53 protein-coding genes and 1 pseudogene (1 of these 54 running past the window's edge) are annotated in these 56,873 nt (G+C 64.2%); 15 read left to right on the top strand and 39 right to left on the bottom strand.

Annotated features, from left to right (window positions below):
* Positions 1-915, bottom strand: partial view of a glutamine synthetase family protein gene (locus LT948_RS30165; protein ID WP_003097049.1) — the 5' portion only. The gene continues 453 nt to the left of window position 1, outside the view; only the first 915 of its 1,368 coding nucleotides appear in the window; the start codon lies at positions 913-915; its stop codon lies off the left edge, out of view.
* Position 916: 1 nt separating this feature from the next.
* A complete protein-coding gene (locus LT948_RS30160) occupies positions 917-2,311 on the bottom strand; it encodes an aspartate aminotransferase family protein (protein ID WP_023092807.1) in 1,395 nt (464 codons plus the stop codon).
* 115 nt (positions 2,312-2,426) lie between these two features.
* Between LT948_RS30160 and LT948_RS30155 the strand changes: the two genes are divergently transcribed.
* Together LT948_RS30155 and LT948_RS30150 are read left to right on the top strand one after the other, a co-directional pair.
* Positions 2,427-3,209, top strand: coding sequence for an SDR family NAD(P)-dependent oxidoreductase (locus tag LT948_RS30155; RefSeq protein ID WP_015503895.1), 783 nt, complete (start codon positions 2,427-2,429; stop codon positions 3,207-3,209).
* A gap of 64 nt (positions 3,210-3,273) precedes the next feature.
* Positions 3,274-3,954, top strand: a complete 681-nt coding sequence (locus tag LT948_RS30150; protein WP_003097059.1) for a GntR family transcriptional regulator — start codon at positions 3,274-3,276, stop codon at positions 3,952-3,954.
* A gap of 16 nt (positions 3,955-3,970) precedes the next feature.
* On the opposite strand, the gene LT948_RS30145 is transcribed toward LT948_RS30150, so the two are convergent.
* The 3 genes from LT948_RS30145 to LT948_RS30135 form a co-directional block, all read right to left on the bottom strand.
* Complete coding sequence (locus tag LT948_RS30145; protein WP_003097061.1) at positions 3,971-4,183, bottom strand: YgdI/YgdR family lipoprotein; 213 nt, start codon at positions 4,181-4,183, stop codon at positions 3,971-3,973.
* A 217-nt stretch (positions 4,184-4,400) separates the two neighbouring features.
* Complete coding sequence (locus LT948_RS30140; RefSeq protein WP_003099687.1) at positions 4,401-4,802, bottom strand: SMI1/KNR4 family protein; 402 nt, start codon at positions 4,800-4,802, stop codon at positions 4,401-4,403.
* Positions 4,803-4,997: 195 nt separating this feature from the next.
* Positions 4,998-5,855 carry a Tim44 domain-containing protein gene (locus tag LT948_RS30135; protein WP_003109134.1) on the bottom strand — a complete coding sequence of 286 codons (858 nt, stop codon included), beginning with the start codon at positions 5,853-5,855 and terminating at the stop codon, positions 4,998-5,000.
* A gap of 363 nt (positions 5,856-6,218) precedes the next feature.
* On the opposite strand from LT948_RS30135, the gene LT948_RS30130 reads away from it, so the two are divergent.
* Both LT948_RS30130 and LT948_RS30125 read left to right on the top strand, forming a co-directional pair.
* The gene (locus LT948_RS30130; protein WP_003142154.1) at positions 6,219-7,976 is read left to right on the top strand and encodes a cation:proton antiporter; all 1,758 of its coding nucleotides are present in this window, start codon (positions 6,219-6,221) and stop codon (positions 7,974-7,976) included.
* Positions 7,977-8,291: 315 nt separating this feature from the next.
* Positions 8,292-9,599, top strand: coding sequence for an MFS transporter (locus tag LT948_RS30125; RefSeq protein WP_003109136.1), 1,308 nt, complete (start codon positions 8,292-8,294; stop codon positions 9,597-9,599).
* 410 nt (positions 9,600-10,009) lie between these two features.
* On the opposite strand, the gene tonB1 is transcribed toward LT948_RS30125, so the two are convergent.
* Entirely contained in the window at positions 10,010-11,041 is a 1,032-nt protein-coding gene (gene tonB1 / locus LT948_RS30120) for an energy transducer TonB1 (RefSeq protein ID WP_010793614.1), read from the bottom strand.
* A gap of 92 nt (positions 11,042-11,133) precedes the next feature.
* Positions 11,134-12,102: a CobW family GTP-binding protein gene (locus LT948_RS30115; protein WP_023092808.1), complete on the bottom strand. Its 969-nt coding sequence runs from the start codon at positions 12,100-12,102 to the stop codon at positions 11,134-11,136.
* 102 nt (positions 12,103-12,204) lie between these two features.
* Between LT948_RS30115 and LT948_RS30110 the strand changes: the two genes are divergently transcribed.
* Positions 12,205-12,573: a hypothetical protein gene (locus tag LT948_RS30110; RefSeq protein ID WP_003097081.1), complete on the top strand. Its 369-nt coding sequence runs from the start codon at positions 12,205-12,207 to the stop codon at positions 12,571-12,573.
* 152 nt (positions 12,574-12,725) lie between these two features.
* On the opposite strand, the gene LT948_RS30105 is transcribed toward LT948_RS30110, so the two are convergent.
* Genes LT948_RS30105 through dksA form a run of 3 tightly spaced genes read right to left on the bottom strand, consistent with a single transcriptional unit; the run spans position 12,726 to position 14,985 of the window.
* Positions 12,726-13,367, bottom strand: a complete 642-nt coding sequence (locus tag LT948_RS30105) for a DUF1826 domain-containing protein (protein ID WP_033996098.1) — start codon at positions 13,365-13,367, stop codon at positions 12,726-12,728.
* Positions 13,364-14,566, bottom strand: coding sequence for a zinc metallochaperone GTPase ZigA (gene zigA, locus LT948_RS30100; protein WP_003097084.1), 1,203 nt, complete (start codon positions 14,564-14,566; stop codon positions 13,364-13,366). Before zigA ends, LT948_RS30105 begins: the two co-directional genes overlap by 4 nt.
* Before the next feature lie 14 nt (positions 14,567-14,580).
* Complete coding sequence (dksA, locus tag LT948_RS30095) at positions 14,581-14,985, bottom strand: RNA polymerase-binding protein DksA (protein WP_003097086.1); 405 nt, start codon at positions 14,983-14,985, stop codon at positions 14,581-14,583.
* 112 nt (positions 14,986-15,097) lie between these two features.
* On the opposite strand from dksA, the gene LT948_RS30090 reads away from it, so the two are divergent.
* Complete coding sequence (locus tag LT948_RS30090; RefSeq protein WP_003142158.1) at positions 15,098-15,514, top strand: hypothetical protein; 417 nt, start codon at positions 15,098-15,100, stop codon at positions 15,512-15,514.
* Here the strand turns inward: LT948_RS30090 and LT948_RS30085 are convergent.
* A complete protein-coding gene (locus LT948_RS30085) occupies positions 15,492-16,685 on the bottom strand; it encodes an N-acetylmuramoyl-L-alanine amidase (RefSeq protein ID WP_003097089.1) in 1,194 nt (397 codons plus the stop codon). The two genes, LT948_RS30090 and LT948_RS30085, sit on opposite strands and share 23 nt — an antisense overlap.
* A 99-nt stretch (positions 16,686-16,784) precedes the next feature.
* On the opposite strand from LT948_RS30085, the gene folE2 reads away from it, so the two are divergent.
* From folE2 to LT948_RS30070, 3 genes are read left to right on the top strand one after another with little or no spacing between them, the layout of a single operon-like run.
* Positions 16,785-17,681 (top strand): GTP cyclohydrolase FolE2, encoded by an 897-nt coding sequence (gene folE2, locus LT948_RS30080; RefSeq protein ID WP_003109139.1) that lies wholly within the window; start codon positions 16,785-16,787, stop codon positions 17,679-17,681.
* Entirely contained in the window at positions 17,678-18,238 is a 561-nt protein-coding gene (locus tag LT948_RS30075; RefSeq protein WP_003099663.1) for a gamma carbonic anhydrase family protein, read from the top strand. The genes folE2 and LT948_RS30075 overlap by 4 nt, the downstream gene beginning before the upstream one ends.
* A 2-nt stretch (positions 18,239-18,240) precedes the next feature.
* Positions 18,241-19,578: a dihydroorotase gene (locus LT948_RS30070; RefSeq protein WP_003142161.1), complete on the top strand. Its 1,338-nt coding sequence runs from the start codon at positions 18,241-18,243 to the stop codon at positions 19,576-19,578.
* A gap of 44 nt (positions 19,579-19,622) precedes the next feature.
* Here the strand turns inward: LT948_RS30070 and LT948_RS30065 are convergent, their stop codons facing one another.
* The 5 genes from LT948_RS30065 to cfaB all read right to left on the bottom strand — a co-directional run bounded on the left by LT948_RS30065 (position 19,623) and on the right by cfaB (position 25,755).
* Positions 19,623-20,867: a serine hydrolase domain-containing protein gene (locus LT948_RS30065; RefSeq protein ID WP_016264006.1), complete on the bottom strand. Its 1,245-nt coding sequence runs from the start codon at positions 20,865-20,867 to the stop codon at positions 19,623-19,625.
* 86 nt (positions 20,868-20,953) lie between these two features.
* A complete protein-coding gene (locus LT948_RS30060) occupies positions 20,954-21,352 on the bottom strand; it encodes a DUF1850 domain-containing protein (RefSeq protein WP_023092809.1) in 399 nt (132 codons plus the stop codon).
* Positions 21,349-23,373 (bottom strand): TRAP transporter permease, encoded by a 2,025-nt coding sequence (locus LT948_RS30055; RefSeq protein WP_003097101.1) that lies wholly within the window; start codon positions 23,371-23,373, stop codon positions 21,349-21,351. Before LT948_RS30055 ends, LT948_RS30060 begins: the two co-directional genes overlap by 4 nt.
* A 74-nt stretch (positions 23,374-23,447) precedes the next feature.
* Positions 23,448-24,407, bottom strand: a complete 960-nt coding sequence (locus LT948_RS30050) for a TAXI family TRAP transporter solute-binding subunit (RefSeq protein WP_003097103.1) — start codon at positions 24,405-24,407, stop codon at positions 23,448-23,450.
* A gap of 163 nt (positions 24,408-24,570) precedes the next feature.
* The gene (gene cfaB, locus LT948_RS30045; protein WP_010793612.1) at positions 24,571-25,755 is read right to left on the bottom strand and encodes a C17 cyclopropane fatty acid synthase CfaB; all 1,185 of its coding nucleotides are present in this window, start codon (positions 25,753-25,755) and stop codon (positions 24,571-24,573) included.
* Positions 25,756-25,993: 238 nt separating this feature from the next.
* Here cfaB and LT948_RS30040 point away from each other — a divergent pair, with 238 nt between their 5' ends.
* Positions 25,994-26,617, top strand: coding sequence for an HAD-IB family phosphatase (locus LT948_RS30040; RefSeq protein ID WP_003097106.1), 624 nt, complete (start codon positions 25,994-25,996; stop codon positions 26,615-26,617).
* Between the two features lie 359 nt (positions 26,618-26,976).
* On the top strand, positions 26,977-28,182 hold the full coding sequence (locus LT948_RS30035) for an MFS transporter (RefSeq protein ID WP_033996099.1): 1,206 nt from the start codon (positions 26,977-26,979) through the stop codon (positions 28,180-28,182).
* Positions 28,183-28,245: 63 nt separating this feature from the next.
* Here LT948_RS30035 and glmS read toward each other — a convergent pair whose 3' ends face one another.
* From glmS to rpmH, 22 genes are all read right to left on the bottom strand, one after another.
* A complete protein-coding gene (gene glmS / locus LT948_RS30030) occupies positions 28,246-30,081 on the bottom strand; it encodes a glutamine--fructose-6-phosphate transaminase (isomerizing) (RefSeq protein ID WP_003097120.1) in 1,836 nt (611 codons plus the stop codon).
* 15 nt (positions 30,082-30,096) lie between these two features.
* The gene (locus LT948_RS30025; protein ID WP_003458389.1) at positions 30,097-30,870 is read right to left on the bottom strand and encodes a DeoR/GlpR family DNA-binding transcription regulator; all 774 of its coding nucleotides are present in this window, start codon (positions 30,868-30,870) and stop codon (positions 30,097-30,099) included.
* Positions 30,871-30,937: 67 nt separating this feature from the next.
* Complete coding sequence (locus LT948_RS30020; RefSeq protein WP_003109146.1) at positions 30,938-31,447, bottom strand: M23 family metallopeptidase; 510 nt, start codon at positions 31,445-31,447, stop codon at positions 30,938-30,940.
* A 13-nt stretch (positions 31,448-31,460) separates the two neighbouring features.
* Positions 31,461-32,825, bottom strand: coding sequence for a bifunctional UDP-N-acetylglucosamine diphosphorylase/glucosamine-1-phosphate N-acetyltransferase GlmU (glmU, locus tag LT948_RS30015; protein WP_003114651.1), 1,365 nt, complete (start codon positions 32,823-32,825; stop codon positions 31,461-31,463).
* Positions 32,826-32,945: 120 nt separating this feature from the next.
* The gene (locus LT948_RS30010; RefSeq protein ID WP_003097128.1) at positions 32,946-33,371 is read right to left on the bottom strand and encodes a F0F1 ATP synthase subunit epsilon; all 426 of its coding nucleotides are present in this window, start codon (positions 33,369-33,371) and stop codon (positions 32,946-32,948) included.
* A gap of 41 nt (positions 33,372-33,412) precedes the next feature.
* Positions 33,413-34,789, bottom strand: a complete 1,377-nt coding sequence (gene atpD, locus LT948_RS30005) for a F0F1 ATP synthase subunit beta (protein ID WP_003097130.1) — start codon at positions 34,787-34,789, stop codon at positions 33,413-33,415.
* Positions 34,790-34,819: 30 nt separating this feature from the next.
* Positions 34,820-35,680, bottom strand: a complete 861-nt coding sequence (atpG, locus tag LT948_RS30000; RefSeq protein ID WP_003097132.1) for a F0F1 ATP synthase subunit gamma — start codon at positions 35,678-35,680, stop codon at positions 34,820-34,822.
* Between the two features lie 50 nt (positions 35,681-35,730).
* Entirely contained in the window at positions 35,731-37,275 is a 1,545-nt protein-coding gene (gene atpA, locus LT948_RS29995; RefSeq protein WP_003097134.1) for a F0F1 ATP synthase subunit alpha, read from the bottom strand.
* 18 nt (positions 37,276-37,293) lie between these two features.
* Positions 37,294-37,830: a F0F1 ATP synthase subunit delta gene (locus tag LT948_RS29990; protein ID WP_003097135.1), complete on the bottom strand. Its 537-nt coding sequence runs from the start codon at positions 37,828-37,830 to the stop codon at positions 37,294-37,296.
* A gap of 11 nt (positions 37,831-37,841) precedes the next feature.
* Positions 37,842-38,312 carry a F0F1 ATP synthase subunit B gene (locus tag LT948_RS29985; RefSeq protein ID WP_003100235.1) on the bottom strand — a complete coding sequence of 157 codons (471 nt, stop codon included), beginning with the start codon at positions 38,310-38,312 and terminating at the stop codon, positions 37,842-37,844.
* Positions 38,313-38,369: 57 nt separating this feature from the next.
* Positions 38,370-38,627 (bottom strand): F0F1 ATP synthase subunit C, encoded by a 258-nt coding sequence (atpE, locus tag LT948_RS29980; protein ID WP_003097235.1) that lies wholly within the window; start codon positions 38,625-38,627, stop codon positions 38,370-38,372.
* Between the two features lie 49 nt (positions 38,628-38,676).
* The gene (gene atpB, locus LT948_RS29975; protein WP_003097238.1) at positions 38,677-39,546 is read right to left on the bottom strand and encodes a F0F1 ATP synthase subunit A; all 870 of its coding nucleotides are present in this window, start codon (positions 39,544-39,546) and stop codon (positions 38,677-38,679) included.
* 16 nt (positions 39,547-39,562) lie between these two features.
* Positions 39,563-39,943, bottom strand: coding sequence for a F0F1 ATP synthase subunit I (locus LT948_RS29970; protein WP_003097239.1), 381 nt, complete (start codon positions 39,941-39,943; stop codon positions 39,563-39,565).
* A 163-nt stretch (positions 39,944-40,106) separates the two neighbouring features.
* Positions 40,107-40,979 carry a ParB/RepB/Spo0J family partition protein gene (locus LT948_RS29965; protein WP_003100240.1) on the bottom strand — a complete coding sequence of 291 codons (873 nt, stop codon included), beginning with the start codon at positions 40,977-40,979 and terminating at the stop codon, positions 40,107-40,109.
* A 9-nt stretch (positions 40,980-40,988) separates the two neighbouring features.
* Complete coding sequence (gene soj / locus LT948_RS29960; protein ID WP_003097243.1) at positions 40,989-41,777, bottom strand: chromosome partitioning protein Soj; 789 nt, start codon at positions 41,775-41,777, stop codon at positions 40,989-40,991.
* A gap of 18 nt (positions 41,778-41,795) precedes the next feature.
* Positions 41,796-42,440, bottom strand: a complete 645-nt coding sequence (rsmG, locus tag LT948_RS29955) for a 16S rRNA (guanine(527)-N(7))-methyltransferase RsmG (protein ID WP_003100242.1) — start codon at positions 42,438-42,440, stop codon at positions 41,796-41,798.
* Entirely contained in the window at positions 42,440-44,332 is a 1,893-nt protein-coding gene (mnmG, locus tag LT948_RS29950; RefSeq protein ID WP_003114649.1) for a tRNA uridine-5-carboxymethylaminomethyl(34) synthesis enzyme MnmG, read from the bottom strand. The genes rsmG and mnmG overlap by 1 nt, the downstream gene beginning before the upstream one ends.
* Positions 44,333-44,805: 473 nt before the next feature.
* Positions 44,806-45,030, bottom strand: a complete 225-nt coding sequence (locus LT948_RS29945) for a hypothetical protein (protein ID WP_003097251.1) — start codon at positions 45,028-45,030, stop codon at positions 44,806-44,808.
* 482 nt (positions 45,031-45,512) lie between these two features.
* A complete protein-coding gene (gene mnmE, locus LT948_RS29940) occupies positions 45,513-46,880 on the bottom strand; it encodes a tRNA uridine-5-carboxymethylaminomethyl(34) synthesis GTPase MnmE (protein WP_023092814.1) in 1,368 nt (455 codons plus the stop codon).
* 70 nt (positions 46,881-46,950) lie between these two features.
* On the bottom strand, positions 46,951-48,687 hold the full coding sequence (yidC, locus tag LT948_RS29935; protein ID WP_003097255.1) for a membrane protein insertase YidC: 1,737 nt from the start codon (positions 48,685-48,687) through the stop codon (positions 46,951-46,953).
* Between the two features lie 240 nt (positions 48,688-48,927).
* On the bottom strand, positions 48,928-49,335 hold the full coding sequence (gene rnpA, locus LT948_RS29930) for a ribonuclease P protein component (protein ID WP_023092815.1): 408 nt from the start codon (positions 49,333-49,335) through the stop codon (positions 48,928-48,930).
* Between the two features lie 14 nt (positions 49,336-49,349).
* A complete protein-coding gene (rpmH, locus tag LT948_RS29925; protein WP_003100258.1) occupies positions 49,350-49,484 on the bottom strand; it encodes a 50S ribosomal protein L34 in 135 nt (44 codons plus the stop codon).
* A gap of 525 nt (positions 49,485-50,009) precedes the next feature.
* Here rpmH and dnaA point away from each other — a divergent pair.
* The 4 genes and pseudogenes from dnaA to gyrB all read left to right on the top strand — a co-directional run bounded on the left by dnaA (position 50,010) and on the right by gyrB (position 56,222).
* Positions 50,010-51,554 carry a chromosomal replication initiator protein DnaA gene (dnaA, locus tag LT948_RS29920; protein ID WP_023083824.1) on the top strand — a complete coding sequence of 515 codons (1,545 nt, stop codon included), beginning with the start codon at positions 50,010-50,012 and terminating at the stop codon, positions 51,552-51,554.
* Positions 51,555-51,582: 28 nt separating this feature from the next.
* Positions 51,583-52,686, top strand: coding sequence for a DNA polymerase III subunit beta (gene dnaN / locus LT948_RS29915; protein WP_003097262.1), 1,104 nt, complete (start codon positions 51,583-51,585; stop codon positions 52,684-52,686).
* Between the two features lie 9 nt (positions 52,687-52,695).
* Positions 52,696-53,798: pseudogene (gene recF / locus LT948_RS29910) on the top strand (DNA replication/repair protein RecF).
* 3 nt (positions 53,799-53,801) lie between these two features.
* A complete protein-coding gene (gene gyrB, locus LT948_RS29905; protein ID WP_003097268.1) occupies positions 53,802-56,222 on the top strand; it encodes a DNA topoisomerase (ATP-hydrolyzing) subunit B in 2,421 nt (806 codons plus the stop codon).
* A 209-nt stretch (positions 56,223-56,431) separates the two neighbouring features.
* On the opposite strand, the gene LT948_RS29900 is transcribed toward gyrB, so the two are convergent.
* A partial coding sequence (locus LT948_RS29900) for an integrase core domain-containing protein (RefSeq protein WP_232197149.1) occupies positions 56,432-56,873 on the bottom strand: 442 nt, incomplete at its 5' end.

The following is a 56,873-nucleotide window of genomic DNA, read 5'->3' as shown; positions in this document are numbered from 1 at the left end:
CAAAGACTCCAGCAGGCACGCCTTCATTCCACCGATGGCCTGGCGCAACAGCGGGGTCCCGGCCGGGTCCTCGCTGGCGAACAGATTGTTGCCAGCGGCGTCGGCCAGGCTGACGTGCAGGTGCAGGCCGTTGCCGGATAGATCGGCGAACGGCTTGGCCATAAAGCAGGCCTGCAACCCATGGCGATTCGCCACACCCTTGACCAGGCGCTTGTAGCGCACGCCTTCGTCGATCGCCTGGAGCGCGTCGAAGCGGTGCTGCAGGGTAATCTCCACCTGCCCCGGCGCGTACTCCGAGATCGCCGTGCGCGCCGGCAGGCCCTGGGCCTCGCAGGCGGCATACAAGTCATCGAGGAATGGCTGCAACTGCTCCAGCTCGTAGACGCCATAGACCTGGGTCGCCCGCGGCCGCTGGCCATTCATCTGCAACGCCGGCAACGGCCGGCCGTCGCTGTCGCGTTCGCGGTCGAGCAGGTAGAACTCCAGTTCCACCGCCATCACCGGGTGGAAACCCTCCGCCTGCAGGCTGTGGATAACCCGCTGCAGCACATGCCGGGGATCGCCCGCCGCGGCCGGTAGCCCGAACTCGGGATGCATGCTGACCTGCACCTGTCCGGTCGGTGACCGCCGCCAGGGTTGCAGGGTCAGGCTGCCGGGCAGCGGGAAGGTCCAGCAATCGGCATCGCCGACGTCCCAGACCAGGCCGGTCTCCTCGACGTCATCGCCATTGATGGTCAGGCCTAGGATGGTGCTCGGCAGCGGCCGCCCGCTTTCGTAGACCGCCAGCAGCTCGTCGCGATGCAGCAGCTTGCCGCGCGGCACGCCGTTGGCGTCGATCAGGAACAGCTCGATGCTGCGCACCTCGGGGTGTGCGGCGAGGAACTCGCGGGCTTCCCGCGGATCGGCGAAATGCATCTCAGGCCTCCCGCGCGCCGGGTATGGCGAGCAGCTCGCCGAGCGCCTCGTCGAGGCTGGAGAGCAGGCGGTCGACGTCTTCTTCGCGAGTGTCCGGGCAACACAGGGTCATGTTGTGGAACGGCGTGATGAGGATGCCGCGGTTGATCAGATACAGGTGCAAGGCCATCTGCAGGCTGTCGTGGAACGCCGCCTCGGCGGCCGCGCCGTCGCGTGGGGATTGCGGGCAGAACTGGAACTCGCTGCGCGCACCGAGCTCGGTCACCGACCAGGCCAGGCCGTGCTTGTGGATAATCCTGCGGAAGCCCTCGGCCAGACGCGCCGCCAGGGGCAGCATGTGGGCGTAGGCGGCATCGGTCATCACCTCTTCCAGGTTGGCGCGCATACAGCGCATCGCCAGGGCGTTGGCCGACAGCGTGGTACCCATGCCGCTGTGGCCGTGGCCTTCGCTCTGCTCGCTGGCGCGTGCCCTGGCCAGTTGCATGGCGTTGGCCATCGCCGCGCTGCAACCATACACCGAGCACGGTACGCCGCCGGCGATCGGCTTGCCGAGGGTGATGAAGTCCGGCTCGAGTTTCCAGGCGCGGGTACAGCCGCCTGGTCCGGTGGAGATGGTGTGGGTCTCGTCGATGATCAGCAGCGTGCCGTGACGACGGGTCAGCTCGCGCAGCTTCTGGTGGAAGCCGGGTTGCGGCAGGACCATGCCGATGTTGGTCATCGCCGGCTCGCAGAGCACGGCGGCCACGTCTTCGCTGGCCAGCGCCCGCTCCAGGGCCTGGAGGTCGTTGAACGGCACCGCGCGGCTGAACTGGGTGAGGTCGTGGGCCTGGCCGAGCAGGCCGGAGCGATGCACGGTGCGGCCGTCGCGGCAGCGAACCAGGGTGTCGTCGACCGTGCCGTGGTAGCAGCCGTCGAATACCAACACCACCTTGCGACCGGTGATCGCGCGCGCCCAGCGCAGGACGAAGCGGTTGGCGTCGGTGGCGGTGGTCGCTACCTGCCAGAACGGCAGGCCGAAGCGCTGCGCCAGCAGCTCGCCGGCGACGATGGCATCCTCCCCCGGAAGCATGGTGGTCAGGCCGTTCGCGCCCTGCTCGGCGAGTGCCCGGGCGATCGGCGCCGGAGAATGACCGAACATGCTGCCGGTGTCGCCCAGGCAGAAGTCCACGTAGACGTGGCCATCCACATCATGGAAACGCGCGCCGTGGGCACGCTCCACGAACAGCGGACAGGGTGTCGACCAATCGCTCATCCAGTGCATCGGCACGCCGTCGAACAACGCACGCCGGGCTCGCTCGGCGAGCGCGACGGACTGTGGATTTTGCGCAAGGAAACGTTGCTGCTCGCGGGCCATGAAGGTTTCCACGGCGGCTTCGGCGATGCCACTGGCGGTCATTTCGAACACCTCGTTTTTTATTTCGCACAACTTTCATTTGTGATCACAAAAAAGTCAATACAGTATTTGAAAGCACTGATAATCTGTTTTCCATGTCAATTTTGTGATCACAAAAATGAACGATTTTCCGAAGTGGACAGGCCAGGTCGCGCTCATCAGCGGCGCCGGCAGCGAACTCGGTATCGGTTTCGCCATTGCCCGGCGACTGGCCCGCGAAGGCGTGCGCCTGCTGATCACCGCCAGCAGCGAGCGGATTCGGCAACGAGCGGAGGAACTGAGCGCATGCGGTCACGACGTGCGCGCCGCGAGCGCCGACCTGACCGACGAAGCCCAGGTGCAGGGCCTGCTGGACTGGGCCGAAGCCCAGTGGGGACGGGTCGACATCCTGGTGAACAATGCCGGCATGGCCCAGTTGAACAGCGCGGAACCCTTCAGCGCAGTGGAAGCGACCTCGCTGCGGGATTGGCAACTGTCCCTCTCGCGCAACCTGACCAGCGCTTTCCTGCTCACCCGCGGCCTGCTGCCGGGCATGCGCGAGCGCGGCTACGGGCGGATCGTCAACGTCGCCTCCACCACCGGAACCCGCGGCAGCAACCCGGGCGAAGCCGCGTATAGCGCGGCCAAGGCCGGTCTGGTCGGCTGGAGCATGGGCCTGGCGCTGGAGGTGGCGAAGAGCGGCATCACGGTGAACAGCGTCGCGCCGGGCTGGATCGCCACCGGCTCGAGCACCGCCGAAGAACGCCAGGCCGCCCTGGCCAGCCCCAGCGGACGTGCCGGCCGGCCCGAAGAGGTGGCCGCCGCGGTGGCCTTCCTCGCCTCGCCCGAAGCCAGCTTCGTCAACGGCGAACTGCTGGTGGTGGACGGCGGCAACTGCCTGATCGAAAACAAACGGAGCTGAACATGCGCAACTGCAACCTGACGCTTTCCCAGCTTCCGGCGCCACCGGCGACCCGGAGCTGACCATGGCCGAGAATCTCCAGGAACGACTCTACCAACGACTGCGGGAAGACTTGCTGGCCGGACGTTTCCAGCCCGGCGAGCGACTGAAGATCCGCGACCTGGCGAACCAGTGGGGAACCAGCCCGATGCCGGTTCGCGCCGCCCTGCAACGGCTGGTGGCGGAAGGGGCGCTGGAGGGCGAGGCACAACGCTCGCTCAGGGTGCCGCTGATGACCCGCGAACGTTTCCTGCAGATCCTCCAGGTGCGCCTGTCCCTCGAAGGGCTGGCGGCCGAAAGCGCCAGCGGCCGGCTGGACGAGCAGGCACTGGAAGGGCTCGAAGGATGTCTGCGGCGAATGGAGGACGCCTTGCGCCGACGCGAGGTACAGGCCTACCTGGAAGCCAACAGCGAATTCCACCTGACGCTCTACCGCGCCTGCGGCAACCCGGTGCTGCTGCGTCTCATCGAGACGCTCTGGCTACAGGTCGGGCCGTTCTTCAACCGGCTGTTCACCGAGGCCGACCTCTCCCTACGCCTGAACGATTTCCACGAGGACGCCCTGGACGCGCTACGCCGCGGCGACGGCCCGGCCGCGCGCGCGGCGATCGAACAGGACCTGGCCTACTTCGGCCAGTACCTGCTGAACCTCCTGGAGCTGGAGGCCCGGCCACGAAAGCGACACCGTTCCGGCGAGCACGCCTGACGGGAGATAAGCGCCGCTACTGCGGGCGAATGGTGCGCACATTGTCCTTCTTGATCAGGATGGTGTCGCCATTCAGCTGTTCGAACTCGTAGTAGTCATTGTATTTGTCGTAATCCGACTGATCCTTGACCAGGACCTCGCTGCCATCTTGCAAAGTGACCACCGCCTGGTTGGCGCAACCCGCCAGGCTGGTCAGCAGCAATGCAGCGAACAGAGCTTTGAACTTCATAGAATCTCCACACGGGGCAGCGCACTTGCCTACATCCGGAGCGACAAGTGCGGAATTGCCCTTGTGACCGTGGCAATCGAGGGAAATTCCTTAGCACAGCGGCGCTTTGTCGGAGACGAAGCGCCGACGGCGGCGCGCAGGGCCTCCAGGCAGCCTCGCGCGACGTCGGGAAGTCAGCCGAAAAGGCACGTTGCAGAGCCTTTGCGGCGGTTCAGGTTCAGCTCTCCAGCCAGACGTCGCGAGCCCAGACCCACACCGAATCCCAGCTTTCATCGGTGAGGTCGCCATCGGCCCAGAGCACCACCTCGCCGTCCTCCGCCACGCAGTAGTAGCTGCCGTCGTCCTCGCAAAGCGGGATCAGCTCGCGCGGAACGCCCAGGTCCCAGGCAGTGGCCGCCACTTCGGGCAGGTAGGTGTGCGAGTGCGGATCGGTCACGGTCACCGGCTCCAGGCGGCCGTAGACCACATCGCTGACCAGCAGGAGGAATTCGCGGAATTCGGCGGGAATGCCGATCAGCAGCTCTTCCTCGATTTCCACCAGCAGTTCTTCTTCCGGCAGTTCCAGGGGCACCGGAACCGGTTCGTTGAGTTCACGCAGTTTTTCGATGACGTCTTCCACGACAGGCTCTCTCGCAACGGGTGGCGCGCTTTTTATACAGTAGCCGCACCGAGCGCAAGACAAGTGTCGTGGCTGGCCTTCGGCCATGGCGCCGGACGAATGGTCGGTCAACCCGCCAACGGAAATGAAAAACCCCCGCTCCCTGGCGGGAGCGGGGGTTTCGGCGGCCCCCGAAGGGACCGCAACCACTCGGGATCAGTTCTGCCGGATACCGGCCACCAGCCATGGCTGGTTCTCGCCCTGGGCGCGCTCCATCCGCCAGCTTTCGCTGAAGGCTTCGCCCTGGTCGAAGCGCGAGGTCTTCGACACACCGCTGAAGGTCAGGGTGGCGATGGTCTTGTCGGCCTGGTCGTCGACGCCGTCCAGTTGCACGACCAGATTGTCGATGTAGGTGGACTGGTAGGCGTCGCCGATCTCGGCGCGCTCCTGCTTCAGCCATTGCAACATCTGCGGGGTGACGAACTCGGCGATCTTGTCCATCTCGTTGGCATCCCAATGCTGCTGCAGGGACATGAAGTGTTCGCGAGCGGCACCGACGAAGCGCTCCTCGTTGAACCAGCTCGGCGCGTTGATCACCGGGCTCGGCGCAACGGCGGCAGCGGCGGTGGCGCCACCGAAGATCGGCGCCTGGGCCGGCATTTCGCGCTGCATCGGCGCGTGCCCGGCCATCGCCGGCTGCCCCTGGTTCTGCTGGCGTCGGCGAGCGGCGATGAAGCGGAAGGCAATGAAGGCCACCAGGGCGATCAACAGGATATCGAGCATCTGGATGCCTTCGAAGCCGTCGCCCATGAACATGGAGGCGAGCAGGCCGCCGGCGGCGATACCGGCCAGCGGGCCGAGCCAGCGCGAAGCACCGCTGGCGGCAGCGGCGGGACGGGCGGCGTTGGGGGCGGCAGCAGTGGCGTTCGGCGCAGTGGCCGGCTGCGCCTGGCGGGTCTGGTGGCTGGGTGCCGAGCCGAGGCTCTTGCCGCCGCCGAAGCGCTTGGCATTGGCATCCAGGCTGACGGTCAGCGCCAGGCAGAAGGCGAGGGCGATGCTGAGAACACGCTGCATTGTAGTCTTTCTCTCTTGGGGGAATCGACGCGCGTCATGTTGCGGCGGTACGGGCGGCAGGACCAGCCGGATTTTGTTTCGGGCTATTGCTCCGCGGCCGCCGTTTTTTCGCCCGCCGCGTCTGGCTCGCGGGTCGGCGCCAGGGTACACCGTCGTTGACGAGGATGACAGGCGCTATCCCGGATCGGCGGACGAACGCCCGCCCGGCGGCTGGAAAGGCGCAGCGCAAAGCCTTGCAGAAAGGTCTGTTACAGTTTTTTTCAGTACCCCGATCAAGCACTTGCCAGTGCTAGTCTGCGGCTCTGCGAGGCTTCCCGGTCGCGCGTTTGCCGACCCATTCCCACTCGAGCGAGGACCGCCGCCATGCATGCCGTCGATTTCATCCAGGACCTCGCCGTGATCATGCTGGTGGCCGGCGTGGTCACCATTCTCTTCCACCGCCTGCGCCAACCGGTGGTCCTCGGCTACATCGTCGCCGGCTTCATCATCGGCCCGCACACCCCGCCCTTCGGGCTGATCCACGACGAAGACACGATCAAGACCCTGGCCGAACTCGGGGTGATCTTCCTGATGTTCTGCCTCGGCCTGGAATTCAGCCTGCGCAAGCTCTTCCAGGTCGGCGCCACGGCGTTCATCGCGGCGTTCCTGGAAATCGTCCTGATGATCTGGATCGGCTTCGAGATCGGTCGCTTCTTCGAGTGGAGCACCATGGACTCGCTGTTCCTCGGCGCGATCCTGGCGATCTCCTCCACCACCATCATCGTCAAGGCGCTCGGCGACCTGAAGATGAAGAACGAGCGCTTCGCCCAACTGATCTTCGGCGTGCTGATCGTCGAGGACATCCTCGGCATCGGCATCATCGCCCTGCTGTCGGGAATCGCCGTGAGCGGTTCGGTGGAAACCGGCGAGGTGTTCTCCACGGTCGGCAAGCTCAGCCTGTTCATGATCGTCGCGCTGGTCGTCGGCATCCTCCTGGTGCCACGCCTGCTGGCCTACGTGGCGAAGTTCGAGAGCAACGAGATGCTGCTGGTCACCGTGCTCGGCCTGTGCTTCGGCTTCTGCCTGCTGGTGGTGAAGCTGGAATACAGCATGGTGCTCGGCGCCTTCCTGATCGGCGCGATCATGGCCGAGTCGCGCCAGTTGGTGCAGATCGAACGGCTGATCGAGCCGGTCCGTGACATGTTCAGTGCGATCTTCTTCGTCGCCATCGGCCTGCTGATCGATCCGAAGATCCTCGTCGAGTACGCCTGGCCGATCGCCCTGATCACCGTCGCGGTGGTGCTCGGCAAGATGTTTTCCTGCGGCATGGGCGCGTTCATCGCCGGCAACGATGGACGCACCTCGCTGCGGGTCGGCATGGGCCTGTCGCAGATCGGCGAGTTCTCCTTCATCATCGCCGCCCTGGGCATGACCCTGAAAGTCACCAGTGACTTCCTCTACCCGGTGGCGGTAGCGGTCTCGGCCATCACCACCCTGCTCACCCCGTACCTGATCCGCGCCGCCGATCCGCTCTCGCAGCACCTGGCCAACGCCATGCCGCAGCGCATGGCGAGGATCTTCGGCCACTACGGCGACTGGCTGCGCAGCATCCAGCCGCAGGGCGACCGTGCGGTGCTGGCGGCGATGATCCGGCGCATCCTGCTGCAAGTCGGGGTGAACCTGGCGCTGGTGATCGCGATCTTCCTCGCCGGCGGTTATTTCGCCGATACGCTTTCCGCCTGGATGAGCCAGTGGGTCGCCTACGATGGACTGCACAAGGCATTGATCTGGGGCGGCGCGCTGCTGGTCTCGCTGGCCTTCCTGATCGCCGCGTACCGCAAGCTCAAGGCTCTGTCGATGCTGCTGGCCGAACTCGGGGTCAAGCCGGAGAAAGCCGGACGCCATACGGCGCGGGTACGTCGGGTGATCTCCGAGATCATCCCGCTGCTGTCGCTGGCCGGCATGATGGTGCTGCTGGCTGCGCTCAGCTCGAGCATCCTGCCGCCGGGCGAGTTGCTGATCGTGGTGGCGCTGGTCGCCGGCCTGGTGATCGCAGTGCTCTGGCGCTGGCTGATCCGCGTGCATTCGCGGATGCAGATCGCCCTGATGGAAACCCTCGACCAGGAAAAGGGCAGCCACTGAGAGCCAAGCGATCCCGGCCTGCCGTCGAATCGGCGGATAACCACGCTGCGGTTATTCGCCCTCGCCTGCACCTGATGTCGCTATCGGACCCTTTGCCCTGAAGGATCGGCGGATTTCCGCTTATCCACTCTCCCGGTCGGCGGACTCCCGCTCGGCCAAGACCACCCCGCTCCTCTTCCAACCCAGTCCCCACGCGGCTTTCCCGCGTTGGCACGGCACCTGCTATCGAGCCATCCAATACGTCGCCCTCGCGATGTGCCGGTGTGCTGCGCCCTGATCAGCACATCCAAGACAACAACGAAAAGAGGAAACACGATGGAAAGCGCCAACGCCATTTCCGCGTCTGCCCAGCCCCGCACCACTTCGCAACGCATCAAGTCGATCTTCAGCGGTTCCGTCGGCAACCTGGTCGAGTGGTACGACTGGTACGTCTACGCCGCCTTCTCGCTGTACTTCGCCAAGGCATTCTTCCCCCAGGGCGACATGACCGCCCAACTGCTGAACACCGCAGCTATCTTCGCCGTGGGCTTCCTGATGCGCCCGATCGGTGGCTGGCTGATGGGTATCTATGCCGACCGTAAGGGCCGCAAGGCGGCGTTGCTGGCCTCGGTGCTGCTGATGTGCTTTGGCTCGCTGATCATCGCCCTGACCCCCAGCTATGAAACCATCGGCGTCGCCGCGCCGATCCTGCTGGTGGTCGCGCGCCTGCTCCAGGGCCTGTCGGTCGGCGGCGAATACGGCACCTCCGCCACCTACCTGAGCGAAATGGCAAACAAGGAACAGCGCGGGTTCTTCTCCAGCTTCCAGTACGTGACCCTGATCTCCGGCCAGCTCATCGCCCTGGCGGTGCTGATCGTCCTGCAACAGACCCTGACCGTAGAACAACTGGAAAGCTGGGGCTGGCGCGTACCCTTCTTCATCGGCGCGCTGTGCGCAGTGGTGGCGATGTTCCTGCGTCGCGGCATGGAAGAGACCGAGTCCTTCTCGAAGAAGAAGGAAGAGCCGAAGGAAAGCCTGCTGCGCACCCTGCTGCGCCATCCGAAGGAAGTGCTGACCGTGGTCGGCCTGACCATGGGCGGCACCCTGGCCTTCTACACCTACACCACCTACATGCAGAAGTACCTGGTGAACACGGTAGGCATGAGCAAGACCGACTCGACCATGATCTCGGCTGCCACCCTGTTCCTCTTCATGCTGCTGCAGCCCATCGTCGGCGCCCTCTCCGACAAGATCGGCCGGCGGCCGATCCTGATCGCCTTCGGCGTACTCGGCACCATCTTCACCTACCCGATCCTCAGCACCCTGCACAGCGTCGACAGCTGGTGGGGCGCGTTCTTCCTGATCATGGCGGCGCTGGTGATCGTCAGCGGCTACACCTCGATCAACGCGGTAGTGAAGGCCGAACTGTTCCCCACCGAGATCCGCGCCCTGGGCGTCGGCCTGCCGTATGCCCTGACCGTGTCGATCTTCGGCGGCACCGCCGAATACGTTGCCTTGTGGTTCAAGAGCGTCGGCCTGGAGAGCGGCTTCTACTGGTACGTCACCGCCTGCATCGCCTGCTCGCTGCTGGTCTATGTGTTCATGAAGGACACCCAGAAGCACTCGAAGATCACGACCGATTGATTGAGCCTCGTGCTCATGGCCCCGACACACTCCGGGCCTTTTTATCCACAGGACGGCGACCTTCAGGTCGCCGTCCTGCTTTTTGGCGCGGCAACCGATTTCCCCACACCCGCCGGCTGTTGGTCTACGGCACGGCATCCCGACCGGAACCCTAGGGCGCGCAACGCCGGCGGCGTAATCCGCCGGTGCCCCTGCGTTCCACGGCGGATAACCGCAAGCGGTTATTCACCCTGCGGCTCGTCATTCCGGCGGGGCTGGAACCTTGGCGCGTAAACGCCGATCTCCTCGCCACGGCGGAACAGCGCAAGGGGCCTGCCGTCCCCAGGCAGCGAGGCCCCGTCTGCGAGACCTACCGGGAATAAAAAAACCGCGCTCGAAGGCGCGGCTCTTTTCGTTGTCGGCGAACCGCCTCAGCGGCGCTTCTCGATCTTGAAGAAGAACATCTTGGTCGCCTGGCGGGCGACGATCTTGCCACCGCTGACACGCGGCTCGAAACGCCACTTAGCCATGGCCTGGCGCACCGAACGGTCGAACATGCCTGACGGCACCGACTCGAGTATCTGAATATCGTCGATGCGGCCATCGGTGGTAATGGTGAACAGCACCTTCACCCGGCCCTGAATTCCCCGTGCCTGGGCCATTCGCGGATAGACCGGTTGCGCCATGCCCAACGGCTTGATGTCGCTGTCGTTGAGGCTGCCGCTGGGCAGGCCGGCCGGGCCTTGCGAGCCGCTGGGCGCAGTCTGCGCGCCGGGCGTGCTCTGCCCGACGGTAGGTGCGGGCGGCGGCGGGGCGGCGCTGGACGGGCTGGGCTGGCTGGATGCCTCCGTGCTCGGCTCGGGTTCCGGCTTGGGTTTGGGTTCCGGCTTCGGCTTGGCCTTGGGAATGGCGTTTTCCACCGGTTTGGGCTTGGGTTTCGGCTTGGGCTTGGGTTTTTCCACCGGCTTCGGCTTCGGCGGCTCCGGCTTGGGTTCCTCGATCTTCGGCGGCGTCGGCTCCGGCGCGGCAGCCGGCGGCTGCGGGGTCGGCTCGGCCTTCTTCTCGAGCTGGACGAAATTCACCTGCATGGTCTTCGGCAGTTCGCCGTGGCCAAGGTTGAGTTCGGCCGGGGTCGGCATCACCCACACCAGCGCACCGATGATCGCCACATGCATCGCCACCGCCGCGCCGGAGGACAACCACCAGCGCGACTTGGGCGGCTCGCCGGGGACGTCTTCGGGATCGCTGCCATGGGCGTAGGGGATCAGCACTTCCTCGACCGCCACTTCCTCGTCGCGGCGCGCACCGGAGCAGTCCACCACGCGCAGGTTGGGTTCTCCGCGCTGGGCATTCACGCATGGCAGGGACTCGCTTTCGTCTCCCTGGGCGGGAGCGGTGGGGTGGTCTTCGGCGAGCGCGGCCAGCGAAAAACGGTCAGGCGACCGTGAAGGCTGTGGCGACATGAGGGCGACCTGCGGAGAAGTGAAAGGTAAGGAAGTAGAGTCTTCTGATAATTATTATCATTCAGTCGCGTCCTCAGGGCAACCTTGGCGGATCATTCCGCGACCATCCGACACGCCAGGAACGTCTCTTCGAGCGCCTCTTCATCCGCGCCTGCGGCGAGGATCAGTTCCAGCCGATTATCCCGCCGCCACGAGGACTTGCCCCAGTTATCCACAAACGGCGCGGCATTCGCTGCATACCAACCGTCCGCGCAATGCAGCACCGCCTTGGCCCGCCGCAGTCCGGACAAACGGCTCAGCCAGGCGTCCACTGCGACCCGATCGAAACGCACCGACGGCGCCAGCCGCCAGCCGATGGCCAGCTGGCCGTCCTGCTCGCGCACGGCGCGCAGCGGTCGCTCGGCGGGCAGCACCGTTCCCAACTGAGCAGGCGCGTCCGGCAGGGCCGCCCAGGTCGTCGCGCTACCTTCCCCGGCAACGCTGGTCGGCAGATCGCTCAATGCCAGGTGGCCGCGCACGCTCCAGCGCAACGGCAGGACCGGCAGGCGCGCGCGCACGGCGCAGCGCTGCGTCGCGTCGAGCGCTTCGGATTTGTTCAGCAGCAACATGCCGGCCGCTTCCAGCGCCTGTTCCTGTGCCTCCGGCAACGGTTGGCCGGAGGCCAGCGCGGCGGCATCCAGCACCACTACCAGGGGTTGCAGGGCCAGGACGCCGGACCAGGGAGGAGCCTGCAGCTGCTTCCACAGCGCCAGCGGATGTCCCAACCCGGAGGGTTCGATGAACAGCCGGTCCGGCCGTGCCCGACGCAACAAGCGACCGAGCCCCACCTGGAACGGCACGCCATTGACGCAGCAGAGGCACCCGCCCGCCACCTCGCCGATGGCCACGCCGTCGACGTCCGTGGCCAGCAGCGCGGCATCCAGGCCGATCTCGCCGAACTCGTTGACCAGCACCGCCCAGCGCTCGCCCGCCGGCTTCTGCGCCAGCAGCGAGCGGATCAGACTGGTCTTGCCGGCCCCCAGGGGGCCGCCGATCAGGTGTGTGGGTATCTCTCGAAGCATCTGCGCAACCGGAATGTGAAAGCCTGTGGATCAATGCGGTCCTTGCCTGCGGGGAGCCAGGCCCCGTGCTAGAGTCGCGCCCGTCTGCAATGGAGTCCTCGCATGCGTCCGTTCCTGTTCTTCCTGTCCTGCCTGCCGGGCCTGGCCCTGGCCGAAGCCTGCATCGTCCATAGCCAGGCGAAGAATCTCGATGTGAAGGTCTGCCAGCAGAACCGCAGCATCCCGGCCAAGCTGTTCCGCGAAGGCTTCTGCCAGCCACAACTGCAGGGCCAGAAGGTCGAGGTGGCGTTCGCCGAGGAGTGTCCGACGGGCGCCTTCGGTGTCTGCCGCGACGCCAGGGTACCCAATGCGCCCTATCGGCAGGACATCTTCTACTACGGCATCGCGACCGACGCACGCTACCTGGAGCCGTTCTGCGCCAGCCAGAGCCAAGGCCGCTGGGAAGAGCCTAGCGCCGCGAAAAAGCCCTGAGCGCGTCATCAGCCTGTCACAGCGTCCGGGCTAAATGGGAGTCGGGTACCTCAGCACCCTTCGTCCCCATCCCCAAGGTAGGACGACTTTTTGGTGATAGGCCATCTGCGGATGGCCTTTTTTTATTCCTCGAAAGACACTTGTCCACAGGCTCAGGCAAGCCAGTCCAGGGTCAACAGCAGGCGCGCCAGCCCGGGCTCCGCTCGCGGCGAGCGATGCACCAGTCCGGCACCTTCGTTACCCTCCCAGCGTTCGCCCTTGAGCAGCGCCACGTCGCCTGTGGACAAGCTATAGATAAGCTGTTCATCGACAACTTCCGCCTGTGCTCCACCAAGCAGCCGACGGTCCAGGCCGGACTCGTCCAGCCATTCGCTGGCAGCGCCCTGGTAGGTGGTGACCAGCCGCAGCGGCACGTGGTCGACATGGAAACGCGGGCACATCGGTTTATCCAGAACGCGCAGGCGCAGGCCGATACGCCGCGCCCCGGTCAGGCAAAAGAAGGCCTCGACCAGCCAGCCCAGGTCGTCGAGGAAATCGGCTTGTCCCGGCAGTTGCCGCGCGTCGAGCAGGCCGTCCAAGGCGGGTAGCCGTTCCTCTTCCATCTCCAGCGTCTGGCTCAGCGCCAGTCCCGGCCGGTTGCGTACCAGGGCGGCGGCGAAGTCGCGCAGCGCCGGGTTCAGCCGGCGTGTCCAGACCGCCAGGTTGACCCCGTCGCGAAGCACCTCGGCCAGCACCTGGGGGTCTTCGCCGAACGCCTGGCGCGGCAACGGACTTTCCTGTGGCAGTGCGCTCATGCGGCGTGCCCCCAATCCTCGAAGGGGTCGTCCAGGCCCTGCCAGCCCGGAATGCCCAGGTTCATCTCGGCATCATCCAGCAGGCAAGCATCGAGGGCTGCGCGCAGGGCCGTGAAGTCCAGGTTCTGGCCGATGAAAACCAGCTCCTGGCGACAGTCGCCGACGCCTTCCTCCCAGTGCCGCATGATCGCCCGCAGGCCCTCTTCGTCCTGTGGCCACTGTCCGGTCGGCACGAAGCGCCACCAGCGGCCCGCCAGGCCGTAGCGCATCAGGCCGCCGGCCTGCGACCAGCTGCCAGCCTCGCGGGGCCGGCTGGCGAGCCAGAAGAAGCCCTTGGAGCGCAGCAGCCGCCCCTGCTTCAGCGGATTGTGCAGGAAGGCGTGGAAGCGCGCGGGGTGGAACGGACGGCGCGCCCGGTAGGCCATGGAGGCGATGCCATATTCCTCGGTTTCCGGCAGGTGCTCGCCGCGCAGTTCCTTCAGCCAGCCCGGCGCGGACGCCGCGCGATCGAAATCGAAGCGACCGGTATCGAGGATCTTCGCCAGCGGCACCTGACCCATCACCATCGGCAGGATCTCCGCCTCGGCATTGAGCTGGCGCAGGATCGCCAGCAGTTCCTCGCGCTGCTCGCTGGAGATCAGGTCGATCTTGCTGACCAGGATCACATCGGCGAATTCGACCTGGTCGATCAGCAGGTCGGTGATCGAGCGCTGATCCTCCTCACCGAGGGTTTCGCCACGGCTGGCCAGGCTGGCGGCCTCCTGGTAGTCGCGGAGGAAATTCATCCCGTCGACCACCGTGACCATGGTATCCAGTCGCGCCACGTCGGACAGGCTGCGGTCCAGCTCGTCGCGGAAGGTGAAGGTCTCGGCCACCGGCATCGGCTCGGAAATCCCGGTGGACTCGATCAGCAGGTAGTCGAAGCGGCCTTCCCGGGCGAGACGGCCGACCTCTTCCAGCAGGTCTTCGCGCAGGGTGCAGCAGATACAGCCGTTGCTCATCTCCACCAGGCGCTCTTCAGCGCGGTTCAGGCTGACATCGCGCTGGACTTCGCTGCCATCGATATTGATTTCACTCATATCGTTGACGATCACCGCAACCCGGCGGTTCTCGCGGTTCTTCAGCACATGGTTGAGCAGCGTGCTCTTGCCGGCGCCGAGAAAGCCGGACAGCACGGTGACAGGTAGGCGTTGGTTCACGGTTGGTAACCTCTTCAGTTGTGCCGCACGTGGCGTTCGCGCTTCTCCTGGCGCTCTTTCGCCTCGATGCAGAGGGTGGCGGTGGGACGCAACAGCAGGCGGCGCAGGCCGATCGGCTCGCCGGTTTCCTGGCACCAGCCGTAGTCGCCGCGGGCCAGGCGCTCCAGCGCTTCGTCGATCTTGTCGAGCAGCTTCTTCTCCCGCTCCAGCAGGCGAAGTTGCCATTGCCGCTGTTCCTCGCGGGAAGCCAGGTCGGCCTCGTCGCTGGGGCGTTCGAGATCGCGCAGCTCGCCGAATTCGCCTTCGATGCGCGCCTGAAGTTCCTGGCGCTGACGCAGCAGCAGGTCGCGGAAGAAGTCCTGCTGGGCTTCGTCCATGTAGGCAGCGTCGGGCTGGGCAAGCAGTTCCTGTTCGGTCATGGGCTGAACCTGGGAAATTTAAAACGTTATACTATAACAGTTAACACCACAATCGATGGCCCGCCAATCGCCTTCCGGCTACCCTGGGCCCACGTCATCCCGGGATCCACCGATGCGCCGCGTCCTCCACCTTTACTGCCTGGCCCTCCTGCTGCTCGCTCCGGCGGCACAGGCGCAGGGCTTTCTTCCCGGCACCCGCCCGGCGGAATGCGCTTACCTGCGCACCGTTCTGGCCTGCATGGATCGGCTGGGCAACCACTACAGCGTCGCCACCGGCGGCAACGACACCTGGCTGCGCGGATACGACGCGGCAAGCGGACGACGCTGGGCCCAGACCAATACGCGCTACGGGCGCCTGACCTTCTTCAGCGGCATCGCCAGCGACGGGGAAATCTGGGTCGGCCTCAGCCGCAACATCGGCTGGACCAGCGTCAGCCGCCTGAGCAGTTCATCGGGCCAGCGCCAACGCCTGACCTGCGGGCGGGTCAGCGGCTGCAGCGAAGGCCCTAGCCGGGAGGCTGCGCGCTGAGCGCTGCCAGGTAGCTGCCGGCGGGAGGGCGTTGCCGGAAGTAGCCCTGCACGCCAGCGAAGATCGCCTCGGCCAGGCGCTGGCGATGGCGTTCGTCCATCAACCGGCGACAATCGCCGCGATTCGAGATGAAGCCGGTCTCCACCAGGATCGAAGGGATGTCCGGCGACTTGAGCACGGCGAAGCCGGCCTGCTCGACACGCTTCTGGTGCAGCGCGGTGACGTCCGACAACTGGCCGAGAACGCTGTGGCCGAGGTCCAGGCTGCTGGCGATGGTCGAACTCAGGGCCATGTCGAGGATCACCCCGGCGAGTACCTTGTCGCGGCCCTGTAGCGGCAGGTTGCCGCTGTTGCCGATCAGGTCGGCGCCGTTCTCGCGGTCGGCCATCCAGCGCGCCATGGTCGAGCTGGCGCCATGCTCGGAGAGGGCATATACCGATGCGCCGGAGGCGGTCAGTCGCGGCGCCGCGTCGGCGTGCACCGAGACGAACATGTCGGCGTTGTAGCGCCGAGCCACTTCCGGCCGCTTGCGCAGCGGGACGAACACGTCGCCGTTGCGCACCAGGCGCGCCTTGAAGCCTTTCTCGCGGTCGATCCGCCGCGCCAGCAGGCGGGCGATGGCCAGCGCCACGTCCTTTTCGCGCTCGCCCTTGCTACCGACCGCGCCGGGGTCCTTGCCGCCATGGCCGGCATCGACCACCACGAGGATGTCGCGGCCCGTCGAGGGTAGCGGGCGGGCCAGCGCCAGCATCGGCTCGGGGGGAGCCGCCAGCGCCTGTGGATAAAGGTCCAGGACCAGGCGATGGCCCTTTCCTGCCTGCGGTTCCAGGGCGAAGCTGCGCGGCCTGACCGCCTGGCGCAGGTCGAGGACGATGCGCGTCCCGCCGCCACCCAGTTGGCCGCTGCGGATGGCGCGCACGGGGCCGTCCAGCGGCAGCTCGGAGAGCGTTGCGAGCAATTGCGCGTCGGGCAGGTCGAGGATCAACCGCTCGGGGGCCTGCAGGGAAAAGGTTCGATAACGCGGCGGGCCGTCCAGTTCCAGCACCAGGCGCCAGCTTTCCGAGGAATTCCAGGCCCGGGCCTGGCGGATTCGTACATTGGCGCTGGCGGCCAGGAACGGCTGGAGGGCCAGGCCGGCGAGCAGGCTTTGCAGGAGGCGACGGCGCTTCATCGACGAAATACCCGATTGCAAGGGTCGGCATTAGCTAATACGTTATATTATAACATTCAAGCCATTTCCAGGCCTTGCCTGCCCTTCTTCGAGTTCTCCATGAATGCCTTGACGCTTCCCGATATTGCCCGCCAGACCACCACCGCCGATCTTCCCCTGGACTGGGTCGGCATGCAGGGCATCGCCCTCCCCGTGCAGATCGGCGGGCAGAGGGTCGCCGCCGAAGCCGATGCCGGTGTCAGCCTGGACGACCCGCAGGCCCGCGGCATCCATATGTCGCGCCTCTACCTGGCGCTGGCCGAACTGGAACAGGGCGAGCTAGACCTTTCCCGCCTGCGCGCCGTCCTGCAACGCTTCCTCGACAGCCACGCCGGCCTGTCGCGTCGCGCCTACCTGCGCCTGCGCCTCGCGCCGCTGCTGCGGCGTCCGGCGCTGGTCAGCCCGCTGAGCGGCTGGAAACGTTATCCACTGGTGCTGGACACGCGCCTGGAAGGCGATGACTTCCAGGCCGAAGTCCATCTCGAGCTGACCTACTCCTCGACCTGCCCCTGTTCGGCGGCACTGGCCCGGCAATTGATCCAGGAGCGCTTCGACCAGGACTTCGCCGGACAGCCGCTCGATCATGCCAGCGTGCTCGCCTGGCTCGGCAGCAGCGCCGGCATCGTCGCCACCCCGCACAGCCAGCGCAGCAGCGCGCACCTGCGCATCGGCCTGGCGGAAGACTGCGTCGGACTGCCCCTGGAAGAGCTGGCGGATCTCGGCGAAAGCGCCCTCGGCACCGCGGTGCAGACTGCGGTGAAACGCGCCGACGAGCAGGCCTTCGCCCTCGCCAACGGACAGAACCTGATGTTCTGCGAAGACGCGGTGCGCCGGCTGCACCGCGCCCTGCAGGGTTATCCACAGGCGAGCCGGTTCTCCATACGGGTCGTCCATGCGGAAAGCCTGCATGCCCACGACGCCGTCGCCGAAAGCCACTGGCAACGAGGTGCCGCATGATCCGCAAGAATCCCTCCGGCGACCTGCCGGTGATCGACGAATCGGCCTATGTGGACAAGACCGCGATCATCTGCGGCAAGGTGATCATCCAGGCCAACGTCTTCGTCGGTCCCTACGCGGTGATCCGTGCCGACGAAGTCGACGCCGACGGCGGCATGCAACCGATCGTGATCGGCGCCAACTCGAACATCCAGGACGGCGTGGTGATCCATTCCAAGTCGGGTGCTGCGGTGACCATCGGCGAGCACAGCTCCATCGCCCACCGCTCCATCGTCCACGGTCCTTGCGAAGTCGGCGACCGGGTCTTCATCGGCTTCAACAGCGTGCTGTTCAACTGTCGGGTCGGCGATGGCTGCGTGGTCCGCCACAACGCGGTGGTCGACGGCTGCGACCTGCCAGCGGGTTTCTACGTCCCGTCCACCGAGCGCATCGGTCCGCGCACCGACCTGGCGAGCATGCCGCGGGTCAGCGTTTCGGCCAGCGAGTTCTCGGAAGACGTGGCGCGCACCAACGTCGACCTGGTACGCGGCTACAAGTCGCTGCAGAACGAGTTCTGAACATGCAAAGCCTGCTGATCCGCAATGCCCGGATGGTCAACGAGGGACAGGTACGCGAAGGCGATCTGCTGGTCCGCCACGGTCGCATCGAACGCATCGCCGGCTGCCTGGAAAACTGCGGCGCCAGCCGGGAGATCGATGCCGCCGGACGCTACCTGCTGCCGGGAATGATCGACGACCAGGTGCACTTCCGCGAGCCGGGTTATCCACAGAAGGGCTCGATCGCCAGCGAATCCCGCGCCGCCGTGGCGGGCGGCATCACCAGTTTCATGGACATGCCCAATACCCGCCCGGCGACGCTGAGCCTCGAAGCGCTGGCGGAAAAGAAGCGCCTCGCCGCCGCCCATAGCGTGGCCAACTACGGTTTCCACTTCGGCGTCAGCCGCGACAACCTCGACACCGTGGCCGCCCTCGATCCACGCGATGTCGCCGCGGTGAAGGTGTTCATGGGCGCCTCCACCGGCGACATGCTGGTGGACGACCTGCCGACCCTGGAGCGCCTGTTCGCCAGCGTTCCGACCCTGCTGCTGAGCCATTGCGAAGACACGCCGCGGATCGAAGCCAACCTCGCGCGCTGGCGACAACGCTTCGGCGAACGTATTCCGGCAGCCGCCCACCCGCGCATTCGCGACGCCGAGGCTTGCTACCGTTCCACCGCCCTGGCGGTGGAACTGGCGCAACGACATGGCACGCTGCTGCATGTCCTGCACTTATCCACAGCGCGCGAACTGGCCCTGTTCGAGGACAAGCCGCTGTGCCAGAAACGCATCACCGCGGAAGTCTGCGTCCACCATCTGCTGTTCGACGACAGCGACTACGCCCGCCTCGGCCATCTGCTCAAGTGCAACCCGGCGATCAAGAGCCGCGAGGACCGCGACGCCCTGCGCAGGGCGCTGGCCGGCAACCGCCTGGACGTGATCGGCACCGACCACGCGCCGCACGCCTGGGCCGAGAAGCAGCAGGCTTATCCACAGGCGCCGGCCGGCCTGCCACTGGTCCAGCATGCGTTGCCGGCACTCCTGGAGCTGGTCCGCGAAGGCTGGCTGTCGCTGGCCACCCTGGTGGCGAAGACCAGCCACCGGGTCGCCGAACTGTTCGCCATCGCCGATCGCGGTTTCCTCCGCGAAGGCTACTGGGCCGACCTGGTGCTGGTCAGCGAACTGGAGCACCCGGCGCTGGCCAGCGCCATGCCGCTGCTGTCGCGCTGCAACTGGACGCCGTTCCGCCACCGGGCATTCCACCATCGGATCGATACCACCATCGTCTCCGGGCAACTCGCCTGGCACGCGGGACGCCTGTCCGACGATTGCCAGGGACTGCCCCTGCGGTTTTCCCGCTGAAGTCTTGTCCACAGCCTGCTGTGGATATCCGTTCGCCCACGGCCCTAGCGCAGGGCTTTCACCGCCGCGCCAAGGAAGGCATAGGTCTCCTCCTCGCGATCGTCCATCTCCGGCTTCGGCCAGGCGCTCCAGACCACCGCCACGATCTTCTCCTTGCGGTTGATGTAGAGGTACTGGCCGAAGATGCCCTGGGCTTCGAAGGCCCCGCCGTCATGCTCGGGCAGGGCCTTGGCGCCCACCGGGAAGGTCCACCACTGGTAGCCGTAGCCGAGCGCGTATTCGCCATCGTAGAGCTTGCCCGGGGCCAGGTGGGAAGAAGCCTCGACGCGACTGGCACGATCGACCCACCCTTCGGGAAGGATACGTTCGCCATCGATCACCCCGTCCTCGAGGACGAACTGGCCGAAGCGGCCATAGTCGCGCAGGGTCGCGCTCAAGCCGCTGCTGCCGATCTCTTGCCCGGCCGGCGATTCCAGTTGCCAGAAGCCGTCGCTCTCCATGCCCATCCGCGCCCAGATCCGCTCGGACAGGTAGTCGCTCACCGGAATGCGGGTCGCCGCGTGCAGCAGCTCGCTCTGCAGGTGCGACTCTCCGGTGCTGTAGGTGAAGTGGGTACCGGCCGGGTACTGCCGCGGCAGGCTCGCCAGCAGCCGCAGGATGCCACCGGGACGTTCGGCGAGCTGGGCGTCGAACATCTGCCGGCGGTCGGACTTCGGATCGCGATAGGTCTCGTTCCAGCGGACCCCGGAACTCATCTGCAGGACCTGCTCCACCGTCACCCCCTGGTAGGCGGAGCCGGCCAGGCTCGGCAGGTACTTGTCCACAGGCTGGTCGAGAGCCAGCAGGCCCTGCTGCACGGCGGCGCCCACCAGGGTCGAGGAGATCGACTTGACCACCGAGAACGAGGTCCAGCGCGTGCGTTCGTCGTTGCCCAGGCCGTAGCGCTCCAGGGCGACCTTGCCATCCTTGAGGACCAGCACGCCGCCAACGCGGTTGCGCCGCATGAAATCGTCGACGCCGTATTCCTCGCCGCCGATCCGGTAGCGCGGCGCGATGGCCACACCCGCCGGCAGCGGACGGACCTTGGTCCCCTTGTGGATAACCCGGGTCGGATAGACCTTGTCCATGTTCCGGTAGGTGTCCGGCTGGTATTCCGGGATCAGTTCATAGAGATCGGCGGCACGGCCGATCCGCGGGTTTTCCACAGCCGCGTCGGCGCCGGCCGAGCCGCTTGCCGAGACGAACAGTGCCAGCAGGGCCGGCCGGAAGACTGATATACAGCTACGCATGGACGTTTTCCTTATGACCGGAAGCAGCTCCGGCTTCGTCGTTTTTATGGATGTGGACTGGCGTCGCAGGGTTATCCACAGGACGTTCAGTCGCTCGGGCCCCGTATCGGACACGCCCAGAGTTCGACCGCCGGGCGCTCAGGGTCCGGCGGACCGATCCAGCGCGCCAGCGCATCGCAGCGCCCCTGACGGCAGATCCGGTAGTCGCCGGCCTCCGGTGTGCGCCCCAGCCGCAACGGTTGCAGCGGCGGCAACCCACGGCGGTAATGCCAGGCGCCGTCACGCAGCACGGCGCCCTCGGGAATCTCCATCCCCGCCCCGCTGCCCCGCACCCGGGCCTCTTCCAGCAGCAGGCCGCGCTCGCTCAGGCGATAGTCTTCTTCCCAGAGCACCTTCTCGACCGTGTGTTGCCAGGCCAGGGTGAACGACTGCAGCGGCAGCGTCGCCCAGACGCTGCCGGCCATGCCCAGGCACAGCGCGATCACGCCACCGCCTCGCGCGCACGCTGGCGCCAGAGGTGCCAGCCGATCACCAGCGCGCCGAGGACGAAGCCCAGCTCGTCGCTGATCGGCAAGGCCAGGACCAGGCTGGCTCCCGCGGCGAACGCCACCAGGCGCTCCCACCAGGCCAGCGGCCCCTGCAGGTAGCCGATGGAAGCCATGCCCCACAGGCCGATGGCCAGCACCGCCTTGCAGGTGACATAGAGCGTCGCCCCCCAACCGCCTTCCTGCAGCATCAGCGCCGGGGAATACACCGCCATGAACGGCACCACGAAACCCGCCAGGGCGATGCGCACCGCCCAGAAGCTGATCTTCAATCCCCTTTCCTTGGCGATCGGCGCCGCCGCGAAGCAGGCCAGCGCCACCGGAGGGGTGAGGTCGGCGAGGATGCCGAAGTAGAAGACGAACATGTGCGAGACGATCAGCGGCACCCCCAGTTCCAGCAGCGCCGGCGCGGCGATGGAGCTGGTGATGATGTAGTTGGGGATGGTCGGGATGCCCATTCCCAGGACCAGGCAGGTGACCATGGTCAGGACCAGCGACAGCAGCAGGTTCTCCCGTCCCAGGTCGAGCACGTAGCTGGCGAAGGTGGTGGCGATGCCGGTCAGCGAAATCACCCCGATGATGACTCCCACCAGGGTGCAGGCGATGCCCACCGGAATCGCATGTCGCGCACCTTCGGCGAGGGCGCGGACGCAGATGCGCAGGGTTTCCCGGCCGCCACGGACGAACCAGCAGGCCAGGGCCAGGGCCGCGATCACAACGAAGATCACTCCGATGCCGAGGCGGAAGAACCCCGCGCAGAGCAGCCCCAGCGCCACCCAGAAGGCGATGCGCAGGCCGAGCGAGGACACCCGCAGGATGATCGCCGAACCGAGGATGACGATGGCGGTCAGCGCCAGGCCGATGGTTCCGGAGAACAGCGGCGTGCGCCCGGAGAACAGCAGCGCGATCAGCACCAGCAACGGAATCAGCAGGAACCAGCGCTCGCGGACGGCACCCCAGGCGCTCGGACACTGCTCGCGCGGCAGGCCCTTGAGGTCGGCCCGGCGGGCCTCGAGATGGACCATCCAGTACACCGAGCCGAAATACAGCAAGGCCGGGATCAGCGCCGCCTTGGCGATCTCCACGTAGGGGACGTTGATGGTCTCGGCCATGATGAACGCCACCGCCCCCATCACCGGCGGCATCAGTTGGCTGCCCATGCTCGCGGTCGCCTCGACGCCGCCGGCGAACGCCGGCTTGTAGCCGAAACGCTTCATCAGCGGGATGGTGAACTGTCCGGTGGTGACCACGTTGGCCACGCCGGAGCCGGTGATGGTGCCCATCAGCGCCGAGGAGAATACCGAGACCTTGGCCGGCCCGCCGACCCGGTGGCCGAACAGGCCCATGGCGAAATCGGTGAACAGGCGGATCATGCCGGCCTGCTCGAGGAAGGCGCCGAACAGGATGAACAGATAGATGTAGGTTGCCGACACGTAGGTCGGCGTGCCGTAGAGACCTTCGGTACCGAACGACAGCTGGTTGACGATCTGGTCGAAGCCGTAGCCGCGGTGGGCCAGGTCGCCCGGCAGGTGTTCGCCGAACAGGCCATAGGCAAGAAACAGCGCGCAGATGATCGGCAAGGCGATGCCCATCACCCGTCGCGCCGCCTCGAAGACCAGGACGATCAGCACCACGCCGACGACCATGTCGGCCTGGGTCAGCTCTCCGGAGCGCTGGATCAGGTCGGCCTCGAAAACCCACTGGTAGACCGCCGTGCCCAGGCCGGCCATGCCCAGCAACCAGGCCAACGGCTGCCAGGGGCGACGTATGCCGAAGGCGGGATAGCTGATGTACACCACCAGCAACAGCAGTCCGACGTGCATTGCCCGCAGGACCTGGGTGGAAATCAGGGGAAAGGCCGCGGTGACGACCTGAAACACGGAAAAGGCCAGGGCCACGGCGAACAGCGCGCGCGGCCAGTTTTCCGCCTCGAGGTGCAGCCCGTTCTGATGATCGCTCATGCATCGACTCCCTACAGCCGGAAACGCGGGGAACCCAGTCCGCCGCACGGACCGGGGCTACGGAGAAACGGGCCTCACTCGGGCAGTACGCCCTTCTCCTTGTAGAAGCGCTCGGCGCCTGGATGCAGCGGAATCGGCAGGTTCTTCGCCGCCTTGTCCAGGGCGATGTCCTTGGCGGCAGCATGGGCGGTGACCAGGCGCGGCAGGTTGTCGAACATCAGCTTGGTCATCTGGTAGGCCAGCTCGTCGCTGACCCCGGAGTGGCTGACCAGGATATTGTCGATCGCCACCGTCGGCACGTCCTGCTCCTGGCCGTCGTAGGTGCCGGCGGGAATGCTCGCGGCGTGGTAGGCCGGGCTGTCGATCTTCGCCACCACGTCCGCCGGGATCGCGACGAAGGTGATCGGCATGGTCGAGGCCAGGTCGCGGATGGCCGCCATGCCCAAGCCGGAGGATTGCAGCGTAGCGTCGAGCTGGCGGTTCTTGATCAGCTCCACCGACTCGGCGTAGGGCAGGTACTCCACCTTGCCCATGTCCTCGTAGCTCAGGCCGGCGGCCTTGAAGATCGCCCGGGCGTTCAGCTCGGTACCGCTCTTGGGCGCGCCCACCGAAATGCGTTTGCCTTTCAGGTCGGCCAGGGTCTTGATGCCCGAGGCTTGGCTGGCCACTACCTGGATATAGTTCGGATAGGTATTGCCGATAGCCCGCAGCTTTTTCAACGGCGCCTTGAAGCCGGCGTCGGCGACCCCGTTCCAGGCGTCTGCGACCGAGTCGCCCAGCGCCAGCGCCAGTTCTCCACGCCCGGCCTGCAGCAGGTTGAGGTTCTCGACCGAGGCCTTGGTGGCCTGCACCGAGGTTTTCGCGCCCTGGATATCGTGCCCGTAGATCTGCGAGAGGCCGACCCCTATGGGGTAATAGACCCCGCTGGTGCCGCCGGTGAGGATATTGATGAAGGTCGGCGCGGCGAAGACCGCGGTACTGAAGGTCACCGTTGCGGCAAGCGTGAAAAGACCGAAGCGTCTGCTCAGCGACATGGGAAGTCTCCTGTTCTTATCGTTGTTGTCGCGCTGTCGCGGAAGCGTCCCGGCTTCCCTCGACCGCGCAGGACTTCGTGCAGACTAGACCGCCCCGCCACGCAGGACAATCCGCAAGGACCGATTGCGCGACCGGCTCCGCAAGGGAGCCGGTCGCCGGCGTTCAGGCGTACAGGTCGCGCCGCGACCAGGGCAGCTCGTGGGAGCCATCCTCGTGGGGGCGAATGGCGAGGATCTGGTGCAGGTTGATCCAGCCGCGCTTGAAGCCGTAGGCACATCCGGCCAGGTACAGCCGCCAGATCCGCAGGGTTTCCTCGGGCACCAGGCGAGCCGCCTCCTTCAGCCTGGCTTCCAGGTTGGCGCTCCAAAAGTCCAGGGTCCGGGCGTAGTGCAGACGCAGGCTTTCCACGTCGACTACTTCCAGCCCGGCTTCGCTCATCCGCGCCACCGCCAGCGACAGGTGCGGCAGCTCGCCGTGGGGAAACACGTAGCGATCGATGAAGTCGCCGGCCCCCTTGCCCACCGGGCGGCCGTCGGTGTAGCGCGAGGTGATGCCGTGGTTCATCACCAGGCCGCCGGGACGCACCGCATCGTAGAGTTGCTGGAAGTACAGCCCCAGGTTGGCGTGCCCGACGTGCTCGAACATGCCGACGCTGACCACCTTGTCGAAGCGACCATCGCGCGGCAGGTCGCGGTAGTCCAGCAGCTTGAGGGTGACCCGGTCCTCCAGGCCTTCGGCCTTGACCCGCTTCCGCCCGAGCGCCAGCTGCTCCTTGCTCAATGTGATGCCAGTGACCTCGACGCCGAACTCGCGAGCGGCCAGGCGCGCCAGGCCCCCCCAGCCGCAACCGACATCGAGCAGCTTCTCGCCCGGCTGCAGTCGCAGCTTGCGACACAGGTGGCGGAGCTTGGCCAGTTGCGCAGTGGCGAGGTCTTCCTTGCCGGTCTCGAAATAGGCGCAGGAATAGACCATTTCCGGATCCAGCCAGAGCTGGTAGAAGTCGTTGGACAGGTCGTAGTGGTAATGGATGGCTTCGGCGTCGGTGACCTTGTCGTGGCTTTCGCGAACCGGCGGCGCGGCGCCATCGGGTCCGCCGAGCGCTTCGCTGAGGGCATCGCCGATACCGATGACCTGGCTGATCGGTCCTTCGATGTCGAGGCGCTTCTCGACGTAGGCCTTGCCCAGCGCATCGAGGCTGGGATGGGTGATCTCGGTTAGCAGCGAGGGATCGCGAATGACCATGGTTACCTGTGGATCCGGCCCCAGATCGAACGCCTGAGCATCGCCGATGCGGATCCGCAACGGCAGTTGCAGGGACAGCAACTCAGAGGGGAGCTGTGCAATCATGCCAAACCTCCTGGTCACAAGACGGAATCACTATAGTCCAGTACCTTGATAGAGTTTTGCTATCGGCTACTTAGCCTCCTATCTATCGATGCAAAACCCTCTGAACACTCGGATTCAGGTTAGCAGCCAGTCTGCCTATGAATAATTGACAGTTTTGATATACAAACTTTCCCTTGCTGCAATAACGGAACGACGCATAGTCCGTGTCAAAGGAAAGGAAGCGATATAAGGAACGCCGATGAACGAGACCGTGTCCCTCGAAACACGCGAAGTACGCTTTCTCTCCGTGTTCGACTTCGACGGTACGCTGACATACCGAGACAGCTTCGTGCCCTTCCTGCGCTTCGCCTTCGGCAACCGGGTGTTCGTCCGCCGCATGCTGCGCATGGCAGGACCCAGCCTGGCCTATCTCTGCCGGCGTATCGGCCGCGACGACCTGAAGGCGCGCCTGATCGCCACCTTCCTCACCGATGTGCCCGTACATGTGCTGGAAGAGCGGGCGCTGGCCTACCAGAACCGCTTCTGGGAAACACTGATGCGTCCCCACGCATTGACCGCGGTGGCCGACCAGGTCAGCAGCGGCAGCACCGTGACCATCTGTTCCGCCTCACCTTCGCTGCTACTCAGGCCGTTCGCCGAGAAGCTCGGGGTGCACCTGATCGCCACCGAGCTGGAAGTGGTAGACGGCGTACTGACCGGCAGGATCGTCGGCCGCAACTGCCGGCGCGACGAGAAAGTCTGCCGCCTGGAGCGGCACTACGGTCCGCTGACCCAATACTCCCTGCGCGCCTGGGGCGACTCGCGCGGCGATACGGAACTGCTGGCGGCGGCGCTGGAGCGCTTCTGGAAACCGTTCCGCTGACCTGTTGCCGGGTATGGTCTGGTCCGAGTATCAATCCAAAGTGGGAACCAAACCGGGGCGAATGTCGCGATATCCGGCAGGAGAGCAAAATTCGGCTAACGTTCCCATAGGGTAGTTTCTCCTGCGCTCCCAAGCCCGGGCGGTTCCGCTTGCGGCGATACTCCGAAGCCTTCTTCGATGAAATCGTGCACTGGCGCCCGGAATCTCGCTTCGTTCCCTTCTTTTCTCCCCGCCGTTCCCGCACCAGCCACACAACCATCCCTTCCATAGCCCGAGCGGTTCATCCCTGGCCCTGGCGCCGGCTCCGCGAGCCGGCGCCCCCTTGGCGTTCGTCCGCTCATTCAGCCAAAGAGAACATCATGAACCAGAAAATTTCCCCGCCTTCACAGAAGCTCGACGGCCTGTTCCTGCTGGCCCTGTCGATGGCCGTGTTCTTCGTCGGCGTGACCGAGTTCATGCTGTCCTCCATGCTCGGGCCGCTGGCGCAGGCGTTCCACACCACTACCAGCGGCGCCGCCTGGCTGATCTCCAGCTACGCGTTCTCCTATGCGATCGCCGCGCCGTTGCTGGGCTACTTCTCCGACCGCATGCAACGCAGGAAGCTGCTGCTGCTCGCCCTGATCCTCTTCGCCGTCGATACCCTGGCCATCGTCATCGCCCCGACCCTGGAAATTGCCGTTGTCCTGCGGGTAATCGGGGGCATCGCCTCGGCAATCATCATTCCGACCACCTTCGCCCTGGTCGCGGAGGTGGTCGCCCCGCAAAGACAGGCCGGTGTCATGGGCCAGGTGATGCTCGGCATGACCCTCGGCATTGCCGCCGGCCCGGCACTGGCCGGCCTCCTCTCGGACTTCTTCGGCTGGGCGACGCCCTTCCTGATGGTCTCGTGCGGTTGCGTGCTGGTCTTCCTGATGGCGCGCCAGCGCCTTCCCGTGCAAGCCGTGGCACCGCGCGCCGAGGGCCACGCGCTGGGCTGGTGCAGGCAATGGAGCATCCTCAGGCCACTGATCGCCAAGGGGGCCTGGAACGGCACCGGGGTCGCCGGCCTGCTTCTCTCGGGAGAGGTGCTGCGCCAGCGCTACGGCTTCAGCACCGCGCAGATAGGCGTCAGCATCGCCGCCTTCGGCGTGGGCCTGGCCGTGGGCAACCTCGCCGCGGGTTACCTGCAACGTTATCTGAAGCGCGACGAAGACATGCTCCTGCTGGTGCTGGCGCTCCTGGTGCTATCGATGTCGACCTTCATGCTCCTGCCGCTAACGTTGCCCGTGGCACTCTGCTGCCTGGGCGCCTGGGGCGCCGCGCTGGGCCTGGGCGCGCCGGCGGGCACGGTGGTACTCGCCTCGCGCTCCGGGCCGGACAAGGGCATGGTGCTGTCGTTCGCCGAGACGTTCAACAACATCGCTATTCTCGCCAGCGTGCCCCTGGCTGTGCGACTGCTGGAGCTGAGGGGGCCGCCCGCCACCCTGTGGGTATTGGGCATCGGCCTGGGGATCGGCGCCTGGCTCACCGTGCTGGACTGGTTCGCCAGCCGCAGGAGCGACGAGGCGCTGCCGTTGCGCGATTGACGGCGAGCGCCGCGATCACCGGGGCCGCATGCCTGCCCCGGCTTCTCGGGTACGCGGCCAGCGTTACTCGACGGTGACCGACTTGGCCAGGTTGCGCGGCTGGTCGACGTCGGTGCCCTTGAGCACGGCGACATGGTACGAGAGCAATTGCAACGGGATGGTGTAAAGGATCGGCGAGAGCACGTCGCCGATGTGCGGCATGCCCACCACATGGGTGCCCTCGCCAGCCTCGATGCCCGCGCCTTCGTCGGCGAACACCACCAGTTCGCCGCCGCGGGCGCGGACTTCCTGCAGGTTCGACTTGAGCTTCTCCACCAGCTCGTTGTTCGGCGCCACGGTAACCACCGGCATGTCGCTGTCCACCAGCGCCAGCGGACCATGCTTGAGTTCGCCGGCCGGGTAGGCTTCGGCATGGATATAGGAAATTTCCTTGAGCTTCAGCGCGCCTTCCAGGGCCACCGGGAACTGCGCGCCACGGCCGAGGAACAGGGTGTGGTGCTTCTCGGCGAACAGCTCGGAAACCTTCTCCACCGTCCGGTTCATCGCCAGCGCCTCGCCCAGCCGGGTCGGCAGGCGACGCAGTTCGTCCACCAGCTCGGCTTCGACGCCATCGGCCAGGCGCTTCTGCACCTGGCCGATGCCCAGGGTCAGCAGCAGCAGGGCGACCAACTGGGTGGTGAAGGCCTTGGTCGAGGCCACGCCGATTTCCGGGCCGGCCTGGGTCAGCAGGGTCAGGTCGGATTCGCGCACCAGCGAACTGGTGGCAACGTTGCAGATCGCCACGCTGGAGAGGAAGCCCAGCTCCTTGGCGTTGCGCAGGGCAGCCAGGGTGTCGGCGGTCTCACCGGACTGGGAGATGGTGACGAACAGGCAATCCGGCTGCACCGCGACCTTGCGGTAGCGGAACTCGCTGGCAACCTCCACCTGGCAGGGAATCCCGGTCAGGCTTTCCAGCCAGTAACGGGCGACCATGCCGGCGTGGTAGCTGGTACCGCAGGCGACGATCTGCACGTTGCGAACCTTGGCGAACAGCTCCGCCGCCTGCGGGCCGAAGCTTTCCACCATTACCTGGTTCTGCCCGAGGCGGCCTTCCAGGGTGCGCTGCACGACGCTGGGCTGCTCGTGGATTTCCTTGAGCATGAAGTGCCGGTACTCGCCCTTGTCGGCGGCTTCGGCGCCTTCGTGGTACTGCACGGTCTCGCGCTGCACGTCGTTGCCCTGGACATCCCACAGGCGCACGCTGTCGCGACGGATCTCGGCGATATCGCCTTCTTCCAGGTAGATGAAGCGGTCGGTCACCTGGCGCAGCGCCAGTTGGTCGGAAGCGAGGAAGTTCTCGCCAAGCCCGAGGCCGATCACCAGCGGGCTGCCGCTGCGGGCGGCGACGATGCGGTCCGGCTGCGCCGCGCTGATCACTGCCAGGCCATAGGCCCCGTGCAATTCCTTGACCGCGTCCTTCAGCGCCAGGGTCAGGTCGCCGATGGACTGCAGCTTGTGATGCAGCAGGTGGACGATGACCTCGGTGTCGGTTTGCGAGGTGAACACGTAGCCCAGGCCCTTGAGCCGCTCACGGAGAGGTTCGTGGTTCTCGATGATGCCGTTGTGCACCACCGCCAGTTCGTCGCTGGAGAAATGCGGGTGGGCGTTGCCTTCGGTTGGCGCGCCGTGGGTCGCCCAGCGGGTATGGGCGATGCCCAGGCGGCCGAGCAGCGGCGTACCGGCCAGGCCTTCCTCCAGGCTGGCGACCTTGCCGACCCGGCGGCAGCGCTGCAGCCTGCCTTCGTTATCGAAGACCGCCACGCCGGCGCTGTCGTAGCCGCGATACTCGAGGCGCTTGAGGCCTTCGATGAGGATGGGGGTGATGTTGCGCTCGGCGATCGCGCCTACGATTCCACACATGGGGTCTTTCTCCTTTCAGGCCTCGACCGGGGCGCAGATCAGCGTGACGCCCCGGGCGGTTATCTGTTCGCGCGCGGAAGGTTCCAGGCGCTCGTCGGTAATCAGGGTATGGATGCTGCTCCAGGGCAATTCCTGGTTGGGAATGCGCCGACCGACCTTGTCGGCCTCGGCCATGACGATCACCTCGCGGGCGACCTCGGCCATCACCCGGCTCAGGCCCAGCAATTCGTTGAACGTGGTCGTCCCGCGTTCGAGATCGATGCCGTCGGCACCGATGAATAGTTGGTCGAAGTCATAGGAACGCAGCACCTGCTCGGCAACCTGCCCCTGGAACGACTCGGAATGCGGATCCCAGGTCCCCCCGGTCATCAGCAGCACCGGCTCGTGCTCCAGTTCGCGCAGGGCGTTGACCACGTTCAGTGAGTTGGTCATCACCACCAGGCCCGGCTTGTGCCCGAGTTCGGGGATCATCGCCGCGGTGGTGCTGCCACTGTCGATGATGATCCGCGCATGCTCGCGGATGCGCGCCGCGGCGGCGCGACCGATAGCCTGCTTGTAGGGCGAGACGGGCTGCGCGGCTTCGCCGATCAGTTCCTGCGGCATCGGCACCGCACCGCCGTAGCGACGCAACAGCAGGCCGTGGCTTTCCATGGCGGCGAGGTCCTTGCGGATGGTCACTTCCGAGGTGGAAAAGCGCTTGGCGAGTGCGTCCACGCTGACCTCGCCCTGCTCGGAAAGCAGCGCGAGGATGGCATGGCGACGTTGCGGCGTATTACGTTTCGAGATCACTTAAGTTTCGTTTCGAAAGAAAAGTGTGCGAATCAAAACTTATCCGGCGATTCCCGTCAATGACTTTTCATCGGCTCGGCAGCACCGTATTGGGATCGAGGTAGAACATTTTCTTCCAACCCTGGGTGCTGGCGTCGGCCAGCCAGGGATAGGGCAGCAAGGTGATGATCGCGTAGTGCAGGTGGGCCGGCTTGCCGCGCGCGTTGCCGGTGGTTCCGACCGCACCCAGGCGGGAACCGGCGAGGACCGGCTGGCCCGGATAGGTGTCGAGGCTATCGAGATGGGCGTAGTAATGCAGGCGCCACTTGGGCGCCAGCACCAGGACGACCTTGCCGCCGAGGGCGATCTCCCCGCGATAGAGCACCAGGCCGTAGCTGGCGGAGCGTACGGGGGTGCCGCTGCGGGCGAAGATGTCGATGCCCTTGTGCACTCCGGAGCGCCCCCAGGGCTCGAACCAGAAGGTTCGCGGATTCCAGTCGCGGGCACTGGCGCCTTCGACGGGTATCCGCGGCCATTCGGGCAGCACCGCCCAGGCTATGAGCAGCCCCAGCACGATCCATTTCGCAGGCTTCGGCATCCGTGCCGCTCCGTTACTTCTTGATTTTTTCCGGGCGCTTCCAGTTTTCCAGGTTCTTCTGCCGGGCGCGGCCGAAGGCCAGGTTCTTCGCCGGAACCTCATGGGTGATGGTGGAGCCGGCCGCGGTCGTCGCGCCATCGCCGATCTTCAGCGGCGCCACCAGCGAGTTGTTCGAGCCGATGAACACATCGTCGCCCAGCTCGGTGCGGAACTTGTTCGCGCCATCGTAGTTGCAGGTGATGGTGCCGGCGCCGATGTTGCAGTTGGCGCCCAGCTCGGCATCGCCCAGGTAGCTCAGGTGGCCGGCCTTGCTGCCCTCGCCCAGGCGGGCATTCTTCAGTTCGACGAAGTTGCCGACATGGGCCCGAGCGCCGAGCACGCTGCCCGGACGCAGGCGGGCGAACGGACCGGCATCGCTACCCTCGCCCAGCTCCGCGCCTTCCAGATGGCTGTTGGCCTTGATCACCGCGCCACGCCGCAGGACGCTGTCGCGAATCACGCAGTTCGGTCCGATGCGCACGTCGTCCTCGATCACCACGCGGCCTTCCAGCACCACGTTGACGTCGATCAGCACGTCGCGGCCGACCGAGATTTCGCCACGGACATCCAGGCGCTGCGGATCGAGCAGGGTCACGCCCTGGCGCATCAGCTCCTCCGCGCGCAGGCGCTGGTAGTGACGCTCCAGCTGGGCCTGTTGCATGCGGTCATTGACGCCCTGCACTTCCATCGCGTCCAGCGGTTGGGCGCTGGCAACCACCAGGCCGTCGCCGACCGCCATGGCGATCACGTCGGTCAGGTAGTACTCGCCCTGGGCGTTGTCGTTGGACAGGCGGCCGAGCCAGTCGGCAAGGCGCTTGCCCGGCACCGCGAGGATGCCGGTGTTGATCTCGCCGATCTGGCGCTGCGCCGGGGTCGCGTCCTTGTGCTCGACGATGGCCTGCACCGCGCCCTGGTCGTCACGGACGATGCGGCCGTAGCCGGTGGGGTCGAGCATGTCGACGGTGAGCAACGACAACTGGTCCGGGGTGACTTGCGCCAGCAGGCGCTGCAAGGTGTCCAGCTGGATCAGCGGCACGTCGCCGTAGAGGATCAGCACCTGGTCTGCACTGAGGAACGGCAGGGCCTGGGCCACCGCATGGCCCGTACCGAGCTGTTCGGCCTGGAGCACGAAATTCAGGTCGTCGGCGGCCATCCGCTCACGCACCAGATCCGCGCCGTGGCCGATCACCACGTGGATCCGTTCCGGCTGCAACTGGCGCGCGCAGTCGATGACGTGGCCGAGCATCGGCTTGCCGGCAATGGGATGGAGGACCTTGGGCAGGGCCGAACGCATGCGGGTGCCCTGGCCGGCGGCGAGAATCACGATTTCAAGGGACATGGACTGGACTACCGTTCCTGGTGGTCACAGGCAAAACCTGTGAGTGAAGATGCAAAACGAAAAAAGGGTAGCCCACAGGCTACCCTTTTCCCTGACACCGCTAGAAGTACCGGCTGGAAATCAGCCGCCGAACTTCTTGCGCAGTTGCTGGACGGTGCGCAGCTGGGCTGCGGCTTCGGCCAGACGCGCGGCAGCGGCGCTGTAGTCGAACTCGGCGCCCTTGCCCTGCAGCGCCTTTTCGGCAGCCTTCAGGGCTTCCTGGGCGGCCGCTTCGTCGAGGTCGCCGGCACGAACCACGGTGTCGGCGAGGACCTTGACCATGTTCGGCTGGACTTCGAGGAAACCGCCGGAGATGTAGTACACCTCCTGCTCGCCGCCCTGCTTGACCAGGCGGATGGGGCCCGGTTTCAGGTCGGTGATCAGCGGCGCGTGGCCCGGGGCGATACCCAGGTCACCCAGAGCGCCGTGCGCGATAACCATCTCGACCAGGCCGGAGAAGATCTCCGCCTCGGCGCTGACGATGTCGCAATGGACTGTTATGGCCATACGCTTGCCTCACATGAGCGCCCGTCGCCGGGCGCACAGGATTACAGTTTTTTGGCTTTCTCGACCGCTTCTTCGATACCGCCGACCATGTAGAACGCCTGCTCCGGCAGGTGATCGTAGTCGCCGTTGAGAATGCCCTTGAAGCCAGCGATGGTGTCCTTCAGGGAAACGTACTTGCCCGGCGAGCCGGTGAAGACTTCCGCTACGAAGAACGGCTGGGACAGGAAGCGCTGGATCTTACGAGCGCGCGCCACCAGCAGCTTGTCGGCTTCGGACAGTTCGTCCATGCCCAGGATCGCGATGATGTCCTTCAGCTCCTTGTAGCGCTGCAGAACATACTGGACGCCGCGAGCGGTGTCGTAGTGATCCTGGCCGATCACCAGCGGATCGAGCTGGCGAGAGGTCGAGTCCAGCGGGTCGACCGCGGGGTAGATACCCAGCGAGGCGATGTCACGGGACAGTACGACGGTCGCGTCCAGGTGGGCGAAGGTGGTCGCCGGGGACGGGTCGGTGAGGTCGTCCGCGGGAACGTATACGGCCTGGATCGAGGTGATCGAACCTTTCTTGGTGGAGGTGATGCGTTCCTGCAGAACGCCCATCTCTTCGGCCAGGGTCGGCTGATAGCCCACCGCGGACGGCATACGGCCCAGCAGTGCGGACACTTCGGTACCGGCGAGGGTGTAACGGTAGATGTTGTCGATGAACAACAGAACGTCACGGCCTTCGTCACGGAACTTCTCGGCCATGGTCAGGCCGGTCAGTGCGACGCGCAGACGGTTGCCCGGCGGCTCGTTCATCTGGCCGTATACCAGGGCTACCTTGTCCAGTACGTTGGAGTCCTTCATCTCGTGGTAGAAGTCGTTACCCTCACGAGTACGCTCGCCCACACCCGCGAACACGGAATAACCGCTGTGCTCGATGGCGATGTTACGGATCAGTTCCATCATGTTGACGGTCTTGCCCACGCCGGCGCCGCCGAACAGGCCTACCTTGCCGCCCTTGGCGAACGGGCAGACCAGGTCGATCACCTTGATGCCGGTTTCCAGCAGCTCGTTGCCGCCAGCCTGGTCGGCATAGGACGGAGCTTCGCGGTGGATGCCCCAGCGCTCTTCTTCGCCGATGGGGCCGGCTTCGTCGATCGGGTTGCCCAGTACGTCCATGATCCGGCCCAGGGTCGCTTTACCGACCGGCACGGAGATGGCAGCACCAGTGCTGTCCACGTTCAGGCCACGCTTGAGGCCTTCGGTGGAACCCATCGCAATGGAACGAACCACGCCGTCGCCCAGCTGCTGCTGGACTTCCAGGGTGGTTTCAACGCCCTGAACCTTCAGGGCTTCATAGATGCTCGGCACGGCATCGCGCGGGAATTCCACGTCGATCACGGCGCCGATGATTTGAACGATACGTCCGCTACTCATGTCTGGTTCCTCTGAATTTTGAACCTGTTCTTACACCGCGGCAGCGCCGCCGACGATTTCCGAGATTTCCTGGGTGATCGCCGCCTGACGCGCCTTGTTGTAGATCAGCTGCAAATCGCTGATCAGCTCGCCGGCGTTGTCGGTAGCGTTCTTCATTGCAATCATCCGGGCCGCCTGCTCACAGGCGTTATTCTCAACCACGGCCTGGTACACCTGGGATTCCACGTAACGCACCAGCAGCCCGTCGAGGAGCGACTTGGCGTCGGGTTCGTAGAGATAGTCCCAGTGGTGCTTCAGCTCCTGATCGTCATCGGCCACCAGCGGAATCAGCTGTTCCACGGTCGGCTTCTGGGTCATGGTGTTGACGAACTTGTTGGAGACCACGAACAGGCGATCGATACGGCCTTCGAGGTATGCGTCGAGCATCACCTTGACACTGCCGATCAGGTCGTTGATCGAAGGCTCTTCGCCGAGGTGGCTGATAGCTGCCACGACGTTGCCGCCGAAACTGCGGAAGAACGAAGCGCCCTTGCTACCGATCACGCAAAGGTCGATTTCCGCCCCTTGCTCGCGGTAGCCGCTCATGTCCTTGACGAGGGACTTGAACAGGTTGATGTTCAGACCGCCGCACAGACCACGGTCACTGCTCACCACGATGTAGCCGACGCGCTTGACTTCACGCTCGACCATGAACGGGTGACGGTATTCCGGGTTGGCGTTGGCCAGATGGCCGATCACCTGGCGAATACGCTCCGCGTAGGGACGGCCGGCCGCCATGCGCATTTGTGCCTTGCGCATCTTGCTCACCGCCACTTTTTCCATGGCATTGGTGATCTTTTGCGTGCTTTTGATGCTCGCAATCTTGCTGCGAATCTCTTTTGCGCCTGCCATTTGACACCTATCGGGTTAGCAGGCGGGAGCCTCGCGGCTCCCGCTGCGGCTTACCAGGTTTGGGTGGCCTTGAACTTCTCGATGCCGGCCTTGATGCCCGCGTCGATTTCGTCGTTGAAGTCACCTTTCTCGTTGATCTTCGCCAGCAGAGCGGCATGCTCGCGCTGGAAGTAGGAGATCAACGCCTGCTCGAAGCTACCGACCTTGGCGATTTCGACGTCCTGCAGGAAGCCACGCTCGGCGGCATACAGGGACAGCGACATCTCGGCGATCGACATCGGCGCGTACTGCTTCTGCTTCATCAGCTCGGTAACGCGCTGACCATGCTCCAGCTGCTTGCGGGTCGCTTCGTCCAGGTCCGAGGCGAACTGGGCGAAGGCCGCCAGTTCACGGTACTGGGCCAGAGCGGTACGAATGCCGCCGGACAGCTTCTTGATGATCTTGGTCTGGGCCGCGCCACCTACGCGGGATACCGAGATACCGGCGTTGACGGCCGGACGGATACCCGAGTTGAACATGGCGGATTCCAGGAAGATCTGGCCGTCGGTGATCGAGATCACGTTGGTCGGAACGAACGCGGAAACGTCGCCGGCCTGGGTCTCGATGATCGGCAGCGCGGTCAGCGAGCCGGTCTTGCCGGTCACGGCGCCGTTGGTGAACTTCTCGACATACTCTTCGGAAACGCGGGAAGCGCGCTCCAGCAGACGGCTGTGGAGATAGAACACGTCGCCCGGGTAGGCTTCGCGGCCCGGCGGACGGCGCAGCAGCAGGGAGATCTGGCGATAAGCCACGGCCTGCTTGGACAGGTCGTCGTAGACGATCAGGGCGTCTTCACCGCGATCACGGAAGTATTCGCCCATGGTGCAACCGGAGTACGGCGCCAGGTATTGCAGGGCGGCGGACTCGGAGGCGCTGGCGGCGACCACGATGGTGTTGGCCAGGGCACCGTTCTCTTCCAGCTTGCGTACGACGTTGGCGATAGTGGATTGCTTCTGGCCGATGGCCACGTAGACGCACTTAATGCCGCTGTCTTTCTGGTTGATGATGGCGTCGACCGCGAGGGCGGTCTTGCCGATCTGGCGGTCGCCGATGATCAGCTCGCGCTGGCCACGGCCTACCGGGATCATGGCGTCGACCGACTTGTAGCCGGTCTGTACCGGCTGGTCTACCGACTTACGCCAGATCACGCCCGGAGCGACCTTCTCGACCGCGTCGGTGGCCTTGGCGTCGATCGGGCCCTTGCCGTCGATCGGATTGCCCAGTGCATCGACTACGCGACCCAGCAGTTCCGGACCAACCGGAACCTCCAGGATGCGCCCGGTGCACTTGGCGTTCATGCCTTCGGCGAGGCCCTGGTATTCACCCAGGACCACGGCACCCACGGAATCCTGCTCCAGGTTCAGCGCCATACCGTAGACGCCGCCCGGGAACTCGATCATCTCGCCGTACATGACGTCGGCCAGACCGTAGATGCGCACGATACCGTCGGACACGCTGACGATGGTGCCTTCGTTTCGTGCTTGGGAGGCGACGTCGAGTTTCTCGATGCGCCCCTTGATGATTTCACTAATTTCGGAAGGATTGAGTTGCTGCATGCCGCTGCCCCTTCAAACTCAAGATTTCAACGCTTCGGCCAGTTTCGCGAGCTTGCCGCGCACCGAGCCATCGATTACCAAGTCACCGGCGCGAATGATCACGCCGCCGATCAGGCTCGCGTCTTCCGACGCATGTAGCCGCACTTCGCGACTGAGCCGGGCGCTGAGAGCCTTGGCGAGTTTGTCCTGCTGTTCTTTGCTCAAGGTGAAGGCACTGGTGACTTCTACCTCGACCGACTTTTCCTGCTCGGCCTTCAACTGCTCGTACATCTCAGCGATGGTCGGCAGCAGTTCGAGCCGCTTGTTCTCAGCCACAGTCCGGACGAAGTTCTGGGCTGGTGCATTCAGCTTGTCGCCGCACACATCGATCAGGCTCTGGGCCTTGGCCGAAGAGGTCAGCTGAGGCTCTTTGAGCAGCTGGCGCACGGTGTCGTCCTGCGACACTGCGGCCAGCACACCCAGCGCAGCCGACCAATCGGCCAGTTGCTGATGAGCCTGGGCGTACTCGAAAGCCGCCTTTGCGTAGGGACGAGCCAACGTGGTCAGTTCTGCCATAGCGCCCTCGCTTAGATCTCGGCTGCCAGTTTGGAAACCAGCTGCTCGTGCGCGTTTGCGTCGATCGAAGCACCCAGGATCTTCTCTGCGCCGGTGACGGCCAGGGCACCCACTTGGGCACGCAGGGCGTCCTTGACGCTGTTCAGTTCCTGTTCGATTTCCGCTTGGGCCTGGGCCTTCAGGCGTTCGCCTTCGGTACGGGCCTGGTCGCGGGCTTCATCGACGATCTGGTTAGCGCGTTTCTTCGCCTGTTCGACGATTTCGGCTGCCTGAGCCTTGGCTTCGCGCAGTTGCTGGCCCGCTTTCTCATGAGCCAGCTCCAGATCACGAGCCGCGCGGTTGGCAGCGTCCAGGCCGTCAGCGATCTTCTTCTGACGCTCTTGCAGAGCCGCGATGACCGGAGGCCACACGAACTTCATGCAGAACAGCACAAAGATGAAGAACGCAACGGACTGGCCAATCAGGGTTGCATTAATGTTCACGCCAACACCTCGCTCGTTCGTTGTCCGTCAAACACTCAAATCGAATGATTCGAGTGATTAGCCGGCGATTTGACCAACGAAGGGATTCGCGAAGGTGAAGAACAGGGCGATACCCACACCGATCATGGTCACGGCGTCCAGCAGGCCGGCGACGATGAACATTTTCACCTGCAGCATCGGAACCATTTCAGGCTGACGAGCTGCGCCTTCCAGGAACTTGCCACCCAGCAGACCGAAACCGATGGCGGTACCCAGGGCACCCAGGCCAATCAGCAGAGCAACGGCGATAGCAGTCAGTCCAACTACAGTTTCCATTTTTCCTCCCGACTTTTTGTCGTGTTGGTTAAAGGTTGAAGCGAATCGATTAATGGTTGTCTTCGTGCGCCATCGACAGGTAGACGATGGTCAGCATCATGAAGATGAAGGCCTGCAGGGTGATGATCAGGATGTGGAACACAGCCCACGCCCAGTTCAGGGCTACGCCCAGGGCACTCAGCAGGAACATTCCGCTACCGAACATGACGGCGATCAGAATGAAGATCAGTTCGCCGGCATACATGTTGCCGAACAGACGCAGCGCCAGCGAAACCGGCTTGGCGATCAGGGTCACGAACTCGAGCAGGAAGTTCACCGGAATCAGCAGGATCTGAACGACGATGTTCTTGCTGCTGAAGGGGTGCAGGGTCAGTTCACCGAGGAAGCCGCCGATGCCCTTGACCTTGATGCTGTAGAAGATGATCAGGGCGAACACCGAGATCGACAGGCCGAGGGTGGCGTTCGGGTCGGTGGTGGCCACCGCGCGGAAGAACAGGTGCTCGTCGCCGGTGATCTTCGCGGCCAGCATCGGCAGGTAGTCCACCGGAACCAGGTCGATCAGGTTGAGCAGGAAGATCCAGACGAACACGGTCAGGGCCAGGGGCGCGATCAACGGGTTGCGCCCGTGGAAGGTGTCCTTGACGCTGGTGTCGACGAACTCGACCATCACCTCGACGAAGTTCTGCAGTCCACCCGGCTGGCCGCTGGTGGCCTTCTTGGCTGCCAGGCGGAAGATGAACAGGAACACCACGCCGAGCAGTACCGACCAGCCCAGGGTGTCTACGTGGAATGCCCAGAAGCCCATTTCCTTGGCTTGCTCGGCGGTGTGGGCGAACCCCCAATCACCATTAGGCAGACGCCCGAAGGTCAGGTTCTGCAAGTGGTGCTGGATGTAACCCGAAGCGGTTTCTGCTGCCATGTTTGCCTCAATCGCTCTAAGGTCTTGTAAATGTTTTTCCCATCAGCAGGGGTGCGCACCAGCTGACCATCAGGGTCAGCAGATAGACACCGAACAGAGCCGGCGCCATCAGTGGCTTCACGCCTGCGAACGCCAGTGCGAAGAGCACCGCCGTCAGAATCAGTTTCCCGGCTTCGCCCGCATAGAAAGAGCGAACGATTTCCCGGGCAGCCCGCGCTCCGCTGAAACGGAACGCTTTGTAGGCGAAATAACAATTCGGCAACCAGGCGATCATCCCTCCCAGCAGTCCGGAATATCCGGCTACCGGTCCCCAAGAAATCCACAGGGAGATCGCAGCAACAAGCACTACTACCAGTTGGACGAGCAGCAATCTGAATGCCGGCAGGCGACTTGGCATGCGGGACTCCATCGCGCTCTCAGTCTTCTGGTGTCGGCACTGCCAAATCAACGACTTGGCATAAAAAGTGCCCACAAAATAGCGCGCAGAGTATAGGGGGGGAGTCCCCCCTGTTCAACTGGCTGGTAGTGATTTCCGACTACCCGCTACAACCCAAAGTGTGTCAACGGATGTGGGCGAGAACGCCCTGCAGTTCATCCAGGGAGCTGTAGCGGATGACCAACTGTCCCTTGCCCTTCTGACCATGCCGGATCTGCACCGAAGCGCCCAGGCGCTCGGCCAGGCGCTGTTCCAGGCGGGCGATGTCCGGGTCGCTCTTGACCGGTCCCGCAGGCTTGCCCGGGGCATGCGTCCACTGCCGAACCAGGGCTTCGGTCTGACGTACGGTCAGCCCATGTGCGACAACATGTCGCGCCCCTTCCACCTGCCGTTCTGCCGGCAGACCGAGGAGCGCACGGGCGTGGCCCATCTCCAGGTCGCCATGGGAAAGCAGGGTCTTGATCTCTTCCGGCAGGCCGATCAGGCGCAGCAGGTTGGTAATGGTCGCGCGCGACTTGCCGACCGCTTCCGCGACCTGCTGCTGGGTCAGCTGGAACTCCTGCTGCAAGCGCTGCAGGGCAGCGGCTTCCTCGATCGGGTTGAGGTCCTCGCGCTGGATGTTCTCGATCAGCGCCATGGCGATGGCCGCTTCGTCCGGCACGTCGCGCACCAGCGCCGGGATCTTTTCCAGTCCGGCCTGCTGGCTGGCCCGCCAGCGCCGCTCGCCGGCGATGATCTCGTAGCGGCCATTGGCGATCGGCCGCACCACGATGGGCTGCATCACGCCCTGGGCCTTGATCGACTGCGCCAGTTCCTCCAGCGCCTGAGGGTCCATGTCGCGACGCGGCTGGTACTTGCCGCGCTGCATCAGGTCGAGGGGGATCTGCTGCAACTCGCGGCGGTCGGCCTGTACGGCTTCCTCCTGCAGTTTGGCGGGACTCGAGCCGCCCAGCAGGGCATCGAGCCCGCGTCCCAGTCCACGTTTCTTGGCTGCCATGCGGGTTCCTTATGCGGTTGCGGCGCGGCCTTTGGCGCGCTGGCGGCGGACCAGCTCGCCGGCCAGCGCCAGGTAGGCGATGGCGCCGCGGGATTGCTTGTCGTAAACCAGCGCCGGCATGCCGAAGCTGGGGGCTTCGGCGAGGCGCACGTTACGCGGGATGACGGTGCTGTAGAGGGTGTCGCCGAAATGCTCCTGCAACTGTGCGGAGACATCGTTGGTCAGGCTGATGCGCGGATCGTACATGGTCCGCAACAGACCCTCGATCTTCAGCGTCGGGTTGAGCAACTGGCCGATGCGCTGGATGCTGTTCATCAGGTCGGTCAGCCCCTCCAGCGCGTAGTACTCGCACTGCATGGGGATGATCACGCCGTCGGCGGCGGTCAGCGCGTTGACGGTGAGCATCGACAGCGACGGCGGGCAGTCGATGAGGATGTAGTCGTAGTTCTCGCGGATCGGCGCCAGCGCGTTGCGCAGGCGATTTTCCTTCATGTCCATTTCCAGCAGCACCACTTCCGCGGCGGTCAGGTCGCGGTTGGCCGGCAGCAACTGGTAGCCGCCGTGTTCGGAGAACTGCATGGCCTCGGCGAGGTTGCACTCGCCGGTGAGCACGTCGTAGATGGAGTGCTCCAGGTTGTGCTTGTCGATGCCGCTGCCGGTGGTGGCGTTGCCCTGGGGATCCAGGTCCAGCAGGAGGACGCGGCGCTTGGTCGCCACGAGGGAGGCCGCGAGGTTGATACAGGTCGTGGTCTTGCCGACACCGCCTTTCTGGTTGGCGATCGCGAATACCTTAGCCATGGTTATCCCTGTTCCCCCTCATGCTGTGCGCCGCAGTATCAGCAGATGCCGCTGACCTTGGCAACCGGGTACCGCCAGCGCGTGCTCGGCTTCGACCCGGAAATCCTCCGGGAGTGCCGCCAGCTCTTCGTTCGGATGCACGCCCTTCATCGCCAGCCAGCGGGTTTCCTGGCCACCGAGGTGGCGGGTCCAGTTGGCGAAGTCCTCCAGGCTGCTGAAAGCGCGGGAAACGATGCCATCGAAGGGGCTCTCGGGACGGAAGGCTTCCACCCGGCTGTGCACGACTTCGAGGTTGGCCAGCTTCAGCTCGAGCTTCACCTGGGTCAGGAAGCGGGTCTTCTTGCCGTTGCTGTCGAGCAGGGTCAGGCGCTTTTCCGGGAACAGAATGGCCAGCGGCACGCCGGGCATGCCGCCGCCGCTGCCGACATCCAGCCAGTTATCCCCAGCCTCGGCATAAGGCACGATGCTCAGGCTGTCGAGCAGGTGGCGCGAAACCATCTCGTCCGGGTCGCGTACGGCGGTCAGGTTGTAGGCCTTGTTCCATTTGATCAGCAGGGCCAGGTAGGCCAGCAGCTGGCGTTGCTTGTCGGCGTCGAGGGCGACGCCTAGCTCGTCAGCACCGCGCGCGAGTTCGTCGGCGTGGTGTTGGGTTACCGCAGACATCAAGCGCTCTGCTCCAGTTGGCGGCCAGAGGCACGCTTCTTCAGGTGGATCAACAACAGCGAAATCGCAGCCGGCGTGACGCCGGGGATCCGCGAAGCCTGTCCGAGGGTTTCCGGACGGGCCTGGTTCAGCTTGTTCTGGATTTCCTTCGACAGGCCGGAAATCCCCAGGTAATCGATATCCACAGGCAGGCGGGTATCTTCGCTGGCGCGCAGACGGGAGATTTCCTCCTGCTGGCGGTCGATGTAGCCGGCGTACTTGGTGCGAATCTCCACCTGCTCGGCCACCTGGGGGTTATCCACAGCGTTGCCGGTGATCTCCACCAGGCCGGCGTAATCGATCTCGGGGCGGCTCAGCAGGTTGAGCAGATTGTATTCATGGGTCAGCGGCGTACCGAAGCGCTCGGCGATGGCGTCGCCCTGCGGGGTATTCGGCCGCACCCAGGTGCTCTTCAGCCGCTGTTCCTCGCGTTCGATACCTTCGCGCTTGGCTTCGAAGGCAGCCCAGCGCCGATCGTCGACAAGGCCCAGCTCGCGTCCCTTCTCGGTGAGACGCAGGTCGGCGTTGTCCTCGCGGAGGATCAGGCGGTATTCCGCCCGCGAGGTGAACATGCGGTACGGCTCCTGGGTGCCGAGCGTGATCAGGTCGTCCACCAGCACGCCGATGTAGGCCTCGTCGCGGCGCGGGCACCAGCTGTCCTTGCCTTGCGAACGCAACGCAGCATTGGCGCCGGCCAGCAGGCCCTGGGCGCCAGCTTCCTCGTAGCCGGTGGTGCCGTTGATCTGGCCGGCGAAGAACAGGCCGCCGATGACCTTGGTCTCCAGGCTGTACCTGAGATCGCGGGGATCGAAGAAGTCGTACTCGATCGCATAGCCCGGCCGCACGATGTGGGCGTTTTCCATGCCACGGATGGAACGCACGATCTGCAGTTGCACGTCGAACGGCAGGGACGTGGAAATGCCGTTGGGATACAGCTCGTGGGTCGTCAGGCCTTCCGGCTCGAGGAAGACCTGGTGGCTTTCCTTGTCGGCGAAGCGATGGATCTTGTCTTCGATCGAAGGGCAGTAGCGCGGGCCGATGCCTTCGATCACACCGGAATACATCGGCGAACGATCGAGATTGGCGGCGATGATCTCGTGGGTCCGGGCGTTGGTATGGGTGATCCAGCAACTGACCTGCTCGGGATGCTGTTCCTTCGAACCGAGGAAGGACATCACCGGGATCGGCGTGTCGCCCGGCTGCTCGGTCATCACCGAGAAGTCCACGCTGCGCCCGTCGATCCGCGGCGGCGTACCGGTCTTCAGCCGGCCGACCCGCAGCGGCAATTCACGCAGACGACGCGCCAGTGCGATGGACGGCGGGTCGCCGGCGCGTCCGCCTGAGTAGTTCTCCAGGCCGATGTGGATAAGTCCGCCGAGGAAGGTGCCGGTAGTCAGGACCACGTTGTCGGCATGGAAGCGCAGTCCCATCTGGGTCACTACGCCGCGGACCTGATCCTGCTCGACGATCAGGTCGTCGCAGGCCTGCTGGAATATCCACAGGTTCGGCTGGTTTTCCAGTGTATGGCGGATAGCGGCCTTATAGAGCACGCGATCGGCTTGTGCACGAGTGGCGCGCACTGCCGGCCCCTTGCGGCTGTTAAGGATGCGGAACTGGATACCGCCCTTGTCGGTGGCTTCGGCCATGGCGCCGCCAAGGGCGTCGATTTCCTTGACCAGATGGCTCTTGCCGATGCCGCCGATGGCGGGGTTGCAGCTCATCTGCCCCAGGGTTTCCACATTGTGGGTCAACAGCAGGGTTTTCACACCCATGCGCGCAGCCGCGAGTGCGGCTTCGGTGCCTGCATGGCCACCGCCGATCACGATTACGTCAAAACGGGTAGGAAAATCCACCACGCACCTCGGCCTGTTCAGAAGCAGGAATTCAGGAAAGCCGGACAGTATAAGGATTTAGCGAACCTGAATGAAGACTCCTGGACAAAAAATAGCCAATCCAGATCGAGGGAGCAAAACGGCTCGGCGGGCTTACAAAAAATAAAAGGAAAGGAATGTTTATATCTTTTTAGAACTTGTGTTTATTACTTAGCAGCGGCTTTTCTGTTGATAAGTACGTCGAGCCCAGTAAAGACATAGCCTGTAGCGAATGATAAGGCTGTCCCAAACCCTATCTGGGCCCTGTTGATAAGCGTTTTTTAGCTGTGGATGGAATGGCTCGTTATCAACATGTGGAGTTATGCACAGAGCTTCGGCGGGTTTATCTACCCTCCTGTCCCTGGGGTTTTCCACAGGTTTCAGGCGAGCGTATCCGGGCCGCGGCAGGACCGCAGCCAGGTAGGAAGAAGGAGGTGGAAAGGCGTGGGAAAGGCTCAGTCGTTGCCGCTTTCCAGCGTATCGATGGATGACGACAGGCGCTCGAAGCGGCGCTTGGCGGAGACCTGGAAATCCCGCTCGGAGCCCTCGTTAGCGGGTTTGCGCAGCAGTAGCCGAGCACTGAGCCCGCTAGTGCGGTCGTAACTGCCGAACCAGTCGATCATCTGTCCGACATGGCATTCGCCGCCGAGCCATACCGCCAGGTTGGCTACGATCTCCATGTTGTAGTGTCCGAGTGCTCGCCCTGGGACGCCTTGGGAGCCGAAGGCGAGGGCCGCGCCTGGCCGGTATCGACGGAGTCCAGGGTCTGCAACAGCTCTTTTCGCAGAATCTCTTCCAGGCTTGTGGGTAAATCGCTTACCGGGTTGTCTTGCGTGCACGGAACGTCCCGGCGCGTGGCGATAGCGCCAGGCGAGACAACGGGATAGATACGCCGTTCGAGAGGGAGATTGACCACAGCGCAGCGCCTTCGCGGACTCCGGATCGGAGCGCGGTGCCTGTGCATAAACCTCTCCCAGGTGGATATCCATCCCATGCAGACCGACATCGGCGCAGATGGTTTTCTCCGGGACGAAGCGGCGCGCCGGCAATCCATGCCTGCGTGGTTGAGTGTCGGCGGCAAGGGGCACAGTGAAAGGAAAGTACGCAGAACCGGAGCGAACCTTGCCCTGGTTATCCACAACTCGGCGTGGGCCGAGCCCCATTACTTGCCGATGCAGAAACTCGAGAAGATGCGACCCAGCAGGTCGTCGGGGGTGAATGCGCCGGTGATTTCACCCAGGTGCTGCTGGGCCTGGCGCAGATTCTCGGCCAGCAGCTCGCCTGCGCCATTGTGGATAAGTTGGCTGTGGCCATGCTCCAGCGCCTGGCCAGCCTGGCGCAGCGCCTCCAGGTGGCGCCGGCGGGCGCTGAAACCGCTTTCCGCGGTCTGTTCGAAGCCCATGCAGGCCTTCAGGTGTTCGCGCAGCAGCTCCAGGCCGGCGCCGGTGCGCGCCGAGAGGGTGATGGTGACGTGGCCGTCCGCGCTTTCCTCGAGGCCAATGGACTCTGTGGACAAATCCGCCTTGTTGCGGATCAGGGTGACCTTGCCCGGTTCCGGTCGCTGGTCGAGAAACTCCGGCCATAGGGAAAACGGGTCCGCTGCTTCCGGGGCGGTGGCGTCCACCACCAGCAGCACGCGATCGGCTTCGCCGATGGCTTTCAGCGCACGTTCCACGCCGATCTTTTCCACATGGTCCTCGGTATCCCGCAGGCCTGCGGTGTCCACCACATGCAGGGGCATGCCATCGATGTGGATATGTTCGCGCAGTACATCGCGGGTGGTGCCGGCTATGTCCGTGACGATGGCCGCCTCGCGACCGGCCAGGGCATTCAGCAGGCTGGACTTGCCGGCATTCGGTCGTCCGGCGATGACCACGGTCATGCCGTCGCGCAGCAGGGCGCCTTGGGAAGCTTCGCGCTGCACTGTGGATAATTCTGTGCGTACTTTTTCCAGAAGCCCCAGTACATGGCCATCGGCGAGGAAGTCGATTTCTTCCTCGGGGAAGTCGATGGCGGCTTCGACATAGATGCGCAGGGAAATCAGTTGCTCGGTCAATGCATGTACCCGGCGCGAGAATTCGCCCTGCAGGGAACGCAATGCATTGCGCGCGGCCTGCTCCGAGCTGGCCTCGATCAGATCGGCGATGGCTTCGGCCTGGGCCAGGTCGAGCTTGTCGTTGAGGAACGCGCGCTCGCTGAACTCGCCCGGTCGCGCCTGGCGGGCACCCAGTTCCAGACAACGCTGCACCAGCAGGTCGAGTACCACGGGGCCGCCGTGCCCCTGCAGTTCGAGTACGTCTTCGCCGGTGAACGAGTTCGGGCCGGGGAAATACAGTGACAGGCCTTCGTCGATCACCTGCCCACCGGCATCGAGGAACGGTCCGTAATGCGCATGCCGGGCTTTCAGCTGGCGTCCGCTCACGGCCACGGCCATCTGTCCGGCGAGGGGGCCGGAGACGCGGACGATTCCCACGCCGCCGCGGCCCTGGGCAGTAGCTATCGCGACGATGGTTTCGGTGGCGGCTTGCATGTGGATATCTCCGGATAGCAAGACGCCCCTCGAGGGGGCGTCTTGTTGTGGACAGTTTTCGCGATAGACGTCAGGCGGTCTTCGCGGCTGCCTCGATCTTGCGGGTAATGTACCACTGCTGAGCGATCGACAGGCAGTTGTTGACCACCCAGTACAGCACCAGACCGGCTGGGAACCAGAGGAAGAAGAAGGTGAAGATGATCGGCATCAGCTTCATCACCTTGGCCTGCATCGGGTCCGGCGGGGTCGGGTTGAGCATCTGCTGGATCAGCATGGTGCCGCCCATGACGATCGGCAGGATGAAGAACGGATCCTTCACCGACAGGTCGGTGATCCAGCCGAGCCACGGCGCCTGGCGCATTTCCACGCTTTCCAGGAGTACCCAGTAGAGGGAGAGGAAGACCGGCATCTGGACCAGGATCGGCAGGCAGCCGCCCAGCGGATTGATCTTCTCCTTCTTGTACAGCTCCATCATCGCCTGGGACATCTTCTGCCGATCGTCGCCGTGCTGTTCCTTGATCGCCTGCATCTTCGGCGACACCGCGCGCATGCGCGCCATCGAACGGTAGCTGGCGGCGGACAACGGGAAGAAGGCCAGCTTGATCAGGACGGTCAGGGCGATGATCGACCAGCCCCAGTTGCCGATCAGGCTGTGGATATGTTGCAGCAGCCAGAAGATCGGCTGGGCGATGAACCAGAGGAAACCGTAGTCGACGGTCAGTTCCAGGCCCGGGGAGAGTTCCTTCAGGTGCTTCTGGAGTTTCGGGCCGGCATACAGGGTCAGGTCGGTTTCCACCTTGCTACCCGCCGGAACGCTCAGGGTCGGGCCGGTGAAACCGACGATGTAGTTGCCCTGGCCGTCCTTGCGGGTCATGACCTGGTGCTGCTCGCCCTTGGTCGGAACCCAGGCGGTCACGAAGTAGTGTTGCAGCCAGGCGACCCAGCCACCCTGCACGGACTCCTTGAACTGTTCCTTGTCCATGTCCTTGGTGGAGATCTTCTTGTACGGCGAATCCGGGGTCCAGACCGCGGCGCCGAGGTAGGTGGACACCCCGGTGGCGGTGGTCGAGGACGGGTCGGCGCTGCCGTCGCGCTTGAGCTGGGCGAACAGGTTGCCGCTCCAGGTCTTGCCGCTCTGGTTGTCGATCAGGTAGCTGACGCCGACCTGATAGGCGTTTTCATTGATGCACTCGATCTTCTTCTGAGCCTTTTCCTTGTCCGAGCAATCGGCTTTCAGGCCACGGTGGAAGGTGAAGCGCTTGATGTAGTTGACACCGTCGTGGCTGAAGCTCAGGTCCACGACCAGTTCGTTCTGGCCGTCGGCCAACTGGTAGCTGCTCTGCGCACTGTGGAACAGCGGGCGGCCGGCGCTGCTGGCGTCCGGGCCGTCGGCACCGGTGAGGCCGCTCTGCGCCAGGTAGGTACGTTCGCGACCGTTGTCGAACAGCGGGAACGGCACGTCCGGACGGTCCAGGCGGCGCGGATACTGCAACAGGCCGAGCTGGACGATATCGCCGCCACGGGGATCGATGGCCAGGTCGAGGACGTCGGTCTTCACCTGGATCAGCTTGTCGCTGACCGCAACCGGCTTGTCGGCGGCTTCGCTGCCGGCCGCGCTGCTCTGGGCAGTGGGAACGTCACTGCTGGTGCCCGAGGCGGACGGAGTGTCCGGCAGGCCTTGCGTGGTGTTCATCGAAGCGCTGGCGGCGGGCAGCTCAGGCTGACCGTAATCCTTGTTCCACTGGAGAACCAGCAGGTAGGACACGACTGCAAGGGCGACGATGAGAATCGAGCGTTGAATGTCCATGGTTACTCGGCCATCGAGAAAGGGCGGTGCTTGAAGGAAACTGACAGTAGCAGATCGCGGCTACGGGATTGCCAGTGATGGAGCCGAGTGGAGGAAACCGCACTCGGGCGACCATTGCGTCGCGGGCCATGCTGCGCGATAGCCTCGTACGCTAGGGAAGTACAACTTGGCTGGGAACGACGGTGCCGGGTCATCGAAGGGGGGATGACACTACAGGGATCGGGATGCGCGGGCATCGACCTATGCATGAGTACCGTCGGCCACGCCAGGGGCGTCAGCAGGGCTTTCCGTGCGAGGTCGATTGCGCAACAGGCGTTTCCAGAGCTTGCCGAACTGCTGGTGCAGCTCCGGATTTTCCAGTTCGCCCAGGCCTTTGCGCGCGATCACCACGATATCCCAGCCAGCCAGGACTTCCTGGTTATGGCGGAACGATTCGCGGATCAGGCGTTTGAGGCGATTGCGCTGGACGGCGAGCTTGACGTTCTTCTTGCCGATCACCAGGCCCAGGCGGGGGTGATCGAGACCGTTCTCGCGCGCCAGCAGCAGGACGTGCTTGCCGGGGACCTTGCCGGTCGGAGAGTCGAAGACTGCGCTGAATTGCCGGGCTGTCAGTAGACGCTTGTCCCGGTCGAAGTCCCGACTCACCACCCGTACCGGATAAATCAGACGGTCAGACGCTTACGGCCTTTGGCGCGACGACGCGACAGAACCTGACGGCCGTTCTTGGTGGCCATACGGGCGCGGAAACCGTGGACGCGAGCGCGCTTGAGGGTGCTGGGTTGGAAAGTACGTTTCATGATTCGGTACCTGGGTTGACGACTTGAGGTCGCAGTGACCCCGTTTAAAGAGACCGGCGATTCTAGTGAAATCGAACGGGCAGGTCAATTTCCAACCAGCGATGACGTAATAGATAGATACAAGGAAGTCATTTTTCTTTTAAAGGATAGAAACGGTTAATGCTCTTGGGACGGCGCTTTTCTGTGCATAACTCGACGAAGCCCAGCAACTGCGTGTTTCTCCGGCAGGCAAAAGGTTGTCGAGAACCGGTGTCGAGGCTGTTTCCTTCCTGAGCGAAGCCTGGGGATGAACGAGATGGTTATCCACAGCGGTTTTTTCCACACGGCTGTGCGCAGGGATGTACCCCCTTCAAAGCAAGGGTTATCCACAAAGTACAGGACGACCGTCCGTCGGCCTGCCTGCTTTTATTAAGGTCTTGATTTGCTTGGGGCCTCAGCGCATCGGCATGTGGATAAGTCCGGCCCGTCCGGCTACAATAGGCGCTTATTTCGTTGTGCCGCCTTTCCAATCTTTGGGGGATATCCGTGTCCGTGGAACTTTGGCAGCAGTGCGTGGATCTTCTCCGCGATGAGCTGCCGTCCCAACAATTCAACACCTGGATCCGTCCCTTGCAGGTCGAAGCCGAAGGCGACGAATTGCGTGTGTATGCACCCAACCGTTTCGTCCTCGATTGGGTGAACGAGAAATACCTCGGTCGGCTTCTGGAACTGCTCGGTGAACGCGGCGAGGGTCAGTTGCCCGCCCTTTCCTTATTAATAGGCAGCAAGCGTAGCCGTACGCCGCGCGCCGCCATCGTCCCATCGCAGACCCACGTGGCTCCCCCGCCTCCGGTTGCTCCGCCGCCGGCGCCAGTGCAGCCGGTATCGGCCGCGCCCGTGGTGGTGCCACGTGAAGAGCTGCCGCCAGTGACGACGGCTCCCAGCGTGTCGAGCGACCCCTACGAGGCGGAAGAACCCAGCATCGATCCGCTGGCCGCCGCCATGCCGGCCGGAGCCGCGCCTGCGGTACGCACCGAGCGCAACGTCCAGGTCGAAGGCGCGCTGAAGCACACCAGCTATCTCAACCGTACCTTCACCTTCGAGAACTTCGTCGAGGGCAAGTCCAACCAGTTGGCCCGTGCCGCCGCCTGGCAGGTGGCGGACAACCTCAAGCACGGCTACAACCCGCTGTTCCTCTACGGTGGCGTCGGCCTGGGCAAGACCCACCTGATGCATGCGGTGGGCAACCACCTGCTGAAGAAGAACCCGAACGCCAAGGTGGTTTACCTGCATTCGGAACGTTTCGTCGCGGACATGGTGAAGGCCTTGCAGCTCAACGCCATCAACGAATTCAAGCGCTTCTACCGCTCGGTGGACGCACTGTTGATCGACGACATCCAGTTCTTCGCCCGTAAGGAGCGCTCCCAGGAGGAGTTCTTCCACACCTTCAATGCCCTTCTCGAAGGCGGCCAGCAGGTGATCCTCACCAGCGACCGCTATCCGAAGGAAATCGAAGGCCTGGAAGAGCGGCTGAAGTCCCGCTTCGGCTGGGGCCTGACGGTGGCCGTCGAGCCGCCGGAACTGGAAACCCGGGTGGCGATCCTGATGAAGAAGGCTGAGCAGGCGAAGATCGAGCTGCCGCACGATGCGGCCTTCTTCATCGCCCAGCGCATCCGTTCCAACGTGCGCGAACTGGAAGGTGCGCTGAAGCGGGTGATCGCCCACTCGCACTTCATGGGCCGGCCGATCACCATCGAGCTGATTCGCGAGTCGCTGAAGGACCTGTTGGCCCTTCAGGACAAGCTGGTCAGCATCGACAACATCCAGCGCACCGTCGCCGAGTACTACAAGATCAAGATATCCGATCTGTTGTCCAAGCGGCGTTCGCGCTCGGTGGCGCGCCCGCGCCAGGTGGCCATGGCGCTCTCCAAGGAGCTGACCAACCACAGCCTGCCGGAGATCGGCGTGGCCTTCGGCGGTCGGGATCACACCACGGTGTTGCACGCCTGTCGTAAGATCGCTCAACTTAGGGAATCCGACGCGGATATCCGCGAGGACTACAAGAACCTGCTGCGTACCCTGACAACCTGACGCAGCCCACGAGGCAAGGGACTAGACCATGCATTTCACCATTCAACGCGAAGCCCTGTTGAAACCGCTGCAACTGGTCGCCGGCGTCGTGGAACGCCGCCAGACATTGCCGGTTCTCTCCAACGTCCTGCTGGTGGTCGAAGGCCAGCAACTGTCGCTGACCGGCACCGACCTCGAGGTCGAGCTGGTTGGTCGCGTGGTACTGGAAGATGCCGCCGAACCCGGCGAGATCACCGTACCGGCGCGCAAGCTGATGGACATCTGCAAGAGCCTGCCGAACGACGTGCTGATCGACATCCGTGTCGAAGAGCAGAAACTCCTGGTGAAGGCCGGGCGTAGCCGCTTCACCCTGTCCACCCTGCCGGCCAACGATTTCCCCACCGTAGAGGAAGGTCCCGGCTCGCTGAACTTCAGCATTGCCCAGAGCAAGCTGCGTCGCCTGATCGACCGCACCAGCTTCGCCATGGCCCAGCAGGACGTGCGTTACTACCTCAACGGCATGCTGCTGGAAGTGAACGGTGGCACCCTGCGCTCCGTCGCCACCGACGGCCACCGACTGGCCATGTGCTCGCTGGATGCGCAGATCCCGTCGCAGGACCGCCACCAGGTGATCGTGCCGCGCAAAGGCATCCTCGAACTGGCTCGTCTGCTCACCGAGCAGGACGGCGAAGTCGGCATCGTCCTGGGCCAGCACCATATCCGTGCCACCACTGGCGAATTCACCTTCACTTCGAAGCTGGTGGACGGCAAGTTCCCGGACTACGAACGCGTACTGCCGCGCGGTGGCGACAAGCTGGTGGTCGGCGACCGCCAGCAACTGCGCGAAGCCTTCAGCCGTACCGCGATCCTCTCCAACGAAAAGTACCGCGGCATTCGCCTGCAGCTTTCCAACGGTTTGCTGAAAATCCAGGCGAACAACCCGGAGCAGGAGGAGGCCGAGGAAGAAGTGCAGGTCGAGTACAACGGCGGCAACCTGGAGATCGGCTTCAACGTCAGTTACCTGCTCGACGTGCTGGGTGTGATCGGTACCGAGCAGGTCCGCTTCATCCTTTCCGATTCCAACAGCAGCGCCCTGGTCCACGAGGCCGACAATGACGATTCTGCCTATGTCGTCATGCCGATGCGCCTCTAATCACGCTGAATGTCCCTGACCCGCGTTTCGGTCACCGCGGTGCGCAACCTGCACCCGGTGACCCTCTCCCCCTCCCCTCGCATCAACATCCTCTACGGCGATAATGGCAGCGGCAAGACCAGTGTGCTCGAAGCCATCCACCTGCTGGGCCTGGCGCGTTCATTCCGCAGTGCGCGCTTGCAGCCGGTGATCCAGTATGAGGAAGCGGCCTGCACCGTATTCGGCCAGGTGATGTTGGCCAACGGCATCGCCAGCAACCTGGGGATTTCCCGTGAGCGCCAGGGCGAGTTCACCATCCGCATCGATGGGCAGAATGCCCGGAGTGCGGCTCAATTGGCGGAAACTCTCCCACTGCAACTGATCAACCCGGACAGCTTTCGGTTGCTCGAGGGAGCGCCGAAGATCCGCCGACAGTTCCTCGATTGGGGAGTGTTCCACGTGGAACCTCGGTTTCTGCCCGTCTGGCAGCGCCTGCAGAAGGCGCTGCGCCAGCGGAACTCCTGGCTCCGGCATGGTAAACTGGACCCCGCGTCGCAAGCGGCCTGGGACCGGGAATTGAGCCTGGCCAGCGATGAGATCGATGCCTACCGCAGAAGCTATATCCAGGCGTTGAAACCGGTATTCGAGGAAACACTCGCCGAATTGGTTTCACTGGATGACCTGACCCTTAGCTACTACCGAGGCTGGGACAAGGACCGGGACCTCCTGGAGGTCCTGGCTTCCAGCCTGTTGCGCGACCAGCAGATGGGCCACACCCAGGCGGGACCGCAGCGTGCGGATCTTCGCATACGGTTGGCAGGTCATAACGCTGCGGAGATTCTCTCGCGCGGTCAGCAGAAGCTGGTGGTATGCGCCCTGCGCATCGCCCAAGGCCATCTGATCAATCGCGCCAAGCGCGGACAGTGCGTCTACCTGGTGGACGACCTGCCCTCGGAACTGGATGAGCAGCATCGAATGGCTCTTTGCCGCTTGCTTGAAGATTTGGGTTGCCAGGTATTCATCACCTGCGTGGACCCGCAACTATTGAAAGACGGCTGGCGCACGGATACGCCGGTATCCATGTTCCACGTGGAACATGGAAAAGTCTCTCAGACCACGACCATCGGGAGTGAAGCATGAGCGAGAACAACACGTACGACTCTTCCAGCATCAAGGTGCTGAAGGGGCTGGATGCCGTACGCAAGCGCCCCGGCATGTACATCGGCGACACCGACGATGGCACCGGTCTGCACCACATGGTGTTCGAGGTGGTGGATAACTCCATCGACGAAGCGCTGGCCGGTTACTGCAGCGAAATCAGCATCACCATCCATACGGATGAGTCGATCACTGTCCGCGACAATGGACGCGGTATTCCGGTGGATATCCACAAGGAAGAAGGGGTTTCTGCGGCGGAAGTGATCATGACCGTCCTCCACGCCGGCGGCAAGTTCGACGACAACACCTACAAGGTGTCCGGCGGCTTGCACGGTGTGGGCGTCTCGGTGGTGAACGCGCTTTCCCATGAGCTGCGCCTGACCATCCGTCGCCACAACAAGGTCTGGGAACAGGTCTACCACCACGGCGTTCCGCAGTTCCCACTGCGCGAAGTGGGCGAGACTGATGGCTCCGGTACCGAAGTTCACTTCAAGCCGTCCCCGGAGACCTTCAGCAACATCCACTTCAGTTGGGACATCCTGGCCAAGCGCATCCGCGAGCTGTCCTTCCTCAACTCCGGAGTCGGCATCCTGCTGCGCGACGAGCGTACCGGCAAGGAGGAGCTGTTCAAGTACGAAGGCGGTCTGAAGGCCTTCGTCGAGTACCTGAACACCAACAAGACCGCGGTGAACGAGGTATTCCACTTCAACGTCCAGCGTGAAGAGGACGGCGTGGGTGTGGAAGTCGCCTTGCAGTGGAACGACAGCTTCAACGAGAACCTGCTCTGCTTCACCAACAACATCCCGCAGCGTGACGGCGGCACCCACCTGGCCGGTTTCCGTTCGGCGCTGACGCGTAACCTGAACAACTACATCGAGGCCGAAGGCCTGGCGAAGAAGTTCAAGATCGCCACCACCGGCGACGATGCCCGCGAAGGCCTCACCGCGATCATCTCGGTGAAGGTACCGGACCCGAAGTTCAGCTCGCAGACCAAGGACAAGCTGGTCTCCTCCGAGGTGAAGACTGCGGTGGAACAGGAGATGGGCAAGTACTTCGCCGACTTCCTGCTGGAGAATCCCAACGAAGCCAAGGCCGTGGTCGGCAAGATGATCGACGCCGCCCGTGCCCGCGAGGCCGCGCGCAAGGCGCGCGAGATGACCCGCCGCAAGGGCGCGCTGGACATCGCCGGCCTGCCCGGCAAGCTGGCCGATTGCCAGGAAAAGGACCCGGCGCTCTCCGAACTGTACATCGTGGAGGGTGACTCCGCGGGCGGTTCCGCCAAGCAGGGCCGTAATCGCCGGACCCAGGCGATCCTGCCGCTCAAGGGCAAGATCCTCAACGTCGAGAAGGCACGCTTCGACAAGATGCTCTCCTCCCAGGAGGTCGGTACGCTGATCACCGCCCTGGGCTGTGGCATCGGCCGCGAGGAGTACAACATCGACAAGCTGCGCTACCACAACATCATCATCATGACCGATGCTGACGTCGACGGTTCGCACATCCGCACCCTGCTGTTGACCTTCTTCTTCCGCCAGATGCCCGAGCTGATCGAGCGTGGCTACATCTACATCGCCCAGCCCCCGTTGTACAAGGTCAAGCGCGGCAAGCAGGAGCAGTACATCAAGGACGACCAGGCCATGGAAGAGTACATGACCCAGTCGGCCCTGGAAGACGCCAGCCTGCACGTCAACGAGCACGCTCCGGGCCTGTCCGGGGCAGCGCTGGAGAAACTGGTCAACGAGTATCGCGGGGTGATCGCCACCCTCAAGCGCCTGTCGCGCCTGTACCCCCAGGAGCTGACCGAGCACTTCATCTACCTGCCTACCGTGTCGGTGGACGACCTGGCTAACGAGTCGGCCATGCAGGGCTGGTTGGAGAAGTTCCAGGCGCGCCTGACCGCCGCCGAGAAGTCTGGCCTGACCTACAAGGCCAGCCTGCGCGAAGACCGCGAGCGCCACCTCTGGCTGCCCGAGGTGGAACTGGTGGCCCACGGCCTGTCCAGCTACGTCACCTTCAACCGTGACTTCTTCGCCAGCAATGACTACCGCTCGGTGTCGCTGCTCGGCGACCAGCTGAACAGCCTGCTGGAAGACGGCGCCTACGTGCAGAAGGGTGAGCGCAAGCGCCCGATCAGCGCCTTCAAGGACGGCCTGGACTGGCTGATGGCCGAAGGTACCAAGCGCCACAGCATCCAGCGATACAAGGGGTTGGGCGAGATGAACCCTGAGCAGCTGTGGGAAACCACCATGGATCCGAACGTCCGGCGCATGCTCAAGGTGACCATCGAGGACGCCATCGCCGCCGACCAGATCTTCAACACCCTGATGGGCGATGCCGTGGAGCCGCGCCGCGACTTCATCGAAAGCAACGCGCTGGCGGTGTCGAACCTGGACGTGTGACAGGTTGTAGGCGGGCAAAGTTATTTGCCACTTCGGCCAGAGTTAAGCGGTTCGGCCAAAGTAATTTGCCTGTAGCTTGAAAGTAAAAGCCCCTGCTGACGCGAGTCCGCAGGGGCTTTTTGCTTAGCTGAGGTCTCTACTGGGCTGCGTTCCAATCGGCCAAGAAGGCAACAGTCAGGCGTGACCTGCCCCAGTTTTAGTACCGCTGCCTAGTTAGTAGGCCCTGGGGTTGATATTAATTTTTCCTGCTTCAGTTGCTGCTGGCGAGTTCGCCAACTTGCAGCAAATTCTGCCGGGGTGAGATTGCCAATCGCGCTGTGCGGTCGGTGTTCGTTGTAATCCCGCCGCCAGGCCGCAATGCGGATTCTCGCTTCGGCCAGCGAACAGAACCAGTGCTCATTGAGGCATTCGTCCCGGAACTTACCGTTGAACGACTCGATGAAGGCATTCTGCGTGGGCTTACCAGGCTGAATCAGCTTCAGCTTGATGTCGCGCTGATAGGCCCATTGATCGAGTGCCTTGCCGGTGAACTCGGGCCCTTGGTCGGTGCGGCTCGCTTTCGGGTAGCCGCGAAACCGCGCCATCTCGTCCAGCGCCCGTGTGACGCGAAAGCCGCTGATACCGTGCTCCACCAGGATGCCGACCGACTCC

The organism is Pseudomonas sp. CP-1, assembly GCF_021213715.1.
GTDB classification, from domain to species: Bacteria; Pseudomonadota; Gammaproteobacteria; order Pseudomonadales; family Pseudomonadaceae; genus Pseudomonas; species Pseudomonas aeruginosa.
This window is presented reverse-complemented; position numbering and strand designations above follow the sequence as displayed.

Coding starts and splice junctions, on each gene's coding strand:
- LT948_RS30160 (WP_023092807.1), bottom strand. CDS start 2,311: ATGACCGCCAGTGGCATCGCCGAAGCCGCCGTGGAAACCTTCATGGCC.
- LT948_RS30155 (WP_015503895.1), top strand. CDS start 2,427: ATGAACGATTTTCCGAAGTGGACAGGCCAGGTCGCGCTCATCAGCGGC.
- LT948_RS30150 (WP_003097059.1), top strand. CDS start 3,274: ATGGCCGAGAATCTCCAGGAACGACTCTACCAACGACTGCGGGAAGAC.
- LT948_RS30145 (WP_003097061.1), bottom strand. CDS start 4,183: ATGAAGTTCAAAGCTCTGTTCGCTGCATTGCTGCTGACCAGCCTGGCG.
- LT948_RS30135 (WP_003109134.1), bottom strand. CDS start 5,855: ATGCAGCGTGTTCTCAGCATCGCCCTCGCCTTCTGCCTGGCGCTGACC.
- LT948_RS30130 (WP_003142154.1), top strand. CDS start 6,219: ATGCATGCCGTCGATTTCATCCAGGACCTCGCCGTGATCATGCTGGTG.
- LT948_RS30125 (WP_003109136.1), top strand. CDS start 8,292: ATGGAAAGCGCCAACGCCATTTCCGCGTCTGCCCAGCCCCGCACCACT.
- tonB1 (WP_010793614.1), bottom strand. CDS start 11,041: ATGTCGCCACAGCCTTCACGGTCGCCTGACCGTTTTTCGCTGGCCGCG.
- LT948_RS30115 (WP_023092808.1), bottom strand. CDS start 12,102: ATGCTTCGAGAGATACCCACACACCTGATCGGCGGCCCCCTGGGGGCC.
- LT948_RS30110 (WP_003097081.1), top strand. CDS start 12,205: ATGCGTCCGTTCCTGTTCTTCCTGTCCTGCCTGCCGGGCCTGGCCCTG.
- LT948_RS30105 (WP_033996098.1), bottom strand. CDS start 13,367: ATGAGCGCACTGCCACAGGAAAGTCCGTTGCCGCGCCAGGCGTTCGGC.
- dksA (WP_003097086.1), bottom strand. CDS start 14,985: ATGACCGAACAGGAACTGCTTGCCCAGCCCGACGCTGCCTACATGGAC.
- LT948_RS30090 (WP_003142158.1), top strand. CDS start 15,098: ATGCGCCGCGTCCTCCACCTTTACTGCCTGGCCCTCCTGCTGCTCGCT.
- LT948_RS30085 (WP_003097089.1), bottom strand. CDS start 16,685: ATGAAGCGCCGTCGCCTCCTGCAAAGCCTGCTCGCCGGCCTGGCCCTC.
- folE2 (WP_003109139.1), top strand. CDS start 16,785: ATGAATGCCTTGACGCTTCCCGATATTGCCCGCCAGACCACCACCGCC.
- LT948_RS30075 (WP_003099663.1), top strand. CDS start 17,678: ATGATCCGCAAGAATCCCTCCGGCGACCTGCCGGTGATCGACGAATCG.
- LT948_RS30070 (WP_003142161.1), top strand. CDS start 18,241: ATGCAAAGCCTGCTGATCCGCAATGCCCGGATGGTCAACGAGGGACAG.
- LT948_RS30065 (WP_016264006.1), bottom strand. CDS start 20,867: ATGCGTAGCTGTATATCAGTCTTCCGGCCGGCCCTGCTGGCACTGTTC.
- LT948_RS30055 (WP_003097101.1), bottom strand. CDS start 23,373: ATGAGCGATCATCAGAACGGGCTGCACCTCGAGGCGGAAAACTGGCCG.
- LT948_RS30050 (WP_003097103.1), bottom strand. CDS start 24,407: ATGTCGCTGAGCAGACGCTTCGGTCTTTTCACGCTTGCCGCAACGGTG.
- cfaB (WP_010793612.1), bottom strand. CDS start 25,755: ATGATTGCACAGCTCCCCTCTGAGTTGCTGTCCCTGCAACTGCCGTTG.
- LT948_RS30040 (WP_003097106.1), top strand. CDS start 25,994: ATGAACGAGACCGTGTCCCTCGAAACACGCGAAGTACGCTTTCTCTCC.
- LT948_RS30035 (WP_033996099.1), top strand. CDS start 26,977: ATGAACCAGAAAATTTCCCCGCCTTCACAGAAGCTCGACGGCCTGTTC.
- glmS (WP_003097120.1), bottom strand. CDS start 30,081: ATGTGTGGAATCGTAGGCGCGATCGCCGAGCGCAACATCACCCCCATC.
- LT948_RS30020 (WP_003109146.1), bottom strand. CDS start 31,447: ATGCCGAAGCCTGCGAAATGGATCGTGCTGGGGCTGCTCATAGCCTGG.
- glmU (WP_003114651.1), bottom strand. CDS start 32,825: ATGTCCCTTGAAATCGTGATTCTCGCCGCCGGCCAGGGCACCCGCATG.
- LT948_RS30010 (WP_003097128.1), bottom strand. CDS start 33,371: ATGGCCATAACAGTCCATTGCGACATCGTCAGCGCCGAGGCGGAGATC.
- atpD (WP_003097130.1), bottom strand. CDS start 34,789: ATGAGTAGCGGACGTATCGTTCAAATCATCGGCGCCGTGATCGACGTG.
- atpG (WP_003097132.1), bottom strand. CDS start 35,680: ATGGCAGGCGCAAAAGAGATTCGCAGCAAGATTGCGAGCATCAAAAGC.
- atpA (WP_003097134.1), bottom strand. CDS start 37,275: ATGCAGCAACTCAATCCTTCCGAAATTAGTGAAATCATCAAGGGGCGC.
- LT948_RS29990 (WP_003097135.1), bottom strand. CDS start 37,830: ATGGCAGAACTGACCACGTTGGCTCGTCCCTACGCAAAGGCGGCTTTC.
- atpE (WP_003097235.1), bottom strand. CDS start 38,627: ATGGAAACTGTAGTTGGACTGACTGCTATCGCCGTTGCTCTGCTGATT.
- atpB (WP_003097238.1), bottom strand. CDS start 39,546: ATGGCAGCAGAAACCGCTTCGGGTTACATCCAGCACCACTTGCAGAAC.
- LT948_RS29970 (WP_003097239.1), bottom strand. CDS start 39,943: ATGCCAAGTCGCCTGCCGGCATTCAGATTGCTGCTCGTCCAACTGGTA.
- LT948_RS29965 (WP_003100240.1), bottom strand. CDS start 40,979: ATGGCAGCCAAGAAACGTGGACTGGGACGCGGGCTCGATGCCCTGCTG.
- soj (WP_003097243.1), bottom strand. CDS start 41,777: ATGGCTAAGGTATTCGCGATCGCCAACCAGAAAGGCGGTGTCGGCAAG.
- rsmG (WP_003100242.1), bottom strand. CDS start 42,440: ATGTCTGCGGTAACCCAACACCACGCCGACGAACTCGCGCGCGGTGCT.
- LT948_RS29945 (WP_003097251.1), bottom strand. CDS start 45,030: ATGGAGATCGTAGCCAACCTGGCGGTATGGCTCGGCGGCGAATGCCAT.
- mnmE (WP_023092814.1), bottom strand. CDS start 46,880: ATGCAAGCCGCCACCGAAACCATCGTCGCGATAGCTACTGCCCAGGGC.
- yidC (WP_003097255.1), bottom strand. CDS start 48,687: ATGGACATTCAACGCTCGATTCTCATCGTCGCCCTTGCAGTCGTGTCC.
- rpmH (WP_003100258.1), bottom strand. CDS start 49,484: ATGAAACGTACTTTCCAACCCAGCACCCTCAAGCGCGCTCGCGTCCAC.
- dnaN (WP_003097262.1), top strand. CDS start 51,583: ATGCATTTCACCATTCAACGCGAAGCCCTGTTGAAACCGCTGCAACTG.
- gyrB (WP_003097268.1), top strand. CDS start 53,802: ATGAGCGAGAACAACACGTACGACTCTTCCAGCATCAAGGTGCTGAAG.